Here is a 57,671-nt window from a genome sequence, read left to right on the forward strand (position 1 = left end):
TATTAAACCATATCCACCTGCTTTACGCTTATATACTATATTTATTTCAAAGTTATCTTGATTTCTAAACATATAGAAGTTGTGTCCTACCAACTCCATTTGAAGAATTGCCTCTTCTGAACTCATAGGTTTTACATTAAATTTCTTTCTTCTCTCTATAACTATATTTTCATCTTCCTCATCATCATAGTCATAATCATTAAATTCGCTACTATTATCTATAAAGTCAATATTTTCAAATCTTATGCTTTTATTATTTTGAACTTTGTCTTTAACCTTAGTCTTATACTTTACAACTTGTCTACTTAATTTGTCACAAACAATGTCAATTGCTGCATATAAATCTTCTTCTACGTCTTCTGCCCTTATTATTTGACCATTAATAGGAATTATTGTAACCTCCACTTTCTGTCTATCCTTTTTCGCACTTACTGTTACTTTCACTTCTGATTCAGGATCAAGGTATTTTTCTAACCTACTTAATTTTCCATCTACGTATCCTTTTATTCCGTCAGTTAATTTCATTTGTCTTCCAGATACTATTATTTGCATAAAAACCTCTCCCTTCGAGCCTTTCCAATTCTAATACTTTAATATGTTAATCTTTAAATATATTTTTGATACATTTATTATATTTAAATTAATATAATTGTATATGAAAATGATTATTTTTAATAGTCTATTCATTTTTTATTTGATATGATATTATTAAAAGTACGGGGTAATTTACAAAACCTTTACATTCTATTTATTAATAAACCATATAAAATAATTCAAAAATCCAGCATAAACCAGCCATATCAAATAAACCAAATTTATATATCCAGCTCTCTTATCTATTTTAGAAAATTTTAAAATAACTATTATAGAAACCATAATCATTATTATTATGTCTATTAAAGCTGTAAATCTAAGTCCAAATCCAAAAAATAGTATACTCCAGACAAAATTTAATGCAAGTTGTAATCCATAATAAAACACTGCATCTCTTACTTTAGGCAAGTTGTAACCTTTTTTTAATATTAGGTATGAAGATATACCCATCAATATGTACAATATAGTCCAAACAATAGGGAAGATAAAAGCTGGTGGTGCAAAGCTTGGTTTTGTAAGTTGTAGATAGTACGTTGAAATATCTGTTCCACTAATCAACATGGTCAAAATACTACTTAAATAACCTATTATTAATGGTATTGATATGTTTATCAAAAAATTTCTAATTTCCTTTACCGATATAATCAAATTTTTCCCCTTCTTTCAAAATTTTCTTTGATTATAGATATGCTCAGATATGACTTGTTATTCTCAAAAATTATAAAAAGCCTAGAGATTTCTCTCTAGGCTATATCAATCTATTGTAAGTTTTGTTTTACCAACTTATTTATAAGTTTTCCGTCAGCTCTACCCTTAACTTTTGGTTGAATAACTGACATTATTTTTCCCATATCCTTCATAGATGTTGCCCCTACTTCAGATATAGTACATTTTACAATTTCTTCTAACTCTTCTTCGCTTAATTGTTGAGGTAGGTACTCTTTTAAAACTTCAATTTCAGCTTCTGTTTCTTTTACTAAGTCTTCTCTTCCAGCTTTTTCAAATTCAACTAATGCATCTCTACGTTGCTTTAATTGTTTTGCTATTACATCGATAATTCCATCTTCATCAAGTTCAGTTCTATTATCAACTTCATACTGCTTTATAGAAGCTCTTATTAAAGTTACTACAGATTTTCTCACTGTATCTTTGTTTTTCATCGAAGATTTCAAATCCTCTTGTAACTTTTGCTTAAGGGACATCCCCTTCACCTCTTTATTCTTATTTACTACTATTTTTTAGCGTTTTTTCTTCTTGCTGCTTCAGCTTTTTTCTTACGCTTAACGCTTGGCTTATCATAGTGCTCTCTTTTTCTTACTTCTGACATGATGCCAGACATTGCACATTGACGCTTAAATCTTCTTAAAGCGCTGTCTAATGTTTCATTTTCTCTAACTCTTACTTCTGACATTTCTTTTTCCCTCCCTCCAATAGCGCAATTATGCTGGGACTGTAACTATGTTCTTTTTGCATAATATGCATTACAACCTAACACTTTGTTTATTATAAACTAAATTTTTACTTTTATCAAGTATTTTTATCAAGAAGGAACTCAATTTTTCAATAATTTAGTTTAGTTTTGTTCTGCTTCGTAATTAGGAAGCTTTTTACCTGCTAAAATATGATAGTGCAAATGCTTAACTTCTTGCCCTCCATCGCTTCCACAATTATTTATGATTCTGAATCCAGTTTGGTCAAAACCTTTCTCTTTAGCTATTTTATTAATAACAACATGAATATGTGACACAATATCCATTTCTATATCAGGAATATCAATTACACTATCATAATGTTTTTTAGGTACAACTAATATATGATATGGAGCAACTGGGTTCAAATCATTAAATGCCAATACTCTTTCATCTTCATAAACTTTAGTTGAAGGTATTTCTCCGTTCGCTATTTTACAAAATATACAATCCATTTCCTTCCACCTCCTATCTTATAAATATTATAATTTCTACATGTTATAGCAAAATTCCTTCTACATATTCATTTTTTACATCATTTATTTTTACTTTTAATATCTGACCTTGTATGTTTTTGTCACTTTCAACAACAACTCTTATATAATTTGAAGTCAGTCCTTCAAACTTATTGCCCTCTATATTTTGTTCAAATAAGACTTCTAATTCACTACCAATAAATTTAGTTGCAAATTTACTAAAGTTTTCTTTACTTAAATTTAAAAGTTGTTCACTTCTAAAGTGTTTCATTTGAGGGTCAATTTGATTTTCCATAGTTGCAGCTGGAGTTCCTTTTCTTGGCGAATATTTAAAAATATGCATTTGTGAAAGCTCTATATCTTTTAAGAAATTGTATGTTTGTTTAAATTCCTCATTAGTTTCTCCTGGAAAACCTACTATTACATCTGTAGTTATTGCTACATTTGGTATTTTATCTCTTAATCTATCCACAATAGTCTTATACTCTTCAGTTGTATATCTTCTATTCATTCTTTTTAGAGTTTCATCACATCCACTTTGAAGAGATAGATGATAATGAGGACAAACCTTCTCCATCTTTAAAACTTCATTCACAAATTCATCAGTAAACAAAATCGGTTCAACAGAGCTAAGTCTAATTCTTTCTATTGCATCTATTCCATTTATTTGTTTTATTACATCAAGAAGTTTAATATCCTTATCTTTTAAATCTTTTCCATAAGAGGCTACATGTATTCCTGTTAATACCACCTCTTTATAGCCATTTTTAGCCAATTTTTTCACTTCATCAACTATACTATCAATATCCCTACTTCTAACACGTCCTCGGGCATAAGGAATGATACAGTAGGTACAAAATCTGTCGCATCCATCTTGAATTTTCATAAATGCTCTAGTCTTTCCATTGGTTTGACTAATTTCTATTTCTTCAAATGCTTTTACCTTCATTATATCATCAACTGTGCTAACTTTTTTACTTGCATCTATCCTTCTAATCTCTTCAACAATCTTCCTTCTATCATTTGTACCCATGACTAGGTTTACTTCTTCTATATCCAAAATTTCTTCTGGCGATACTTGTGAATAACATCCCACAACGGCTATTATTGCATCTGGATTTTTCTTTTTAACTCGTCTTATATATTGACGAGATTTTCTATCACTCATATGAGTTACGGTACATGTATTTATAACATAAACGTCTGCATATTCTTCACTATTAACTTGTTCATATCCATCTTTTTCAAATAGTTCTAGCATAGCTTCAGTTTCGTATTGATTGACTTTACACCCAAGTGTATAAAAAGCTACTTTTTTCAATTTATTATTCTCCTCCTAAATCACTCAGCTCATACAAAGCTATTGTTGATGCTACAACAGAAGCTGTCTCAGTTCTCAATATTCTAGGTCCTAATGATACAGTACTGCAATTATCTTTTTGAACTTGCTCTATTTCTTCCTCAGCAAAACCACCCTCTGGACCTACAAAAATTCCAACTCTATCTATATTAGAATCACAATTTTTAAGTGCCTGTTTTATTGAGACAGTTCTTTCGTTCTCATAAGGACAAATATTTACATCATTTTTTTTCATATCTTCTAAAGCTTCTTTAAAACTTAAAACACCTCTTAAATTTGGAATTTTACCTCTTTTACTTTGCTTTGCGGCTTCATAAATTATTCTTTCCCAACGTTCAAATTTTTTATCTTCTTTTTTATCATCAACTTTAGCAACACTTCTCTTAGTTTGAACTAATATTATTTCATCTACACCAACTTCAGTTAGTTTTTGAAGTATCATCTCCATCTTTGGAGCTTTTGGAAGACCTTGATATAATTTTACCTTAAGTTTAGATTCTCTATTTATATCAACTTCTTCTAAAATTTTTAAATTAACCATATTTTTTTCTATATTTGTTATCTCGCAAATATACTCATTATTATCTTTATCACATATCTCAAGTTTTTCTCCTAGTTTACACCTTAAAACTTTTGAAATATGTTTTACATCTTCACCTTCTATAATGCAGGCTTTGTCTTGTAAATTTATATTATTTTTTTCAACAAAGAATCTATCCATTATATTCCACCCAGCCTTTTACTTTTTAAGTTTAGAAACTATCGCTGACCATTCACCTAGTTTTTGAACCTCAACTATTTCAAATCCATTTTCGATTAAGCTTTCTTTAACTTCCTCTACTTTGTCCAAAATTATACCTGAAGATATAAATATAGCATCTTCTTTCATAAAATTTTGTACATCTTTTGCAAGTATTTTTATTATATCAGCGATTATATTTGCAACTACAACATCAGCTTTATCTTTTATTACATCTGTTAAATTCCCATGCATTACAGATACATTCTCTTCAACTTTATTTTCAAGCACATTTTCTTTTGCAACTTTCACTGCAACTTCGTCTAAATCTACAGCTACAACCTCTTTTGCCCCTAATTTAGCTGCTGCTATTGCAAGAATTCCGCTACCACAACCAATATCAAATACTTTAGAATCTTTATTTACATATTTCTCTAATTCTCTAATACACATACTAGTAGTCTCATGTGTTCCTGTACCAAAAGCCATACCAGGGTCAAGCTCTATTATCAAATCCCCTTCTTGCATATCGTAATCTTCCCATGTAGGTTTTACTACTACCTTTTGACCTACTCTTGTTGGTTTATAGTATGCTTTCCATGCATTTGCCCAATCAGCTTCATTTACTTGGTCTAATGACACACTTCCTTCACCTATATCTATACCAAAATCTCTTAGTCCTAAAACTTTTTGCTTTATTATTTCGACAAATTCCATCACATTTTTTTCTTCTGACACATAAGTCTTTATCAGTACACCATCTTCTTCATTCTTTTTAAATACTTCTTCTTCTACATAATCCCAATCTAATTCATTTTTCTTTTGAAATAAGAAATCTTTTGGGTCTTCTATTACAGCCCCTCCAGCACCTTGTTCATATAGTATATTTGTTATTGGCTCAACTGCCTCTGTTGTTGTTTTTATAGTTACTTCTATCCAATTATTCATAAGTTTACCTCTCTTTTCTATATTAATTTTCCTATTTTTCCATAACTTTTATTATATCACAAATATCATACTTTTTTGTTTTATAAATTTTTTATTAGTTTATATCTACATTATAGTTAATTTACTTAATTTATAATAAATTGTCTAACTTATTTTTAGCACTTTATTTGATTATGCTTTTCCCTTAATACATTTTAAATAGTTCACATTATATTTATTATATACAAATTAGCAAGATATACATTTTAAACAAAAATTTTTGGTTATTTTATATGTTTCCTACAATAAAATCATCTGATATTATATAATTAAATTTTAAATTATTAAGGAGAATTACAATGTCAGAAGTAATATTAAAAGATATATCAAAACTTTATTCTAATGGATTTAATGCAGTAAAAAATATAAATATATATATTAAAGATAAGGAATTTATAGTTTTAGTGGGACCATCTGGTTGTGGTAAATCGACAACACTTAGAATGATTGCTGGTCTTGAAGAAATATCTTCTGGAGAATTATATATAGGAGATAAACTTGTCAATGATATAGAACCAAAAGATAGAGACATAGCAATGGTTTTTCAAAATTATGCTTTATATCCTCACTTATCTGTTTATGAAAACATGGCATTTGCACTTAAACTTAGAAAAATGCCAAAAGATGAAATAGATAAAAAAGTTAAAGAAGCCGCTAAAATATTGGATTTAGTCCCTCTTTTAGATAAAAAACCTAAAACATTATCTGGTGGACAAAGACAAAGAGTTGCTCTAGGACGTGCAATAGTTAGAAATCCTAAGGTATTCTTAATGGATGAACCTTTATCTAACTTGGACGCAAAACTTAGAACTGCCATGAGAACAGAAATAACTAAGTTACATCAACAGCTTGGAACTACATTCATCTATGTAACACATGACCAAGTTGAAGCTATGACTATGGCTGACAGAATAGTAGTAATGAAAGACGGAGTGGTACAACAGATTGCAACTCCACAAGATGTATACGACTATCCAGCTAATGTGTTTGTTGCAGGATTTATTGGAGCTCCACAGATGAACTTTATTAATGTTACATTAATAGAAGAGAATGAAGAAATATATGCTAAAAACGAATACATTAAGATAAAATTAAATAGAGAAAAACACTATGATTTAATAAAGGACAACTATATTGAAAAAGAAGTTATTATGGGTATTAGACCAGAAGATATACATATAGGAGATAATTTTGTTAAATCTAATCAAGATACTTGCTTTAAATCAACAGTTGAAATAAAAGAGCTTATGGGGGCAGAGACCTATGCTCATTTAAAATTAGATGTAAATACAATAACAATTCGATTTGACAGCAAAAATAGAGTTGATGTTGGTGATAATTTAACTCTTTCAGTTGATAATAATAGAGTACACTTATTTGACAAAGAAACTGACTTAGCTATAAGATAATAGTATAATCTTATTTCTAAGGAGACTTTATGGAAGACTTGAAAAGTTTTTTTGAAAAACAACTCAATAAAAAAATAAATATTTACCCTTATAAAAATCAAAGTTTAGATGCCAATAGTCATTTAGTTACTTTTAATGATACTGTTTATGTTATTGATTTTTTAGATGAAAATAACTTAGATAATCTAAATGGTCACTTTTATTTAATTTATCAGCCACATATAGATTTTGAATATCTAAAAGGTATTTTTTATAACTTATATGATGATATAAATACAATTCAACATAGTAGTTTTTTTGTAGTAAACTCTAAGTATAACTTAGACATTAATGTAACTACACAAAATATAATTGAAACTGAAACTTATCAAAGTACTTATATTTTCTATCTTGGTGAGTTAGATAACAAATCTGATTTTAATTTTAGATTGCAGTTATGCTCTAATTTACTATCTTATATTGTAAAAGATAATGCTAAGGATAAATTTTTAAATTTATTTGACCTTATTAGGTATAAAACTTTAGACTTAATTAACAAAGACGATGTACTTAATAGACTGATAGACTTCAATAAGATAAAATCTATTGATGAAGAACTTCTATCTACAGGAATAAAATTTATAAATAATGACTTAAACATCTCTAAAACATCTAGTGATATGTTTTTACATAGAAATACACTGGTATATAGGTTGGAAAAAATTAATGAAATACTCAACCTTGATTTAAAAAACTTTGAAAATGCAATGATTTTTTATCTAAGTGTAAAATCTTATTTTCTATATAAAAAAAATTAACTGCTAAATCAAGCAGAAATGCTAATTCACATTTCTGCTTGATTTTAAGTTAAAATACTATATACTTTATCAAATGTTATTTATCAAATATTCTCTCCTTTAAACTTGTAAATATTTGATAAGATATCCTTTTTTATAAATAATATCTTTAATCTTATTGAATCTATTATTTCTTTAATACATTATTTCGCTTGCTTTAATTGTTTTGTAAAAACAAAGTTTAGCAAAAAACTTATTGTGCCTAAAATCACCATAACATATCCTAAAATTTTAAATTGACTTGATGTTATAGTTGCTTCAAACACCATTCCAAGTAGTACAGTAGCAAAAATTGAACCTAAATAACGACTAGTTTGAAATAGACCAGAGGCTGTACCTATGCTCTCAGGAGGACTTTCTTTAAACATTGAAGATTGTAATGCTACATTACCAACTCCATAACTAACACCTGCTAATGATAAAATTATCCCCTTACCTATTACTGGTATTTGAATAAAGATTAATGAAAGAAGTATTGCACTAATCAACATAAAAATTGATGACACTATAAGAGGTACTCTAGTTCCAGATTTGTCTATCCATTTTCCAGTCAATGGAGATATGAAAATTCCTATACCAGACATGAACAACATAAATAGACCAGTTGACCTAGCACTGTAATGTAGTGCATCTTGAAAATAACTTGGAAGACCAAAAAATAAGATATAATTGAAGAAGTTTAATATAATAAACTGTAAATATACCTTTGATAACTTAGGATTACTCATAAAAAGTTTAATATCTATAAAGGGTAATCTCGTTCTCAGTTCATGCCAAATAAAAATGCACATCAAAATTAATCCTAATACAAATTGCTCTAAATTAAAAGACTCCTTAACTGATAATAAGAATAGTAATATAAAAATCATTGCAATTGAAAATAAAACTATACCAACAACATCTAATCTTGATAAAACATTCTTAAAAGTCTCTTTTATACTTTTTTTCTTTTTTATTTCTTTTGGAAATAAAAAATATCCTAGACAAATGGCAACCATAACAATTGGTATATTTACAAGAAATATAGCATGCCATCCACCTAAATCAAGCAATACTCCGCCTAAAGTTGGACCTAATCCTGCTGTAGTTGAAGCAAAAATAGTTAAAACTGCTAATGCAGAAGATTGTCTTTCCTTTATATTATTTTGTATAAGAGCAACTCCAGATGGATACAATGTACTTGTTCCAATAGCTTGAATTACTCTTATAAAAATCAATATAAAGAATGATTGAGTAAATGGTACCATAAATGCTGAAAAACTTACGAGTATTAAACCACTTAAAAATAAAACTTTTCTACCTATTAAATCTCCAATCTTTCCTGAAACTGGCTGTGCAATAGCACTAGCTAAATAAAAGGCTGAAACCATCCAAGACACAGTTGTAAAACTAATATTAAAATCGTTTTGTATACTATGTAATGCAAGTGAAATCATAGATGAATTAAGAGGATTCAGCATAGTTCCTGAGCCTATAGCCACTAAAAAAAGAGTTCTTTTAGCATTTATCTTACTCATATATCATGCCCCCAATATTTTTGATTCATTTATCTTATAAAAAAGCTGCTCCTATAATTCCTGCATCTGAACCTAGGGTTGCACATACAATTTTTGCTATATCTTCTTTTTTGTATAAAACAAACTTTCTTACCAATTCTTCAATCCCATCAAGTATTATATCACTTGCTTTAGAAACTCCTCCACCAATTGATATCACTTCTGGGTCTAATGTATTTATTGTATTTGCAAATGTTTTTGCTAAATAAGTTTTAAATCTAGTTATTACTTCAATTGCAACTGTGTCATTTTCTCTATATGCATCAAACACCATCTTTGCATTTATTTTTTTTAAATCTCCTTCTGCTAAATCTAAAATCATACTTTTTCTACCTTCTTGTATAAGTTTTTGAGAATATTTTATAATGGCAGTTGCTGAACAAAAAGTTTCCACACAACCATTATTTCCACAATTGCAATCAAAATAGTTTTCTCCTATTACTTGATGCCCTATTTCTGAGCCTAATCCATGGGCTCCAGAAAAAACTTTTTGATTAATTACTATTCCTCCACCTACTCCAGTTCCTAAAGTATATAAAACTCCAACATCTGCACCTTTCATACTTCCAAACTTTGATTCTCCAAGTGCTGCTACTGTTGCATCATTTTCTCCATGAATTTCAACATTTGGAAACCTTCTTTTTAGTTCATTCTCAAAACTTTCTCCATCCCATTTTAAGTTTACACAAGTTACTAAGCCTTTTTTATTTATAAATCCAGGTACTCCAAATCCAATAGACTTTATCTCTTTCATCTTTAGATTGTTTTCTTCTAACAATTTATCAATCATTATTTTTATATCATCTAGTATTCCTTCAAATCCCTTTTCAACCACAGTTTTACATTCTGTTCTAAAAAGTATCTTTCCTTGATTATCAACCACACCTGCTTGTATGCCTGTTCCTCCAATGTCTACACCTATATAATACATCTTTCTCACCTTTCTCTTTTAAATTTTATTAATATATATATATTATCATGTCTATATTATATTAAAATGTAAAACCATGCAAATCTTTAATAATATCTTTAATACAAAACAAAAACACCTTCCCATAGTATATTTTCACTATGAGAAGATGTCTATTTTTATAAATTATTTCAATTTATTAGATGTCAAAACAAACTATATTTAAATCAATTATTTTAAACTTTTATCTCGACTTATTTTTTCGTACTAAACAATATTTTTGCAACTATATATCAACCAAATCTTAAATATATTTTTTACAAACATAAATTAGTTTTCCATAACATAATAAGTTGCTTTTATTATTCACCAATCTATACTAAAAATCTTATACACATAATATATATATTTCTTTACATATACATATATTTGACTAAATACATATTTCTTTACATACATATCTAGCCTATTACCTAACCATACATACATATTTCTTTACATATGCACATATCAAAAGCAATTTTTTACGTAAATTTTTCTAACTAAATTATAAGCAAATATGCAATTTGTAAAAGTTTTAATTCTTACAAATAACTTTAAAACTTAGATGCTTTGGCTATACAATATGACTATTTTACTACCAAAATTTTAAGTCTAGGCAATTCCAATAATTATCCCAGCTTTTGAGTTTTTCCAGTACTTAATATAGCACTAAAAACATTTAACTTTATTTCATAGATTATAATTGAGTTTTCTTCATCATTTGGCTGTGCCACATCCGTTCCCACTGGAATCACCCCTTTCTCTTATTTGATTATATTATAGCATATTAGATATGTAGGGACAAGCATTTTTTCAGAAAATTATTTATATTCAGTTTTATTTTTTGTCTATCTTATAGCATGTTAATGTAATTAATATTTATACAATTTACTCTTTACATATATAAACAATAGAAGAATATTTTGAATCTAAGTCAGTCTTATATATAGATTTTAGATTTTTAACACTTATAGTATACTCTTTTCCAGATTCAAATTTAGCCTTTATATTCACTATAAAATCTCTTTTAGAATCTACTATAATATCTTCTACTTGAACTACTGGATCTATCAAGTAGTTCAATTCATCTTCTGCTAATACCTTATCAAGTGTCATATTAAAAGTAAGAGAAATTCCATCATTATTATTATCAACTGCTTCAAGTTTTAATTTTGGCTTTTCTACACCACCTGCACAAACTGGTAAACTTCCTCCTTGTATACCAGAAGCCATTGCGCTCAATCTACATTTTATAGATGGTTCTTCACAAACATTATATTCATTTCCTGTAGCATTTTCATCTGATATTAATCTACATAAATCTCCCAATTGCTCATATCCTCTAAGAGTTAAAGTCATCCATTGGTCACCAAACCATATTTTTCTACTTACAACACCAAACGAATAATAATCTGATGGTCCTGTCCCTGACATTTTATCACTATTTTGTGGTACTCCTCCATAGAAACGACCTATCCCATGACCAATTGCCATAGCAAGACCCTCAACATCTAAGTTTTCCATTCTAACTAATCCACCAGATACTAGGACAGTCTTTACTCCATATTCTTCAAATGCATATACATTTGGTTCTATTCTATCCCATTCTAAATGTATATTTATATCTGGATAAAATCCTTTAAATAGTTTTATTAAATATTGGATTGCATTTAAGCCCAATGTCATATGTATTGGAAATTGTGTGCCATTTTGGAATATATCATTTGCTTGTTCTCTTGTAAATAGGGTATGTGCAGATGTTATAGTTCCTTTATATCCAAATTTATATGGTGAGAATTTTTTATTAATGGCCACCTCTGTGTTGTCCTCTTTATGGAAAAGTAACACACCTCTTTCTTTCACAAGATGTTTACATGCTTTCATATGTTCTTCACTTCCTATAATAGGTAATTCATTGTAGTTTTCCACTTTTAGATTATCCTCTAAATCTTCAAAGTGAAGTTGAAGTGTATAATCCCCACAAACTACTCCACCTGCAATAACTAAATGTTTGTCAGCACTTCCCTCAAAATTAATATCAGTTGTTATATGATGAACTCCACCAGTATAATGACCTAAACTTGCAGTTAAAACAGGTACTTCATTTCCATCTTTGTCAATTAACATGTCTCCAGGTTTCAATTTACCTGCCACAGTAAATTTTCCATTAGCAAGTAAAAATACGTGGTCTGCAGTTACGATTAATTCGCTCTTACCATTTTTTATTTTCTTTTCTAACTCATCTGAACTTTCTTCATCTAAAGAACGATATACAATGTATACCATTGATGGTTGTTCTCCACTTTCTGTCCCTGTACTAAATTGTACTTTTACAGGCTCCCATGCAAGATTTATTTTTTCTCCAGCCTTTTTTATAGAGCCTCCCAATACCTCATCACCATTTTTAATATTTTGTACTTCTACTTCTCCATCTGGTATTGCAATGAAAGTACCATCTGCAAAGCATGAACAGCAGCAACAACAATCTTCTAAATTCCAGTCTTTATTCTCCATACGTTTAGCTATACAGTCATCAATTAAATGTTCTGTAGAAGATGGAAGTGTTTCTCCTGTCTTACTATTCCTACACATTACCACATGTACTGCTTGATATATTCCTTGGTCTCCACATGAATCATGATATGCCTTTGAAGTAGAAAAATCCATACAATGCATTTCTAAACAAGCCTTTAACTTTTTTTGCTCCAAACGTCTTTTACATTCATTATAATCATAGCCCATAGTAAAACACTCCTCATTATTTTAATTTTCTAATAATATTTCTCTTGCCACTTCTTCGTTGTTCGATTTTAATATATAAATAATTTGTTTAAGATATTTAAATAGATACTCTAAGTCTTCTTTACTTGTATTAAGACCAAAACTAAAACGTATTGAAGCATAGTGTTTTGTGTTTGCTCCTATTGCTTCAAGTACATGAGAAGTTTTTATCCTTTTTGAACTGCATGCAGACCCAGGAGAAACACTTATACCTATATTATTTAAACTTCTTATAATCGCATGACTATCAAGAAGCGGAAAGCCTATATTTAAATTATTTGGAAGTCGATTTTCAAGAGACCCATTCACAATATAATCTGGTTCAATTTTTTCAATCTCTTCTAAGAAAAACTTTCGTAATTCTAAAAGTCTATTTGATTCATCATTCATTTCATTGTAAGCAAGTTTAGTTGCCATTCCTAAAGCCATTATATGACCTACATTTTCTGTACCAGCTCTAAGTCCATATTCTTGTCCTCCACCATGTATTATTGGAACTAAGCTTAATCCATTTTCTACATATATTCCACCAATGCCTTTTGGGGCATATATTTTATGTCCTGAAAATGTAAGAAGTGAAATTCCCCACTCCTTAGGTTTTAAAGGTATTTTACCAAAAGCTTGTATTGCATCCACCATGAAAGGTATATTATAACCTCTACATATATCTCCTATCTCCTTAATAGGATTTATTGTACCTATTTCATTATTTGCAGCCATTACTGATACAAGTATTGTATTTTCCTTTATAGAATTTTTTATATCTTCTGGTGATATCCTTCCCAATTTATCTACATCTATATAGGTTACCAAAAATCCAAGTGTTTCAAGATATTCCATAGTTCTAAGTACTGATGGATGCTCAATCTTAGTGGTTATAATATGACCTTTTTTATCCAAATACTTAAACGCTATCCCTTTTATAGCCAAATTATTTGATTCAGAACCTGAGCCTGTAAGATATATTTCCTCTGTATCAACCATTAAACAGTCTGCTATTGTCTTTCTGGAACTATTTATAATATCGAAAGTATAATGTCCTTGTACTGTTGAACTACTTGGATTAGCATAGCCATAAACCCCATCATAATAATCTTTAAGTAATTTAACTATCTCATCACGAATATAAGTTGTTCCATTTGAATCTAAGTACACTTCTCTAAAATCATTTGCTTTAATTTCAGCACATGGTTTACATGATTTAGCTTCAGGATTTTTTTTCTTTTCTTCCTCTATATAAGAACCATACTTATCTTCATAATCTTTTTTATTATCTTCATATACAAAACTTATTTTAGATTCTTTAATTATGTTATCAAGTTTAGAAAATAACGTGCTATCTAAAAATTCTTTTTCAACTTCTTCATCTGTATAATCTAAAGCTGGATTCTTTATAAGATATTCAAGAAAACTTTGAACATTTCTACATGTATGCAGATTATGTGCATATGTACTATCTTTTGCAATACTTAATAAAACCTGACTTGATATATTATCTTTTAACCCAAATAAATTTCTAAATTCTACACAATAGCTTTGTATATTTTTAATAATATCCATTTGTATTTGCCTTCTTTCTAATATGATTTAAAAAACATAATACTGACTAGATTTACCAATTTAATCAACTTAAAAAATTTTACTTTCATAGTCCAAAACCATTTCTATTCCATATAATTTCTTACCATCAATATGATTATTTTCTTTAAGAAGCTTCTTTAAATCCTTATCTTTTTTCATTTTTTCTAAATCTATCTTTATACTCCATTTGCCTTTAATATCATTCATATTTAAATTGATATTATTTACCATTCCAATATCTTTATTTAAATTGATTACAGTCTCTTTCATACCTAAATTTTCAATTGTTATGAAGTCTGATTTTATTGGTAAAACAATATCTTTTAATATATCTAACTTCATATATATAGCTTTAACATTAACTTCTCTAAAGAAACTAAGTTGGGATAATGAAATGTCAAAATTAAAACTCTGTAGTTCTTGATTATCACATTCATTTATAAACATATTCCATTCTGTAGAAAATATCTGTTGTAAAGGAAAATAAAGTCCGCCTACATATGGATAACTTTTAGATAACAATTCTATAACCTTTTCTTTTAAATTTGAATCCTCAAGAGCTGTATATTTTACATTGATTATTACATCTGATATACTATCAAAATTAAACCTATTCGTTTCTTTTAACATCTCAAGTTCCCAGCTAGAAACAACTCCTGTACCTTCAAATGGTAAGTATCTCTCATCATTAAAATTAAGCAAGAACATTCCACTATCATCAATACCTTTTGATATGGCAATTTTTTGATTAGGCAACCAATTTTCTCTAATACCTTCTTTTGGTTTATTTCCAATTTTATTACCCAACAGGTAAGTTACAACTTCCAATAAAGGTTTTGTAACAACACTATTGTTTTTCTGAACTAATGTAGCTTTAATATTTTGAAATGGACCAACCACTGCTGGCACAGATATAGATATACTCTTAATTTTTCGTAAATAATGTCCAGGGAAATCATAATCAAACATTTTTTCAGTCAATTCAAAACTACATTTTCCAAATGATTTGAGATTTAATAATGCTTCAGGACTAATCATTGCCAAAGATATAGTTTTTTCTACTTCTAGACCCCTCTTATTTTTATTATAATAGGATGCCTCCATCTGACTTAATGCTAATTGAAGTCCTTCACCTGCCAAGAGTCCCTTTCTCATACTATCCCAATTGTTAAAATTTATAAATTTATCATCGCAACCAAATTCAAGTTGATAAGCTTTCTCAGCTACATGAGCCATATTTAATCCTATTTGGTACATTTGCCAATATATTAAACTTATTCTACCTACCATCCAAGAATATAAATCTACATTATTAAATTTATTTTTTAGAATATTATAAACTTCATTACCCTGTAAAATTGTTTTCTTATGTATTTCAAGCTCTTGTTTTGCGCTTTGGACTTTTATTTTAAGAGTCTCAATCTGTTTCTTAATATTCTCAATTTCATAATTAGCTAATTCTTTGTTAAGTGTCCAATCTTCTTCTCTTCTATTATATCCAGCCATTGTTAAAGAGCGTTGTGCTTCATAATTTGAGATAGATGCCCCTATTTCTGCTGCACCTGCCATTCCTTCTAATACAGCTCCTAACTGCTGTCCTCCATACGTCATGGCAAAAGGAGAACCTACTTGTGGAACTGCATATCCAATGCTTGAAGATGTTTTAAATATATTTGCATAAACTTGGAAAAATAAAGCTACTCCCATTGCATCTAAATTTGTTTGTTCTTCTTCTGAAAGTCCATCTTTTATTGAATTCTCATAATATGTTTTCTTATGTTCTGCACTCTTAAGGGATTGATCCATTGACTTAATAGTTTCATTTATCTCTTCTATTTGCTTCTCTTTTGTTACTGTAACCATATTTAAAATATTGTTTTCTTGTATTGAATGAAGCACTGCCATACTTTCTGCATCGTTTTTTTCAATTGTATTTAATAAACTTGTTCCAAGTTGACATATATGCCCTGCAAATTCCTTTGCTTTTTCAATTAGAAATGAAAAACGATAATTAGAAAGTTCTATATCTAGTGATTCTGCTAATGAATTTACATTATTGATTGAACTTGCAACCCTAGAAAGTAATTCTGGTGAAATTGGTGGTTGATATAACTCCAATAATCTCTTTTCACCTTTAATATTCATTGAATGTCTAATCTTATTTAATCTATCATCCACTATATCCCAAAGTTTTATAAGTTCCTCATTTTCTGGTATTCCAAAATAAACATCTATATTATTAAACCCTAAATCAACTTGTATATCTGAATTTATATTAGATATATGATTTTCAAGGTCTATCAGAAATTGAGGTATACCACCTGGACAATCTTTATATTTTGTCTGTATAGACTTAAATGTTTCTACATTTTTTTTGTCATGTCTACCTAAATTAACTGGTCTTTCTCCCAATAAGCTTGATGCTAATATATAAAGCATCGTTGCAGAAGTTATAGATTCCCATGTATCTTGCATAAATTGTTTATCAGCCCACTCTATTATATTTTCTATATATTGAATCACAGTGTACTTTTCATATGCTCCCATTCTTAGTCTAGCAATAGCATGTGGGTTAAATGGGTCATTATTATAAACTTTCATTGCAGGATTACTGTCATCTAAAGTATCTATAAATTCATCTAAAACATGAGTACGAAATAGTTGGAAATTCCAATAACAACTTGATGGTGTAGCTAAAAGCTTATTCATCAATATATTTCTTACCATGATTATCATTTCATTATTTAAACTGCATTCTGTTAAAAAACTAAGTTCTGTATTTAATTTAAATTCTGGGTTTACTCTTCCATTAGCATCAATAATAGGATATGCTGGATTACCTATTTTTTTAGTATTTAAAACTGACAGTACATCTTCAGACATTTTATCAGTTATTATATGCTCAGTTTCTTTTGAAAAAGTATCTTTAACTATTTTTGTTTCTGGATTTGTTGGATTAAATACATATTGATACCATCTTTGCGCTTGAGCATAATTTTGATTATTTCTCAGATTATGAGCTAATAACATCGGTGCATGATAAAAAAGTTCCCAATAGTATTCACCATAAAGCCCATCAAAATCTACCTGTACACCATCAATTGCACTTGGATAGTTTATATAATCTTTGTTTGGTTCAAATCTATCAAAAGGTAAAACAGGAACAACTGGTATATTTTGAGAATTAGTACTAAGAAGCATATCAATTCCACCTATAAATATACGTTTTTGTAATATTTTTGTTGCACCTGTTGACAGTCTAGTTATATTAAATTTATATTTAGATAGGTCTGACATATTCTTATCTTCATATAAATTTTCATATTTAAGTGTTACTGGTACAGGTGAATGAACTAGTTTTTCATAAATATCATAAATCTGATTTACCTTAATAATACCTTTCTCTATTTGATTTTTTAGAATCAACTTAACATCTGGATATGTTAAATTATTTCCATCTGCTCTACCATGTGAATCTATAATTTTATAATACTCAAAAGTATTGTAAATAGTTTCTGATACACTCTTACTAATATCCTTATTTACAAAACTATATTTATTTACTATTGGAAAATTCATCAACATCCTATAGATAGATTTTTTTGTTGTGTCATCCAACTGAGCATTACTCAATATTATTTCTATTATGTTGTAATCTATATTCGAAACTTTAACTATATTATTTTCATCCAATAACCCATAATTTTTCAAAAGTTTTATACATTTTATTGATTTATCATAGTTAAGACCAAGTGATAAAAAAGAACTTACACTTGCTGGTGGTCTTGTAATTATTAGCCCATCTGATAACATGCTAAACCTTGGAACTGAAATTTTATCCTCTGGAGAAATCATAAATGTTTCATCTACATTGTCAAACACAAAAGAACCAACTTGGTTATATATAGGCATAACAGAAATATCCTTTTGATTTATATTATTAAATATATTTAAACCACCAACATGGCTAAACAATACTTTTTGTATATCTAAAAGTTGATTAGGACTAATTTCTTTTGATACAATCCTATTTATAAGCACTATTTCCAAATCTAATGTACTGAGATTTGATTTTAATATCTTACCATTATCATCAATTATCTTACTTGTTTTTAAATCATTAAAAATCTTACTTGATAAACTAAATTCAATTGTATCTGATGTAAAAGAATCTGACTCAACAAAGCTTTCCTCTATTTGATGCGATAAGTCTTTCATATCGGATAGATAATTATCATAAATTACACTTTGAGAATAAACAATCCCAAGCTTATTATTAAATTTATCTATAATAGGTTTATAAGGTATTTGATATTTATTTTGTGAGTATCTATCAACCAATAAAAATTCATTTTTTAATAATAGTGGTTCATTGTTCATATTCATATTAAATGAATATTGATGTTGAATAGGTAAGTAACCCGTATTATTTGCTAAAACCAATCTATTAAAACTTTCCCCTATTTCACTTAACTTGGATTCAAAACAATACTTATTTGTACCATCATCATTGATTTGCTTTATTTCAATTACCTTTCCAGATTGATTTGCAAATGGTCCATAAAGTATATTTATACGCTCAAAATCCTTTGATTTTTTATCAAACGCTTTAAAATTAGATGCATTAACGGAAAATGCATTTACTTTAAGCCAAGAAATACTATCCATTTCAAAAATATTTTTAAAAGGCAGTTGATTTTTTATTGAATCCTTGTCAGAGTAATCAGTATAATATACCAAATCTTCTGATAATATATTTTGAGGATTTACCCACTTCTGTTGAATATTTAAAAACGAATAGTACATATCCATTTTAAATGTTTTGCTATTATTAGATTTACTTACTGAGCCCACCACATCTATGGATGTACTTTGATTTTCTTTTAATTCCACCCAGAATATGAATAGTTTGTTAAATGCAAATACTGGAGTTATATAGTGTGAATTTATAGCTAAATCTATTTTTTTCCATTCAGTCCAAGGCATCCCCTCTTCTTGATAACAATAATAATATATATATGGTTGTTGACTTGTTCGTCCAAATAAAAATAAGGTACAAACATCTCCACGCATTGAATCTTTATATGTACAACGATATGAACTTGCTATAGTCAATTTTGATATATTTGAAAATTCTTCTATATAATCATTATAAATTGTCTCTATATATGCATCTGTTATTTCAGATTGAGATAATGCACTTTCTAACTTATTAAATATTTCTGACTTTGTATGTCTTATTGATGGTAATAAATAATTTTCTGGATACACAAAAATTTTTCTATTCGCTTCCCACATTCTATAATTCATAATCCAGGACCACCAAGATTCAGGTATATTTAGTGACTCTACTCCTTTTTCCATTTTTAATCTACATCTTTGAAGATAAAGTTGAGTAGCATTTAATGCTTCTACTATATAAGAAATCTGCGTAGAATCATCCATTTCTACATCAATTAATAAATACTTATAGACATCATTTGATGTTTTAATATCTACAAACTTTTTATTGAGAGTATACAAAGTGATACTAAGCAAAATATCTCGTTTAGAACCTTCTATAATTGCTTGTAATTTTGTATTTATCGATTTCCATTCTTCTATACTGTATGTCCCTTTTACTTTTTGTACTGCCATATTCGAAATGTCAACATATTTAGTCCAATTTTTTTCTTCATCCAAACCTGATAATGTAAGAATATTGTCTATAAATGCATTGTCAGACTTTAATTTATTAACTATGTCAAAACAGCTTTTTAGTTTTTTTATCAAAATCACTAAATTTTGTTCTTTTGAAAATTGCTTAGATATTAAATCATCTATTTGAGATTTATTCCAATTAGTTGCTATTGACAGATATTTTGTACTATTTGTTTCTTTTTTTGCACTTGATTCAATAAAATTAAGCATGTCATAATCTACATCATCAAAAGTATATAAATACTCATTAATCAAATAAAAATTCATAATATTATCTATAGAATACAACTTAAAATCATTTTGGAAACCATAATAGTTCGGATACTTAATAATACTTTCAACAAGCTTATAATCTGGTGCTATTTTAGTTACTAAGTTAATCCATCTTGAACAACATCTTAATACCTCTATAACATAAAACTTATATTTCTCAGGGTTAGAATAGTTTATAAATGCTTCTGTCCAGTATTTTATACCCTCAGGTAAAACAATTGACTTTTTAAACACAATCACTAAATATTTTAATAACTCTTTTTCTGTACCTAGATAAGCAGACATCATTTCTATAATTTCATTTTCTATATCTAAACTTGAATCTTTTTTTATGCTCATACATAATGACTTTAACCAATTATCAATACTATCTTCTTTGAATATTTGCTTTACATACTGACTTTCTTCTCCATTTATAAAATAGTTAAAGTTGTATACGTTGATTTTAGAATTTTCTATAAAACTTACAACATTTTTAATGCAATAAATATCATCAATAGAAAAAACCTTTTTAGTATCTAAGTGGCATAGCTTAAGCAATATTATATAGGTTTCAATTTTCATTTTAAATTTTCTTGCAAGTAATGAGTGTCTATATAAAGCTGATAAATTATCTACAGTTAATTCTATATCTGCATTTAAATCTATGTTTGCATTTTCTTTAAAAATTGTGATAGCTAAAAAATTTAAATCTTCAATTGACATAATTAAGCTACTGGAAAGCCATCTTGAAATTTTAATATTATTTTCATCAATTTTAGCAGGATTCCAAAGTTTTAAATTGTCTATATATAGAGGGTTTAGTTTATTGTTTTTAGGATGATATGTAGACTCAGTTTTTTTAGTTTTACAATTATTATATATGACATCAAAAGGTACTTTTGACTTTAATAAGTCATTGCCTTCTCCATATGTTTTTATTGGAGCAATAAGTGCACATAAATCTATTACATCAAGTTCCATATCGCTCGATAATTTTAATAAACGGGATATATCTGTAATAGTTTTTTTTGATATTTCTATATTTTTATCATAATAATGAATTGAGTTTATCATCCAGTCTAAATCCATAAAATTTAAAGAAGTTACTTTACTTAGTCTTATAAATCTATTTAATCTATCAAGAACATCATTATTGATGTTTTTAATTGAATTTGATAGATTATTATTTTTATTTTCCTTATTGTCATCAATATACAAATATTTTTTGTCTAAAAGACCTTGATTTATATAAAAATTATGTGCTATATTATTATCTTTTTCGTTCTGTGAAACATTTTGCATTAGTAATTCTTCAAGTTGATTATATTTTAATTGTGTTACTTTTAGTAATGTTTGTGTATTATTTAATTCTGCTAATTTAGCTCTATCACTCATACCATAATAGTTTGCTAATTGATTATCATCTTTAAAACTCTGTGTTAAAATATTATACTGTTTTAATGAAATACCTAACCTTTCTCTCTCAACTTCGTTTTGTTCTATATCCCAAGTTTCATATATGTCACTCAAATTTAAATTTTCTTGATTTAGATATACTCTTATCTGCTCCAAGTTTAAATTAAATGGGAGATTAAATGGATACACAGTTTTTGTAGCAAGAACCTCAAATATACTTGTGTCTTTTGTATTAAATAAAGTTTTAATACAATCATACAAACGTTCATTTACTATTTTTAGATATGGAACAAGATTATTTGCATTTTCACATGTAAGAGGTATCTCTTGTAAATCAGGCCTTCTATAATTTAAACTCAGGTCTTTATCAATAGTATGCTCATTTGGTTTAGTTATATATTTATCTATTATTCTCATTAAATCTACGAAATACGCAGCAGGTCCAAATATTGATTTACAATCTTCACAATCACAAAAATCTAAATTTCCGAACATCTCTTGGTAACTAGGTAATTTTTCAAAATATCTAATTGTATCATCACCTATTGTATTTACTTTGAGATTTCTAAAATATGGAGATGCAACTGTTGTTTTTATATTTACTAAGAGATTCATTACTTTATTCTGTATTGATATTGCATTTTTATAAATTTTCCTAGCAGTTTCTTTGCTTATTTCTAGTTTAGTTGAATATGTATTAACAAAATACTCTTCTTCCATACTTGCAATTTGTTGAGCTGATATTAAATCATTTTCAATCAACTTTGAATGTATACCTTCTGACGCATGCAATTGATGTAATCTTTTTTGTATCATAAGGTTTTTTAAAACCACTTCTTTATTAACTCCATCTAAATTTAATTTATCTAAAGTTTCTTTTTTATGTAACTCAATATCCGATAATTCAAAATCTGGATTATTACCATAAAAAACATTGAGTTGCTCTTTTTGTGTCAGCTTGTCCTTATCCATAGTATTCTCCTTTCTAAATTTATATTATACACTTAAAACTTTTTTTAACTTATAACCAACCTTACTAGCAACAAAGTTAAGAAATAATGGAGCTAATATTACAGAGGCAACATATCCTACTTTTTCAAGTGTACTTAAAATCTTTCCATACCCTTTAACAGTTTTACTTTCATACCAAGTGTTCCACCACTTACTATTACTTATCCATGGAGCTTCAACTTCTCTACCTTCTTTATAAAATTTTATGTTTTGCATAAAATTTGCATCATTACGTCGTTTATATATAAATCTAAGCTCTCTTTCTGTATAGCTTCTTTTTTCATGAGTATTGTAGCATATACTTCTTATATTCAATCCATCTAACACAAACCTTATAGTTTTTCCTGATGCAACAGTAAACAACATTCCTGCTTTACACCCAGATATGATTCTTCTTTTTATTGAAGAAGGGCTACTATCTCTAGGTAATTTACTTCCTAAAAAATTATGCTCTAGAAAAGCCATAAATCTAGATACAATAGGAGTTCTTATAGTCATCCCATTAATTGCTACTTTACCTTGACCATAAGTCTCACCTCTTTGCACTCCCAAAAACAAGTTATTCATATTGTCCACTACTATGGGGCCTACACCTAAACGGCTACGTCCATTAGCTGCTCTAACTTCATTCATATAAATATCTTTAGACCTTGATTCATGCAATCCGTAAAGTAAATCATCTCTTTCAAAGGTAAAATTATCACCTATATCCATTCCAAAATCATCACTATATCTAATAGGATTATTTATAGTAAATGTGTATAAATTTAAACCATTCACTTTACCAGCAGGGTCAGCTGAAACCCATCTCCCAATATGAGACGCATAATACCTTTCCCCATAATAATATAGTCCTGTCGATAAATCTCTCTCTTTTGCTGAATACCTGTATTCCTTTAGATTAACTTCTCTATCATCTTCTCCTAAAATCAGAGCTGTTCCACCATATGGATAGTATTCCTCATAAGTTATTAGTTCTGCATTTTCATTTATCTCTACACAATATGAGCCATTACTATTATCTAACTGATATTTAAAAAAGTACTTATTAGTATTTTTAGTCTCTCGTTGTCTTTCATCAATATTCCAGAAATAGATCATTGATATACATTTCTTATCATCCATTACCTTTATAGATTTTCTACTTAAAATTATAGTTTCATTTTTATTATTTATCCTCTTTATCTTTTTAATTTCAAAATTACCAATATAAAATTTTTCTTCTATCTCAAAAATATTTGTATTTATCTTTCTTTCGCTAACTTTTCTTACACGTTGACCATTTGCATCATATATATAATAATCACTATCACATATTTCATCTTCTCTAGTTAAAGTATCTACATGAGATATATTATTTTTGTAATTCCAGCAAATTTGAGAAATAGTTTCTAAGTTTCTCATATTACCATTTTCATCAAAATTAGTTTCATAATATAATTCATCTTTATTTCCATACTTGATGCCACGAGAATGATTTGATTTTTTATCAATATCAATAGATTTAATCCATGTTAAACTATCTGATATATGCTTTATAGATACTAAATTTTCTGAATCATCATATCCGTACATCTCTCTATAATTTTCAATTTTTTCACTATCATTTATATGTAATGTTCCTAGTTTAATGTATTTTGAATTTCCAAAGCCACAACCTGATTTATCTGCAATAACACCTGAATGTTTCCTCCCAGTTGCATTAATTAATTGATACATAGCATCGTATGTGTACTCCATTACAGGACTTATTTGTTTTTTGCTTTTTAATATTGCTTCCAAAGAACTATCCATTATAGTCATAACATTTCCACATGGGTCAAATATATATTTTAACTCTTGAAATGTGCTCATCTCATTACCTTTATCTGCCTCATTTTTATTTATTGTCCTTATAGACTTAATTCCTCTCAACCTATAATCTATATCATCGTAAGTATACTGAGTAATTAAACTATTATTCATATAAATCTTAGTTCTTTGCTTATTTGCATTGTACTCTATATCTTTTATAAAATTGTATTCTTTGTTTTCTTCAGATAAAAATACATCTACACCATTTAATAGACCTAATTGATTATACTTGGCTTTATATATACTTAAATCTGGTGTAATTTCTATTTTTAATCTTTCAAGTGCATCATACTTATATTTAGTATGAAATACATCTTCTTCAAGCTGAACACTACTTATTTTATCCCAATTAATTTCATTCTTATAATCGGAAGCAAACTGTCTACTAACACTAATAGCCTTACCATTCAAATCATAAATATCTGAGATAGCTATACCTGCACTATCATAATGTTTATAAATTTTGCCTATTAGGTTCCTACTTTTCACCTTTTTAATATCTTGATTATAAAATTCTCCATAAACATACTTTTCTACAGTTTGATTTATGTTTAGACCACTTTCACATCTTCCATCAACATAAATTTCTTTAATTCTTTGTAGATTATCATAATATATTTTTTTATGAAAACCTCTTAAGTCCCATAAATGTGTAGGCTTATTATACATATTTAATAGGTTTAACTTTATACCTGCATCTGCACTTTCTACATAAATTTCATTACCTTTCATATCATAAAAATACTTAAAATTACAAAAATCTGTTTTTTCACTAATGTTTGAATAATACAATCTTGCATCTACACTACGCTTAATCTTACCAGTTACATCTATATCATTAAACGTTGTTAGACAACTCTTTTTCATAAAATCTATTAACTCATTACTGCAACTTTCATATTTCTCATCTATCTCTAATTTAAAATTACTACTATATGGTTGAAATTTTTCAGATACCCATCCACTTAAAATTTTGTTTTCTTGAATCTTGCTTGGTTTTATATATTCCTTACCCAAAAGCTCATTCCATATATCATCTACACTTATACCTCTTTTACAAGCTATCTCTTTAAATGAATCCTTATAAACTTCACCTAGGTTATCCCTTATAAATAGATATTGATTTCCCATATTATCAAATACTTTTTTTTCAGGGGTATTATAAAATTTACTAGCTTTTAAAAGTGCTTTTTTCTCATATTCTTGTTCTACAGTAGGATTTTCAGGATAATTATTTATATATTCATTGAAATAATCTGAATCTACTAATGTGTCATTTTCATCATAGTGAATTTCCTCCCATGGAGAATACTTAACTTTAGTAAATACATTCTTTACTATAGAACATTTTGATGGTATACCTTTAGCTTTTTCAATCTTCACAACCCTAAGAATTGAATCATAATAAATAACTTCTGATGCAGTTAATATATTATCTAGATATTTTTGTTGTTCATATTCAGAAGTTGATGAAAAATATGGCTTAAACTGCTTTATAGGTTTTCCCTTATTGTTGTACACTACTCTTCCGGACACTTGCCAACGTTCATCCACATACCCAGTTGATACTTCTCCTAACTTGTTATATATAAGATTTCCTTTGTTATATAAGATTGCTTTTCCTGAATCAACTTTAGTTTTTTGTTCTATATTTCTACCAAAACCATCTGAAAAACCTATATTAATTTGAACCTTATCTTCTTCCTTAGTTTGAATCTCACTTAAATAATTCTCTCTTACAAGTTGAATAAAGCAAGCTGGTTTTTTATTATCACTCCATTCCCACAAATCATAAAAGAAAAATTCAGATGCCATTTGTAAATATTTTTGATTATTTTTTATAACCTCTTTAAACGTAGCATTCTCTAAATATTTATATATATCTAAATCTCCGTTTCCCTGAAAACTTTCATCAACAATACCATAGTTAGATTTTGCAATTACCATTGCTAATGGATCAAAAATAACTTGATATATATTACCATTTATATCTTTCAATTGTTTTGGTAAAGTAGTTATATAGTCAATTATAAACTCTGATTCATTTGATATTTGCTCAGACAAATATTCTCCTATTTTAATTGGAAATAATCTATATTCATCATACTCAATATATTTTTTACAATATAATTTTGAATCTTTTTCTATAAATAAATTTTCATTTGATATAGGCATAAAAAATCCATTTTCTTCTCTAGTAAAATAACTTTGAACAAGCCCTCTATTCCACCAATAATTTTCTTTTTTGATATAACCACAATCTTGAACTAATATATTATCATTTATCCTATCCGCAAATATATCATTTACTAAAGTTTCTGGCATAACAGCAAATTCCTGATGATGAAGTAACGCTTTATCAGTTATCTTTCCTAAATCCAGTAAATTATCCTGATGCTCATTCCAAAAATATTTTCTATCACAAGAAATACATCTAGCTTGTACTTTTCCTTTTTTGAAACTTTCATTGTAATTTACTACATTACAAAAAGATTCATTTGTTATTATTTTGATTTCATCATATGAAAAATAGATTTTTCCATTTAATGATACTTCTCCTATCTCAAATAAACTATGTTCATATGCAATTCCAATTAAATTAAAATCTTCAGTTTCATTTATAAATTTTGTACATTCTGCTGTTATATTAAGGTTGTATTGTTTACTATAAACACTATTTTGGTTTATTATTTTAAACCTTCTTGGGTAATATACTTCACAAGATTTTTCTATATTACCAAACTTATCTACATCTAATATAAATTTGTGTGCTATACGTGGGTCTTTTACTAATCTTTCATAATTGTATGTTATACACTCAGTTGGATGAGAATAAAACACACCAAAATTATTTTCTATTTTATCTTGAAGCTTTACTATCTTAAAGTTAGTTTCAGACACAGTATATGGTATATCTGAAATTTCTATATCACTATCTAATCCATAAGTTTCTTCACGCAAAATTTTTCCAGCTAAAGAGATATATGCCTCTCTCAGTTCTTCTGAATCTTTTTTGTTAATAGAACTATCTAATATAATATCTGGTAGTACATAGGCATCCAAATCTTCAGAAAAAAAGTCTTCTTCATTAAGTTTAGATATATTTTCTAATTGATCACAACACCCTGTATGATACCATTTTTTTATATAAGTAGTAGGTACTATGAGTGGATTTTCTAGACTTGAATTAATCTTTTCTGAGTTCCAATTTTCAACAAACCCAAATCCTCTAAACTTTCGTTCCACATAATCATAATAACCAGAATGATATTTGTAATATTCTGTAAATTTAGATTCTGAAATCTCATCAATAAACTCTATCTTTTCCACTACATGTAGTGGAAATGGTAACTTTGTCTGCCATTCTTTACCTAAAGCCCTATCTTCAAGATAAAACTTTACAGAACTAGAATAAGTTATATTTGTCAACATACCTAAAGAATTATCTATATTAGTTAATAAATATGGCTTTGAGTTATTTGTAAAATCATAAACATAGTGCTTTATTATTTCTCCTACCTTTGTAAATATCATACAAGAAGCTCCATTTCCATTTACATCTTCAAAGTTTATTTGGTCAAACTTTGAGTAATTCTCTGGTAATGGTATTGATATTGCATCACTAAATCTATTGCCACTTAAATTTAGATATATATCTACTCTATCTAAATATACATAACATATATCCATAGTTCCCGAACCATCAATATCTGCAAAATGAATTCTTGATATATCCAAATCTTCATCAAACTTTGGTGCATTTCTCAACAATATTTTTTCTCCAAAATTACCATGACCACAATTTGGCCAACATTCAAAACATCCATTTCGGACTCTAATTCTATGATAAAGACCGTCTCCAAGTACATTACCAAATCCAATAAATTCATTTATGTTTTCACTATTCTTATATGGAAATTCTCCTGAACTTATTCTATTTCCAAAATCAATTCTATTTGCTCTACTAAAACCACTTTTTTTAATAGATGAATACACATTTAGGTAATCATCTCCAAATATAGCAATATCTATTAGTCCTCTTCCATTTATATCAACCATTTCTTTTCTACTGCTTCTTGTAAATTCCATAGGAAAATATTCAAAATCCATATATTGTTTCCAATCTCCATTACTTTCACACTCATAAAATCCTGCTCTTTCTGTTTTTGAAACAATAAAGTTCAATTTGCCATTACCTTCAAGACTCATTAAAAAATAATTAGAGGAAGTTAAATCTTTTTCAATAGGAAACTTAATTGGTTTTTCTAAAAATCCATATTTTCCATCTCCTTCTGCTCTCCAAAAAAATGTAGACTCTTCATTGCTCATTAAAATTCCTGGTAAACCATCACCATAAATATCTATAAAATTAAACTTAGTTTTTTGTAAATATCCTTGTAAATTAGAATCATCTTTTGTTTTTAATAAATTGAATTTTTTATTATTTGGATTAAAACTAGAATATCCTAACTTTATTGGAGGCATAGATTTTAAAAAATAACTATTATCTTTATTCCTTCTGTATCCTTTCAGTTGAACTTCTGATAGCATAGACATTTGCAGTGTTTCTTCATATTTTAAGTTAGTTACATTTACAAGGCATGGTATCTCTCCAAGTTCATTTTCAAATTTATGAAACATTAATATATTTCTACAAAGCCTACAAATTCTTATTTCAAATCCACTTCTATATGACGAAAAAGAATCTTTTCTCACTTTCCACATATTTGTATATACATATGGATTCGACTGACTCGTTTTTAATAAAGTATCTTCTAATTCATATTCACCATAATCAAAGACCACTTCAAAGGCCCATTTTTCTTTTTTTTGTTTATCAAAATAGTTCCCATATCTTATTTTATGTATATATTTATATGAATCAAATCTTCTATCTACATAATTAGATTTATCTATTATATTTTCATTATTTTCTTGTTTATAAATATACTCAATTTTATTTCCTTTTGAATCAAAACTTTCTTCAATAAGCCACATAAATATTTGACTGTCATTGTTTGGATTTGCAACTTTTGAATTTAAAGACTTGCCATAGATTGATGTAATGTTATCTTTTGTAGTAATTTTCCAATAAGAACTCTCTTTACTCTTCCAATATTCTATTCTTGAAAAGTCTCCTTCTACTCTAGGTAAATATGAAGTCACTTCCCATGAGGAATTTAAATTTTTTGATTTCTTCATTTGTTTTCTATTATCACATGTTTTTACAAGTTCTGATGAATTAGATAATATAAACTTATCCAAAATATCCTCATATGTAGGCACACCCTTCTCCGTATTTCTAGATATATAAGGCAATGAAATAGAAAATCCTAATCCAAATGGACCATTCCCAGCACCAGAGTTATAATTTAAAGAAATATCTGGTTCAAAACCTCGACCTTTTGAAGTTTTTATTGGTATAGAAAAATTTCCAACTCCTGTAAATGGATTTGAACTAAAAGTCTCACCCATACCTTTTATTGCGCCACCACCTTTAGGCATAGATACTTCACCTATAGAAATTGTTCCATTGTTAAACACACCTTTATTATTACTTTCCATATGATTAACACCGCCTATAATTTCATTAGATTTTCTTTTTATATCCTTTTTTCTAAATTTTCTGATAAATTATACTATAAAGTATATAGATATTTAAAAGAATATTCAACAATTTATGCGTAACTGGTCGTCTAAAATGTACATTTGGTCAAAACAATTATTTTATAAAAAAAAGTTATATAGTTAATACCTGCCACAAAGCTCACGTTAAAAAACATAAGTATTTTTGTCATCAACTACATTATAATGGTGAGTATTATAAAGAAATTATTTATACATATTTTACATACTCAAAATTAAAAATAGCCAATATAAAAATCATATTATATTAATTCAAAATCTTATAACTAAATAATTTAGATTCTAAAGAATATGATTACATTATATTGGCTATTTTAACTACTTTTTCTTAAACATATCTTCTATTTTCTGTCCGAATGTTTTTTTCTTTTCGTGGACGTTCGACCCGCACTCCTTCGCAAATTCTCTTAACAGATCTTTTTGCTTATCATTTAATTTTTTAGGAATCTCGACTACAACTTTGACATATTGGTCTCCTCTTGAATTACCTCTAATTCTAGGAATCCCTTTTTCTTTAAGTCTAAATACAGTTCCAGTTTGTGTTCCTTCTGGCACACTATACTTAACTTTTCCATCCAAAGTAGGTACTTCTATTTCATCACCTAAAGTTGCTTGAACAAATGTAATTGGCATCTCAAAGTAAATATCATTTCCATCTCTAGTAAACAATGGATGAGATTTTACATTAACTACAATGTATAAGTCTCCTCTTGGAGCACCTTTTTCTCCCACTTCACCTTGACCAGCAAGTTTTATCATTTGACCATCATCTATACCTGCAGGTATATCTACTTCTATAGTCTTAACTTTTCTTGTGTTTCCAGTTCCATGACATTTGCTACAAGGAGATTCAATTACTTCTCCAGTTCCATTACAAGTACTACAAGGTCTTGAGCTTGCTATATTTCCAAATGGAGTTCTTTGAACAGTTCTAACTTGGCCAGTTCCATTACAAGTTGAACAAGTTTTCTTTGATGTTCCTGGTTTTGCTCCAGTTCCATCACACTCATCACATTCTTCACTTCTATTTAGCTTTATAGACATTTTTTTACCAAATGCAGCTTCTTCAAAAGATATAGTAACATTTTGTCTTATATCTGCACCACGTTGTGGACCTCTTCTTCTTTGTCTTCCACCTCCGAAGCCCCCTCCAAACATGTCACCAAATATATCTCCAAACATATCTTCAAATCCACCAAAGCCTTGGCCATTAAATCCTCCTTGGCCTCCAAAGCCTCCTTGACCATTTAGCCCATCATGTCCAAATTGGTCATAAGTCTTTCTCTTTGTATCATCTGAAAGTACTTCATAAGCTTCATTTATTTCTTTAAACTTTTCTTCAGCCTCTTCATCACCAGGGTTTCTATCTGGATGGTACTTCATTGCTAACTTTCTGTAAGCTTTTTTTATCTCTTGAGCTTCTGCACCTTTACTGATACCTAAGACTTCATAATAATCCCTTTTTGTACTCAAAAATTGACACCACCTTCATTTTACAAAACGATAGCTTGTAGAATAATAAACTACAAGCTATCATTAATTCTTATATTCTACTTTAAGTTATATAATCTATGATATATTATATTCTTTATGATGTATATTGTCCATATATCTTTAATATCTATATGATTTTCATAAATAATCTATTCTTCAATTATCATTTGATGTTATATTATATAGCTTATTTATCTTCATCTACTTCTTTAAAGTCAGCATCTACTACATTGTCATCTTTAGGTCCATTATCTTGAGCTTGCTCTGCACCTTGTGCTGCTTGTTGTTCTTGAGCTGCCTTTTGGTACATTTCTTGAGATACTTTTTGGAACTTAGTCATTACTTCTTCTGTAGCTTTCTTAAGTTCTTCTGCTGTAGCATCTTGATTATCTTTTACAACTTTTAAGTCTGCTATTGCTTTTTCTATATCTTCTTTATCACTTGCACTTATTTTATCTCCAAGCTCATTTAAAGTTTTTTCAGTTTGATATATAGTAGATTCAGCTTGGTTAAATGCTTCTATTTTCTCTTTTTTCTGTTTGTCAGCTTCAGCATTCATCTCAGCTTCTTTTATTTTTTGTTCTATATCTGCTTCTGATAAATTAGTATTTGATGTTATAGTTATTTTTTGTTCTTTTCCTGTACCTAAATCTTTAGCTGAAACATTAACTATACCATTTGCATCTATATCAAATGTAACTTCTATTTGAGGTATTCCCCTTTGTGCTGGTGGTATATCAGTTAATTGGAATCTTCCTAAAGTTGTATTGTCATAAGCCATACTTCTTTCACCTTGAAGTACATGTATATCAACAGCTGTTTGGTTATCAGCAGCAGTTGAGAATACTTGAGATTTCTTAGTTGGTATTGTAGTGTTTCTTTCTATTATCTTAGTCATTACATTACCCATAGTTTCTATACCAAGAGATAATGGAGTAACGTCTAGTAATAATAAGTCTTTAACATCTCCTGCTAAAACTCCTGCTTGTATAGAAGCTCCTGCTGCAACACATTCATCTGGGTTTATACCTTTATGAGGATCTTTTCCTATAAATTTCTTAACAGCATCTTGAACTGCTGGTATTCTTGTAGAACCACCAACTAGTAATACATCATCTATTTCACTTGTAGAAAGTCCTGCATCTTGTAAAGCTCTCTTAGTTGGTTCCATAGTTTTTTCAACTAAACCTCTAGTTAGTTCTTCAAATTTAGCTCTTGATAAATCTATATTTAAATGCTTTGGACCTTCTGCTGTAGCAGTTATGAAAGGTAAGTTTATGTTTGAATTCATTGTTGATGATAATTCTTTCTTAGCCTTTTCTGCTGCTTCTTTCAATCTTTGAAGAGCCATTTTATCATTTCTTAAATCTACACCTTCAGCTTTTTTGAATTCATCTGCTAAATAGTCTATTACTATTTGGTCGAAGTCATCTCCACCTAATCTATTGTTACCAGCTGTAGCTAAAACTTCAAAAGTACCATCACCTATTTCAAGTATAGATACGTCAAAAGTTCCTCCACCTAAGTCAAATACTAATATTTTCTTTTCTTGGTCTAATTTATCCATACCATAAGCAAGAGCTGCTGCTGTTGGCTCGTTTATTATTCTCTTAACATCTAACCCTGCTATTCTACCAGCATCTTTAGTAGCTTGTCTTTGAGCATCTGTAAAGTACGCTGGAACTGTTATAACTGCTTCTGTTACTGTTTGTCCTAAGTAACTTTCTGCATCTGATTTTAATTTTTGTAATATTATTGCTGATATTTCTTGTGGAGTATATGATTTTCCATCTATATTCACTTTGTAATCAGTTCCCATGTGAGTTTTTATTGAAGTTATTGTTTTATCTGCATTTGTAACTGCTTGTCTTTTTGCAGGTTCTCCAACTATTCTTTCACCATCTTTTGTAAATGCCACTACTGATGGAGTAGTTCTCATACCTTCATTATTTGCTATTATTTGTGCTTCTCCACCTTCTAATACTGCAACACATGAATTTGTTGTTCCTAAATCTATTCCTATTATTTTTCCCATGACTAAAAATCCTCCTTGAGTAATTGTATAATTAAATTTTACTTATTTGTGTATTTTATATTAGGCTAAATATTTTAACCTTAATTTATATACTTAGCAAGAAACTTTAACCATTGAAGGTCTTATAACTTTAGTTCCTAGCTTATATCCTTTTTGAAGTACCATCACTATTTGATTTGCTTCTACTCCATCTACACTCTCTTGCATAACTGCTAGATGTAAGTTTGGGTCAAATTCCTTAGATTCTGCTTCTATTTCTTCTACTCCAAATTTTACTAGAGTATCTATTAATTGTTTATGTACAAGGCTTATACCCTTATACATAGTATCTTCCTTATCTTCACATGCATCTAAGGCTCTTTCCATACTATCTATAACTGGTATTAACTCAGTTATTATTTTCTCATTTGCAAACACACCAATTGTTTCTTTTTCTTGTTGAGTTCTTCTTCTATAGTTTGCATATTCGGCTTGAAGTCTTTGATATTTGTCATTTAATTCATCTACTTCATCTTTTAATTTTTTTTCTGCTAATTTAGAATTTATATCTGTTACATTTTCATCATCAGCTTTTTCTTCATCAGTTTTTTCGCTTGACTCTTCACATTCTTCATTAACAACTTCATCTTCTAACTCTACTTGAGTTTCAGATTCTTGGTTAATAGAAGTATCATTTTCTTCTTTTACTTCTTGTTGCTCATTTTTTTTATCCAAGACTTTACACCCCTCAATTTAAAATTTCTTTACTTTCTATTAATTAATAAACTCATATAATTTATTATAGAGTAAATTCTAGCGTAATCCATTCTTGTAGGTCCTATGAAGCTTATTCGCCCAACTAAGTCTCTGTCTACATTATAAGTTGCTGTAACTATACTACAATCCTGTGCCAATTTACAATCATTATCACTACCAATTATTATATTTAGATTTTCTTTTTGTATTCCCTTTGATTTAATTATGTCAGCTATTGTTTCCTTTCTTTCTAACATATTTAAAAATGACTTTGCTTTTAACACATCATTGAATTCTGGATAACTAAATATATTAGTGGCTCCATTTAATGATAGAGAAAAATCTTCTTCTTCCATATTTGAGTTTAGGGCATTTAAAAGTTCATCTATAAACCCTGAATACTCACTTATTTCATATTTAATAAAAGCAATCAGATTATCATCTAAATCTGTTATACTTTTTCCTAAGAGCTTCTTTGTAAGATTATCAGAAATCAAATTTAACTTAGATTGATCTAAATATACATTAGTTGTAAGGTTAGCTTTTTTTAAGTCCCCTTTATCTGTTACAACTATAAGTAAAATATTATTGTCATGCATAGCAACTAACTGTATATGCTTTATGACGCTTTGATTTATTAAACTCTTAGTAACTGCTACAGTTGTGTAGTTAGTTAATTGAGATAATAGCTTAGACGTTTCATGAATTAATTCTTTTATATGATTTATGTTATGATTCATACATTGTTCAATAAGAATCTTATCATTATCATCTAATTCACTTTTACTCATAAGAGAGTTTACATATAACTTATAGCCTTTTTCAGATGGAACTCTACCCGCAGAAGTATGTGGCTGAATTAAATATCCTAATTCTTCAAGGTCAGCCATTTCATTTCTTATGGTGGCAGCACTAACACCTAAATCATGCCTTTTAGATATTGTTCTAGAACCTATAGCTTCAGCTGTTTCTATATAATCTTTAACTATAGCTTTGAGGATATTTAATTTTCTTTCATTTAATTCCATATTATTATACCTCCTAGCTGTTAGCACTCACTAAGTTCGAGTGCTAAAAAGATTATATATATTATATACCATTATAAATTTATTTTGTCAACACCCTAAAAATCATTCCATAAATTCTATAAATATACTATTAGATATTTCTCTTCCCTTTTGAGTTAATTGTATTCCCTCAAAGCTTTGGTTTATAAGGTCTCTAGCTAGTAACATTTCTATCTGCTTACTGTATTTTTTTCTAAAATCTATTCCAAAATTTTTTTCAAAATCTTTAAATTTTATTCCCTTATTCATTCTAAGACCCATAAATATCTTTTCTTCTATCATATCTTTTATAGAAAGATTTTCACTATCTTGTATTGGCTTCTCTCCTTTAATCAGACTTAAATGATAATCCTCTAAAGATTCTAAATTATTATATCTATTATTATCAATATAACCAGAAGCTCCTGCTCCAAGACCTATATAGTGTTCACATTCCCAATATAAAATATTATGTTTACAATTATAGCCTTCTTGTGAGTAATTTGATATTTCATATTGATTGTATCCTTTTGATTTTAAATAGTTTATTGTATACTCATACATTTCTATATCTATATTTTCATCTATAAGGTCAAATTGATTATTTTCATACATATTATACAGTTCAGTACCTTCTTCTAATATAAGAGAATATGCTGATATATGTGTTGGATTTAAATCTGTAACTTTTTCAAGAGTTTCCTTCCAATCACATAGTGTTTGATTGGGAAGACTATACATTAAGTCTATATTAATATTTTTAAATCCTACACTCAGTGCGTCCATATAGTTTTTCTCAAATTCTTTATAACTATGTATTCTTCCTATAAAGTTCAAATGCTTTTCTTGGACAGCTTGTAACCCTATGCTAAGTCTATTGATACCAACTTCTTTCATAGTTTCTAATTTTTCTAGTGTCAGTGTGCCAGGATTACATTCTATGGTTATTTCTGCGTTTTTGTCTATATTGAATTTTTCTTTTACACTTACAACTACTTCTCTTATTTCTTCAGATGTTAAAATACTAGGTGTTCCTCCACCTATAAATATACTTGTTATTATATCGTTTTTGTCTAAATTGAAATCTTCTTTATTTTTGTATTTATCATCTCTATTTAATTTATTACTGTATAACTCCATTTCTATTTTCAAATCTTCTATATATCTTTTTTTTGAATCTAGGTCCATTTTATAAGAATTAAAATCACAATACTTACATTTTTTCACACAAAATGGGATATGTATATAAAGTCCTAACATTTTATATTCCTCATTTCTTAAAATTATCTTAAAGCATCAGTTATTAAATTATAAATCAAACAAAATAACTCATCAAATAACATATAAAGCATCTTCACTATGTAATATCATAAAAAATTTGGATAAAAGTAGATTTTTACTTTTATCCAAATTTTTCAACTTAAAATAAATGACTATTTTTTCTTCATATAATAATAAACTGGTAATCCAAGTAGGGTTATAAATATACCACCTAAAGATACTGCTGTTGAAGTCAGTATTTGATTTATTATTACAAATAATCCACCTAATATAGCTATAATTGGTATTATTGGATATAAAGGAACTTTATACGGTCTGTGTAAATTTGGTTGTTCTCTTCTAAGCCTTATAACTCCAACAAAAGTCAATACGTAAAATACCCATATTGAAAATATAGTTAAATCTGTCAAAAGATTAAATTGACCAGATAAAGCATATATACATGCTAATACAGTTATGAGCAGTATTGAATTTACAGGAGACCCACCAGAATTTACTTTTAATAAAACCTTAGAAGCAGGCAAAGTTCCTTTTTCAGCTAATGTATATGGTATTCTTGACCCTGTTAATAAATATCCATTTAATGTACCAAACACTGATATTAATATACCCACAGTTATTACTTTTCCACCTAAATTTCCAAATAATTTTTTTGCAACTAATGTTGCTGGTGAAGTAACAGTTGCTAATTCACTTGCTGGCACAACCCAAAGATATGCTACATTTATTATAATATATATTGCCATAACTAATGATAGCCCACCAACTATTGCTCTTGGTAAATCTTTTTCTGGAGATTTCATCTCTCCTGAGATAGCACCGACATTTATCCATCCATCATATGCAAACAACGTTGCTATTAATACTTGTCCAAGTGCGCTTGATACATTAACTCCATCACCTACAAATGGATTTAATATCTCACTACTTTGGCCTTTAATAAATCCAAATATTATTATTAGAGCTAATGGTATCATTTTTCCAATAGTAGCTACTGTCTGAACTTTTCCTCCCAATGATGAACCTATTATATTAAGTAATGATAAAAACAGTATTACTCCAATTGCTATTGGAAGCACAACTGACATATTGTTTGGACTCATATTTAAAAGTTCAGATGCTTGTTGAGCAAATATTACCCCTAATGCTGCTGACGTACCTGGAAAAAATAATACAGTTTGCATCCATCCAGTTAAAAATCCTAATTTTTCTCCATATATTTCTTCAATATAAATCATCATACCACCAGTTTTTGGGATAGCAGCTGATATTTCTGTAGCTGTAAGTCCAGCTGTTATTGTTATAAATCCACCTAAAAGCCATGCTATAATACCTAGTCCTGGAGCTCCATTAGTTGTGGTATATATTGCCTGTGGCTTAAAAAAAACTCCTGAACCTATAACCATACCTACAACAGTAGAAAGAGCTGCTGAAAGACCAATAGTCTTTTGTAGTTGAGTACGCATGATGTCCCTCCTTACTGTTTTATAAGTGCATAAAATATTAATTTTATAAATTTATGGTTTTAGTATTCCCAAAGTTTTTTTTTATATTAACTTACTAACTTTATATTAATTTGCTATACATTTAAAATTATAGAATACCAACCTTCATAATTTCAACCTTTAAAGACTGTCTATTTTTTTAATGTAAATTATATTTACTATCTTAAATTAATTAAATTAAAGTTTAATCTTTTAACTTAAAATGTATATATATCTAATACTTTTCCTTTTAAAATTTCTTTTTCATTTAGTTCTGGATTATTAATAACAATTTCAAGCATCTTATTTAATAGATACCCTATATCTTTACCTGGTTTAACACCTATAGACATTAAATCGTTTCCATTAATAGCTAAGTCTTTAATATGAAAGCATTCATTTTGACTTATTATATGTTTAAATTCCTTTTCACTCTCAATAAGGTTTAATATTTTCTGTTTTGCATATTTTGGGTTTTTAGCAAGTGTGTCAGCCCAATTAACCTTTATTAAATCTTCAAATAGTTCAACGTCTCCAAGTTTATTTAATAACTTTTTAATAATTTTTCTTTTTGGTTCTATTCTATAATCATGATATTGTATTAATATTAAAACTTTATTAATAGTATAATTATCATACTTAAGTCTCTTCAAAATTTGCTTTGCTATTTTGACAGACTCCCTACTGTGACTATAAAAATGGTCAATTCCATTTTTATCTGTCGTTTTAGTAATTTTTTTACCCAAATCATGAAATAACATTGTAAGCTTTAGATATAATTCATCTTCAATTACTTCAGTAGCTATCAATGTATGTTTTCCAACATTATAAATATGATATGGATTATTTTGAATAACATCTTCTAAGTCACATATTTCAGGAATTATAAATTTTAATAATCCTGTTGAAATTAATAAATTTAACTTAGATGAATCAGATATTAGCATTTTATTGAATTCTACTTGAATTCTTTCCATAGACACACATTTTATTAAATCTGCGTTTCTGTAGATACTTTGTTTAGTATCTTCAGCTATTTTAAAATTAAGCTGTGCAGAAAATCTAATCGCTCTAAGCATTCTAAGTGCATCTTCTTCAAATCTATCTACTGGATTTCCAACGCAACGAATACACTTATTTTGTATATCCTCACAACCATTAAATGGGTCAACTAATCCAGTCTTTGAATTGTATGCAATTGCATTAACAGTAAAATCTCTTCTTGACAAATCCTTAACTATATCATTTGTAAATTCTATTGAATCTGGATGTCTACCATCACTATAACTTCCATCTATTCTATATGTTGTCACTTCAAATGGCTCATGTTCAATCATGACTGTTACAGTACCATGTTGTATACCAGTTGGAATAGTCCTTTCAAATATCTCTACCACTTTTTCAGGTCTTGCACTAGTTGTTATATCCCAGTCATTTGGAATTTTTTCTAATAAACAATCCCTCACACATCCTCCAACTACATATGCCTCATAACCATTCTTTTCTAATTCTTTAATTATATAATCCACTTTTTTAGGAATTTCTATATTAGTCATAAATATCACCTTTTTTATTTTTTCTTTAATATACTCTTACTTATATTCTCTATGTGTTTAATTAAAATATACCACAAAAAAACTAGATTAATTTAGAAATAATTCTAAAATCACTCTAGCTTTTAAGTATATTTATCTAAATTTATAAAAATTTAATAAATTATTCATCCAACTTAAGTACAGACATAAATGCTTTTTGAGGAACTTCAACAGAGCCAATTTGTCTCATACGCTTCTTACCTTCTTTTTGTTTTTCAAGAAGTTTCTTCTTACGAGATATATCTCCACCATAACATTTAGCAAGTACATCTTTTCTTAAAGCACTTATTGTCTCTCTTGCAATAACCTTATTACCAACAGCAGCTTGTATAGGTATAGCAAATTGATGTCTTGGAATTTCTCCTTTTAATTTCTCACACATTGCCTTTCCTCTAGGGAAAGCACGAGTTTCATGTACAATAAAACTAAGTGCATCAACTTGCTCTTTATTAATTAAAACATCAAGTTTTACAAGAGTAGATGCAACATATCCCTTAATCTCATAATCAAGAGAACCATATCCTCTAGTTCTTGATTTTAAGGCATCAAAGAAATCATAAACAACTTCATTAAGAGGAAGGTCGTAATGAAGCATTACTCTTCTCTCATCTATATATTCCATGTTTAACATATTTCCACGTCTTTCCTGGCAAAGTTCCATAACAACACCTACATAATCTTTAGGAACTATTATATCTCCTTTTACTATAGGTTCTTCTATCATTCTTATCTCAGCTACTTCTGGCAAATTTGCAGGATTTTGTATCATTACAACTTCTCCGTCAGTTTTTGTAACTCTGTATATAACAGATGGTGCTGTAGTTATTATATCAAGATTAAATTCTCTCTCAAGTCTTTCTTGCATTATTTCCATATGTAAAAGACCTAAAAATCCACATCTAAACCCAAACCCTAGTGCTGCTGAAGTTTCAGCCTCATATTCAAGGGCAGCATCATTTACTTGTAATTTTTCAAGAGCATCTCTTACATTTTCATATTTTTCACCTTCTCCTGGATATATACCACAATATACCATTGGAGTAGCTTTTTTATATCCTGGTAAAGGTTCTTCTGTAGGATTATTTGAATCTGTTATTGTATCCCCTACACGACAGCTTCTTATGTCTTTTATACTAGCAGCAATATAACCAACATCACCTGCTGATAATTCACTAAGTTCAGTTTGCCCTGGAGCCATAACACCAACTTCAGTTACTTCAAACTTTTTCTTAGTATTCATCATTTTTATTGTCATACCTTTTTTAACAGTTCCTTCAAACACTCTAACATAGGCTACAACACCTTTATAAGCATCGTAATAAGAGTCAAATATTAACGCCTTTAATGGTGCTTCATTATCTCCTTTAGGTGCAGGGACATTTTTTACAATATCTTCTAAAACATCTTCTATATTTAAACCTGTTTTAGCTGAAATAAGAGGTGCTTCACTTGCATCAAGCCCTATTATATCTTCAATTTCATGTTTTACTTCATCTGGTCTTGCACTTGGTAAATCTATTTTATTTATTATTGGTAATATTTCTAAATCTTGGTCTATTGCAAGATACACATTAGCTAAAGTCTGTGCCTCAACACCTTGTGCTGCATCGACTACCAATAATGCTCCCTCACATGCTACTAAACTTCTTGATACCTCGTAATTGAAGTCTACATGTCCTGGTGTATCTATAAGATTTAAATAATATTCATTTCCATCCTTCGCCTTATACATTAATCTTATATTTTGAAGCTTTATAGTGATTCCTCTTTCTCTTTCAAGATCCATGTTATCAAGTAATTGACTCTTCATGTCTCTTTCACTGACAAGCCCCGTTTGTTGTATTAATCTATCAGCTAAGGTAGACTTTCCATGGTCTATATGTGCAATTATACTAAAATTTCTAGTTCTACTTTGTTTATTGTCCACCTTAAATTCCCTCCTCTTGATTATTCTTATAGTTATCATTTTATATTATATAAAAACTTTTTATATATCAAATTTTAAATTTTTGAATATAAACTAATTGGCATTAAACAAAATTATCCACATTATATGTGGATTATCAAGTCTAACACTAAATATTATATAATATCATAAACTTAAAGTAAATCCTATAAAATATAGTTAATGTGTTTTTATTTTATACAATTAAAGATACATAACTAAAATAAGGCTTATTTTAATCAATAAACCTTATTCACTTATTTCCTACTTATTAAATTTTTCAACGATTTTGTGTATATCAAAATCTGATATATCAAACTTTGTAATATCAAATTTAATGCTTGAGAAATAATTATGTTGTTTTATTCCCAACATACTTTTAGCATTACTATCAACTATAAATACACAAATGGATGTACCTATAATCATAATAACTAAAAATATAATTCTCATAATATACTTATATTTTCTTTGTTTACTTTTACCTTCTATATTTCTTTCTAATCGGCTCATTCAACATGCTCCTAATTACACTAAACAATCTAATTTTTTTGTTTAAAATATTCATCTAAAATTTCAGCAAGATACTTTGTAGTAGCCTTAGATTCTTCTATACTTGTTGCATTATTTCCAATTTCTATTAACATGTGATTTTTAACTGCAAATTGATTAAATCTAGCATAGTCTTTTTCTACTATTGGAGACACCAAGCCTGGATATTTCTTTTCAGCAAAAGCAGTTATATCATCTGCTAAAGCTCTAAGTTGTGCTTTATTTTCATTTTTTCCTCCTACAACAAAGAAGAATTTAGATACTCTCTCTCCATTTATCATAGTTGTATATTTCAAATGGTCTTTTTCTTTAGTGGCTGGATTAGTTAAATCCCTAGCATCCCTATGTAAATCTATTGCTATGTCCACTGTATTATATTTAGGGAGTATACTTTTTATTGTTTTTAAACTACTTGCATAAGAGTTATTATAAGATGGATAGTCATGGTATTTAGTAGTATGGACTACACCCCATCCCTTACTGTCTAAAGCACTAGTTAATGCATTTCCTACTTCCATTACTGAATTTTTCTTATCTCTTGAATGATAATTTCCATCAGGTGAGTTTGAATAAGTTTCACACCCATGAGTATGATATATCAAAATTCTTGGATTTTCTTTAGTCACTCTTAAGTCATCTTTATACTCTGCACTAGATGCAGTACTAGTTTCAGTTGTATCTGAGTTTTTTGACTCAATATCTGGAACATTTTCTTTACCAACATAAAGTTTTATATATTCTTTTTCGCTTTCTTTCTTATTGTCGGCTTTACTTACATCCTCAGATTTTTTATTTTCATCTTTACTTTCTTTACTTGCTTCTTTATTTTTATCACTCTTTTTATTTTCTGTATTATTTCCTTCGACTTTAGCTTCTGGATAAGATGAATTTACTAAAAACTTTAAAAAGTCATCTTGATTTAAAGCCAATGATTTTCCTGGTAAAATGCATGCTAATATAAAAGTCAAGGTTACTACTTTAATGCATTTTTTAAACATATTTGCTCCTCCTTATTTTACAATCTACCTGGATGTAAAGACCTATTCAGACCTTCACTTATTATTATAGATAGATTTTCAATTGTATCATCTATATCTTTTGGTGTTACGATTAAGTTCTTATCATATGGATCTAACGAATCTTTTATTAGATGATATTTTTCTTCCTCTTTAAGTTTTTTCAACATATTATAAAAACTTTCTGTTTCTTCTGATTGAGATATTAAATTATCTATTGCCATATCCAAAACATCTATAGTAAGAGTTGCTGCGTCAACCACAGTTGGAACTCCTATTGCAATAACATCCACTCCTAAGGTTTCTTTAGTGAGAGATTTTCTTGTATTACCAACACCTCCACCAGGTGATATTCCTGCTGTTGATATTTGTATAGTAGAGTTTACTCTTTCCATTTTTCTTGATGCTAGTGCATCTATTGCTACTACTCTATCTGGCTTAACTTTCTCAACTAGTGACTTCACTACTTCACTAGTTTCTATCCCAGTAACACCCATAACCCCTGGACTTAGAGCTGATACCTCAGTAAAATCATCATCATAATCCTTGTTGTAATTTTTAAAGAGATGTCTAGTTACTAGTGTTTTAGATACACTTTTGGGACCCAATGCATCAGAAGTAATATTTCTATTTCCAAGACCAATTACTAGTGTCTTTTTATTTTTGTCTTGTCCAAATACATCTACTAATTCATCTTTTAGATAATTTATCATCTCTTCTCTTGACTCATCATCATCAAACTTCATAAGATTACTTTCTAGGGTTATATACTTTCCTATATCTTTGTTCATTATCTCTGAACCTTGTTCATCTATTACTTCAACTTTTGTTACAACACAATTTTCTAATTCTTTAGTTTCTATTTCCACCCCAGGAATACTACTTCCTTCTTGAGATTTTTCACACATTTCACTAGCTTCTAAAGCCAAATCTGTTCTTACATTAATCATATAAACCTCCAGTATAAATTAAATGCTAATTATAATTGTTAACAAAATTTAGTATTTTATAACAAAAAACTATAAATTTATTTAAAACAAGTAAAATTAAGGCTTTCAATGTAAGAAAATTGAGTTTGGTCAGTAAATAGTCAGTAAACGTCCTTAACTATCATCTATTTACAAATATAAAAAGGTAGCAACTATTTATATAGGCGCTACCTTTTAATCTATTTATCAATTTCATATTATCAAATTCCTGTCAAATTTTCATTCATTATACATTTCTTTTTTATCAAAATAACTTTATAATTTCTATATCATTTCATTCTGTTGAAAAAATGGTTCAGCAATCTCCAACCACTCATTTGGCAAATAAATAGCTAGATAACCATGATTATATCCCTTAGCTTCATAAATTTTACAAGAAGGTACATAAGACTGAAACATCTTTGCAGAGTTTTTTACACATTTCATTTCCTTTTCACCATACCAATACATCACTTGTGCTGTAGTTTCTCTTAAACTCTCCTTAAGTGTGTACTTCATCATATAAGTACGATACATAGCATAGAGTGTTTCTTTTCTGACATGTGGCATATCTTTCATATAATAGTTCTTAATTTCATCTGGATATTGCATGTTTTTTGGAAATAATTTTGACATCATAGCAATTTGAAATCTACAAGCTTTTTCACTAAATAAAAGCCCTCTAAAAAATCGAATCGACATCATACAAGCTCGTGCCATATTGGGTCTAGGATAGCAAATACTGCCATCAATAATTGCCTTTTCAGTAATATCTGGTTTTCGAGATAAAATCTCTATAACAATCTGTCCACCAAGAGATACTCCACACAGAGAAAAAAGATGACCACCACATTCTTCATCTATATATTTCATCAATTTATCTGCTGTATCCTCTGTAGAAATATATGTAGTCTTGTATTCTTCTCCATGACCATCCAGTGTAGGAAGTATTACATGATAGTATTCAGACAATACTCGTGCTTGTCGTAAATAATTCCACCATGCATTCCCACCTCCATGAATCAGCATGATATGTGGATTGTTTTTATTCCCAAATTCATGAAAGTTCATATATAATGCCTCCTTATAAAAACAAAATGTTTGTTATTTCTTCTTCTCATCATTTTTTGCAGGTGGAGAAGATATAATTGAGAGTTTTCGGAGTTTTAAATCTGATTTGGGTTCTTGGTCTATGTATGGCTTCAATAAATCAACTATACTTTGAAGAAGATTTTCATATTCTCTATCAGTTATATATAACAATGCTGAAGTGAAAAATACATTGTCTTTCTTATGGTCTTGATTTTTTAAACTAAAATATTCATTCATTTCTTGCATCAAACCCATATGAAATGCTGTAGAGAGTGAAACAGATGCATCTACTTCCATATCCAAAGCATATTCCTTTAATGAATAAATTTTTTCAATTGTACCACGTACACGATTTTCTTTAACTACTTCAATCATATTGTTATCTTCCAAAATTTTAACATGGTGGTAAACTGTTGCACGAGGAATATCACTTAGATACTTCACAATATCAGATGTACGAACACTACCATGAATTCTGATATACTGTAAAATTCGGAGTCTAGCTGGATTTAAAATTAGTTTTGTTGTATCCACTTTATCAATCCTTTCTTTAATCCATAAAATTATTATAGTCTAATTTTTTAGACTATACAAGAGTATGATATAAAACTATTAAACAGTCAACAGTAATAAAAATAGCGATAGTATAGTTCTGCTTATCTGCGACAATAAAAAAATTACCTTTAATTAATAGAAAAACTTTCATATTAACCATATAAATTCATATTTTTATAAAATTTATTACTAAGTCCATAAAAATGAGTAATTTCTTGTATTATCTTATAATTATTGGAAATACTATCAAAATGTATGTTAATAATTTGTATTATTTCAAGATATATGTTACAAAAATAAAATATTAAATTGTATCTATTAAAATATTTAAAGAACAAAATATATCAACATAAAAACAAAATATTTCAAATTATTTATACATAATTTATAGTCTAAAAAATCAAAACAAAAAACATTATTAAAATATATAAATAATAATCCTTGATTTTTAGATTTATTTCTGTTAAAATCTAATATGTTGACGATGAATATGAGAAAAAAATACAGGGAGGTGAACACGGTGGCAAATATAAAATCAGCTAAGAAAAGAATAAGTGTTATCGAAAAGAAAACTGCTTTAAATAGAGTTAGAAAATCTCAAATAAAAACTGCAATAAGAAGATTCGAAGATGCTGTTGCAGCTGGAAACAGAGAGGATGCTGTTGTTAAGTTCCAATACGCTCAAAAAAGAATATACCAAGTAGCTTCTAAAGGAACTATACATAAGAATGCTGCAGCTAGAAAAGTAGCTAAATTAGCTCAAAAGTTAAACGGTATGAACGCTTAATTACCAGTTTATATTTCTTATATATAATAACCCCTATGTAGGGGTTTTTTATTTTGGAAATTTATACAATAAAAAATAAATAGTTAGACATATTATAGTAGATTATATACTCTTAGACTCAATCTAGCCTACTTGTACTTTGAACTATAACATATCTTGCTATTTATTTTTTATTAATGTATAATTTTTTTTACACTGCTTGTCTTTTACAGTATCTACTAACCAACATTTCTACTGCTAAGGTATCCCTTATAAGACCTGTTTTTATTTTATAATCACTTTCTAATATATAGTTTAAAATTTCTATGATTATATCATCAGAAAAGTTCTTAGCCTGCTTTAATGCTTTTCCTATTACAAATTGATGAATTTTTAATTTATCTGCTATAAATTTTGCTGAGTATCCCTCTAATTGTAATTGTCTTACTTGCATAACTATTTTAAACTGTCTAGCTATCATAGAAAATATACCTAAAACAGATTCGCCCTCCTGTATCATATCATTCAATATTTTCATTGCATTAGAAGCACTTTGCTCTCCAATATAATCAATTAACTTAAATATATCATTTTCAACCTTTTTAGGAGATAATTTATCTATTATATCATTAGTTACACTATTTCCCTTTCCAACAAATGAGCTAATTTTATTTATCTCGTTTTCTAAGTCTGATAAAGTCTTTTCACTACTTTTATCTCTATATCCTTCTTGTTCAATAAAATACATTATCTGAGAGTTTTCTATTATAACTTCATTTAGAGCAAAAGATTTTTTTATCCACTTAAATAAGTCCATATCAGAAAGCTTGTCACAGTTAAAAACAATTCCATTATTACTTATCTTTTTAACTAAAGATTTTCTTTTGTCAATATCTCCGTATACAACAAAAACTATGGTAGTAGTGTCTGGAGTATTATCTAAATGCTCTATCAAGTATTTTTCGTCACTATCTGTAAAATTCTTTTTCTTTCCTTTTAGTAACTCAAAGTCTTTTACTATTACTATTTTTCTATCATCCATAAAAGGAAGTGTCTCTATAGAGCTTATAAGCTGATTTAAGACTATTTCCTTTCCATCTATTATATCTAAGTTAAAATCGAGCATTCCTTCGTTTAAATTCTCTTTAAAGACTTTTATTGCATTTTCTATTAAATAATACTCTCTGCCATAAAAAAGATACATTTTCTCAAGTTTTTTATCTTTTATATTCCTTATAATATCCTTGTAATCCATTTTCTTGCTCCTTTATCTCTTTTCCTTCTATGTAAAATATGTAAAAAAATACTCCTATGTAATAAATCACTACAATATAAAGTTTAGGGTTATCTATATCAATATATGTAAAATTTAAATTGCTGAGTTTCTCTAGTAAAAAAAATATGATTTCTATCAATGTACTGTTAAATAAAGCTATTATTTTAGCTATTACTACACTTATTTTAAATATTATTAAACTTGCAATACTCAAATACATTATTATACCTATAAATGGTACTATGATTAAATTTCCTATGATTGAAACCAATGGTATACCTTTAAATGTATAATATATTATAGGCAAGGTTAATATATTTGACGATATTGTCAATGATACCATACTTAATTTTATAATACTATTTATTTTATTGTAAAATATTAGTATAGAGAATGTAGCTAAAAAAGATAATTGAAAACTTACATTATATATAACATAGGGGTTATTTATAATTAAAACTATCCCTATTAGAGACAGTGTTGATATTCCATCCTTTTTTCTATTAATAAAGACTGATAAATAGAAAACCATAACAAATGTTATAGACCTAATTATAGATGGAGACGCACCTACCATTATACAATATAAAGATATAAAAATCGACAATATTAATAATTTATACAATTTATTTATACCTCTTAATAAAAAAGCAATTACAACACATAGTATGCCTGTATGAAGACCAGATATAGATATTACATGGCTAGTTCCTGTTCTGGTGAACATTTCTTTTTGCTCATCTGTCAGATTTTCAACTTCTGCTAACAATATAGAATTTATAAAATCCGAATTTTTCTTATATAAATATCTATACGTTTTATTTATGTAAAACTTTACTTTACCTATTAAGTCATATATTTTATTCTTACCAATAATTTTATAGCTATTTATATATATTATACCTTTATATCCAGTGCTTTTTATATACCTTCCATAATCAAAATCTTCATATTTCATTTTAGCTAAACTTTTAAATTTGCCTGTAATATTAACTTTCTGACCAATTTTCAAATTTTTAGTTCTTGTGTAATCATTTATTAAGAAAGCGCCTACTTTATACTGATTATATCTAGGCTTTTCAAGTCTTCCTTTAACTGTTCCTTGTATAGTTATTATCTTATCATTAAATTTTTCATCCTCTTTCTTCTTATTTGTGATAATAAAAGATACAGCTATCACAAATATTAATATAATTAGTAAAGGTCTTCTTATTTGAATCATAATCACTCCTCTATAAAACATATTATTTAGATTATTTTCAAATAAATATTTTTTAAACAAAAGAAATTATTCTATAAACAAAAGAATACGTCAAAAGATTTATTAAAATCTTTTGACGTATTTTCATTTCTATATATATTCATTTATATAATTATCTTTTTTAGAAAAAATGCAATTAAGTATTTCTATTGTTTTTTTTGAAATACCCTTTATATTATTTAATAAAAGTGCTTCTTCAATGTCTATATAAGAAAATGCCAATTGTGTTAAAGCATTTATATCTAATTTAATATCAAAACACTCTTGAAGCTCATCTGTACATTCTTTATTTAATTTTTCTAACATTACTTTTTTATTTTGTATAGATATTTTGAATAGTCCATTATTCTCTTCTATATATTTATCTTCTATATATAATTTTATAGAGCCATTAATATCCTTATCAATATCTATATCTTCAATAAATTGCTTTACATTTATAACTCTTCCCATCATAAAAGGTTTTATTTTTATCTCACAGTCTTTAGGATTGTCTAATATAAACCTTATCTTATCTATCATAGGAGTAGCTATAGTAACTATCTTACATTGAGTATTGTGATTATATATAAATTTAAGCATTGATTTAAGGGCATCTATGTTTTTATAAAATAGCTCTCTGACAAACATTTTATCTCCTTGAAGAAAATAAATTACATATCCATCTTTTTCACTATCTTCATGGATATATAAATGTCCATCTTCACTTTGGATTTCTTTAAATAAGTTTTCATAATAATGTTCATCTTTTAACACATTACCATTAACCTCATTTAAAAATACTTTATCTATTTTAATTAAATCATCAATTTGTGATAAATTAGCTTTTATCATTTTTCCATTTGCCTTGAAAGTTTTTAAATCATCTGTTTTGATAGTATATTCAATTTGGTCATAACAATGCTCATATCCAAACCTTCTATAAAGTCTATAATCAATTGGCATTAATATAGATACTAGTTGTCCTTTCTTATACAACTCATTTAAAGTAAATTTAATAACTTTACTCATATAGCCAGTTCCTCTCCCCTCAGGAAGTGTGGAAACCCCTACTACATACGATGTATTGTATACCTTACTATTTAAACTTAATTTATACTGGTTTAGCTGAAGAGAGGAAACAATTTTTCCTTCATCTAAAGCTATTACAGTATTTTCATATTTATATTTATCATTAAAATAGTATTTCATAAAACTTTCACTATCATTAAAGCAATAACTCCATATTTCTTTTATACTTTCTATTTCTTCTTCTTTAGCATACCTAATCTCCATATAGTTTATTAAGCCTCCCTAACACTGTACTTTTCAACAAATCTACAAGGGTGGTAAGAAAGTTTAGCTTTTCTCAGACCTTCAATACCTAAGTCTTCTTCTCTATTTACAAACTCAACATCTTTAAATTCACTTACTAAAAATTGTTGGTTTATAAATGGATATAAACCTCTTATATCTGGATTGGCTTTTTCTATATGAATTAATGCCATGTTTTTATTTAAAAGCTCTCCGATACTAAATGCTTCTAATTTTCCATCCACATATACACCAAATACTTTTACTTTATCTTTTAAAATATCATAATTGTTAAATATCTTTTTGATACCAACTAATTCATCATCCATACTTTCATCAAATTCGTTATTTTCTTCTTTGTTACTTTCCCATTCTTTCATTAATACTAAACATTCATTGAAGTTTTCTTTATCTAATAATCTTGCTTCATATCTACCTGCATATTCTTTTAAGAAATAATTTATATGATTTCTCTTCTTTTGATTCTTTTTACCTGCTAGCGTTCTTAAACTTTCTGCATCATAGATATAATCAAATAAATCTCTTTCTTCTATATACTCAAATCTATTTGGGTATTTTTCTTTTAAAAATTCTACCACTTCAGTAGTAATACCTCTTAAGTATATCTTTTTGTTGTTATGTGAAAAATACTCAAGTACAAAATCTACAACTTCTGGAAGTTTGTCTTTTTTAGCAAGTGGTAATATTGAGAAACTATCTCCTTCATATTCACCAACTAAAACAGCAAAATCTTCACCTATATAGTATCCTGTCTTATAAACATGTTGCCACATATATAAAGTACTAAAACAGTACTCACAAGCTTCATAATCTACTAAATCAAAATAAGGGTCTAGCTCCTTTTTTGAATTTAGTTCAATATCTTTGAAAAACATAAAATCCTCCTACCTTTTTATTGCTTAATTTTTTAAAATTTTATTTTGTATCTATAAAAACTCCAATTTAGTTATGGTATTAATTTCACTTATATTGTCTAAAATATAAAATAGGATAGTTCCCATATATCTTATATTACCCATCATAAAATTATATAAACATGTAATGACTGGAGTGATTTTTTATTGAGAAATAAAATTTTTTTATTAATACTTATTATAATATCACTTTTAAGTGCTTGTGACAAAAAATCTCTACTATCTATACATATAATAGATGTTGGACAAGGTGATAGTCTTTTAGTTCAAACACCTACAAAGAAAAATATATTAATTGATGGAGGTGATGAAGATAGTGGAAATATAGTTACTAGTTACTTGAAACAAAAAAGAATAAAAACCATTGATATAATAATAGCTACGCATCCAGATTCAGACCATATAGGAAGTCTTGATAATGTCATAAAAAAATTTAATGTAAACTCCATCTATATGCCTGAACAATCAACAGAAAGTGAAGCTTATCAAAATCTAATAAGTTCTTGTAATGATAAAAACCTATCTATACAGTATCTATACAGAGATGATGTTTTAAATATCGATAACAATATAAATATATATGTATTAAGTCCTTCATATATACAGGAAGAACCTAATTTAAACTCAATAGTTTTTAAATTAAATTTTAATGACACCTCATTTTTATTTATGGGCGATGCTGAAGAAGCAATTGAAAAAGAAATTTTACATTATTTTAAATTAGATAACATCAATTTTATAAAAATCGGTCATCATGGAAGCAATTCATCAACTACTTCAGAATTTATTGAAAAAATTCATCCAGATATAGCCGCAATATCGTGTGGATATAAAAATCAATATGGACATCCTCATAAGGAAGTTATCAATAATTTAAAACAAAACAATATATCAATTTATAGGACAGATAAAATAGGTGATATTGTTTTTTATAGTGATGGTAAAATGATATTTACAAAACACAAATATAAAATAGACACTTAACATAAGAAATAAAACTGTAACTACATAACAGAACTAGGCTAAAAGTATCAACATAAAATGGTTTTATATTGATGCTTTTAGCCTTTAAAATATGTCCATAAAATTTATAGATAAAATATTTAGCATTATTACCCTAATAATTCATTAACTATTACAGATGCAATTACTAGACCTCCAACAGATGGCACAAATGATACACTACCTGGTGTTACCTTTTTACCATTCATGACTTTCTTTTTAAGTTCTATTGGTTGTTCAGTTGAATATACCACCTTTAATTTTTTAATTCCTCTATCTCTAAGCTCTTTTCTCATGACTTTAGCTAAAGGACAAGTACTTGTTTTGTGTATATCAGTAACAACTATTTTAGTTGGGTCCAATTTATTTCCCATACCCATAGAACTTATTATTTTTAAACCTCTTTTTTCACATGTTTCAATTAAATGTATCTTCGAGCTTACCATATCTATTGCATCCACAACATAATCATATCTTTCTGTTAGTATTTCACTACTAGTATCTTTATTATAAAGATTTCTTATTTTTTTTATATTAATATTAGGATTTATATCTAAAATTCTTTCTTCCATAACATCGACTTTATATTTTCCCACAGTTGAATGTAATGCTGGTATTTGTCTATTTATATTTGTTATATCTACATCATCAAAATCAACAATAGTGAGATTACCCACTCCAGCTCTTGCTAAAGCTTCAACAGTAAAACTACCTACTCCTCCAACTCCAAATACTATTACATTTGAATTTTTAAGTTTTTCTATACCATCATCTCCAACTAGAAAACTAGTTCTCGTTGTAAAGTTATTTTCCATTTTTCCACTCTCCTAGACTTTTATATACCTAATATTAGTATTAGAAAATTTACATTATATAATACTAGATATTATATATTACTAAAACTAAATTATCTCAAAATAATTTTTAAATTTAAAAAGGTATCTTTTAATATTAAAAGATACCTTTTATACTGGCGGGAATGCGTGGGAATCGAACCCACCTAAGAGGCTCTTAACCCCTCATACTAGTTTTGAAGACTAGAGGGCACACCGGCACCCATCCACTCCCATAACGAAACGTTTCTCAACGAAATCTATAATATCATATATTTTGACTCTTTGCAACAATTTTTATAGATTAATTTGATAGCAAATCATATTTTAAATAGTTTTTATCTATAGCAATTAATATTTATATATCTTCTTATTATATTTATAACTATATTTATAAACTTAAAAACTGGAAACCATATTTTAATTATCTATAAAGAATTTTTCCTCTATTTAATCAAAATACAATTTCCAGTATAAATATAAATTATTTAATTATTTTAATATACGTATATCTATAGTTTTTCTTCCCCAATTGTAAACTGTCTTTGAATCATTCATAAATATATCAATTTTATTTCCTTTTATCGCACCACCACAGTCTTCAGCAGTAAATACCATATCAAATTGAGGTATATATACTTTCGTTCCATATGGTATAACCTTAGGGTCTACAGCTATTGTTCCCCACTTAGGCTTTGTTCCTGTTGCAGTTATACTATGACCAGAATATGCAGTTGCTACAACTCTCATACTTCTACCATTGTTACTACTGCTACTACTTGAAGAAGATGAAGCCATCCTTCTTGAACTTTCTCCCCTTGATGAAGCTACTTGCATTTCTACTTTTGTTCCTTTATTTACAACTTTATTAACTGGCTCAGATGTAACAACTTTTTTCACAAATTCCTTTTCTACTTTCTTGCCATTGTGATAAGTTTCTTTATATACTAATTCACTTTTACCAGATTTTCCTTCTTCTTTAACTTTAGAATCTCCTTTTGACAAAGAGTTATCTTCAACAACTGTAACTTCAAACGGAATGTCTTTAGTCTCTACAACTGTTTTTTCCTTAACATCAATTACTTCTATTTTATCTCCATTAGATAACTTTGAATTTACATCCAAACTAACTATATCATTTCCATCATAGCTAATGTTTTGGGCTTCCAAAAGGTCTCCTACATTAGAACTAAATGTAGATACAGTTCTTTCTTCTCCTTTTACTACTAATGTTACTTGTTTATTAAGTGCAGAGTATCCAGATAAAATTCCAACTGATAAAACAACCGCCATTGCCGAGACTTTAACATTACTCAATTTCTTTAAATTCATATAAAATTTCCTCCCTCAAATTTTTTACACTATATATTTTGCTTCGTAATATTCTGCTTCGTAAATTTCTTTTTTGTTTTTTGTGTAACTAAATTGTAACTATTTTTTCAAGAGTTGTCAACTTGACAAAAAAATAGAAATATGCATACATAGTATTTTCAACTATTGAAGCATATTTCTATTAGTTACAACAATGTCATTGTTTATTGTTGTTTTGTTATCATTTTGTTACCTTTTATCTTTATATATTTTCTATCTGCCAATTGATAGGTTCTTTTCCTAGCTTTTCGAGAATTTCATTTATCTTAGAGAAGTGCTTACATCCAAAAAAACCTTTACTTGCTGATAATGGACTTGGATGAGGTGCTTCCAAAATATAATGCTTACTTGTATCAATCAATTCTACTTTTTTACGCGCATTACTTCCCCACAGTACAAAAATTACTGGGTCTTCACGGTCACTTAAAATAGAAATCACTCTATCTGTGAAAATTTCCCACCCTTTATTTTTATGAGAATTGGCTTCATGTGCTCTAACAGTAAGTGCTGTATTTAAAAGTAACACACCTTGGTCTGCCCAAGGCATTAAGTATCCATTATTAGGTATAAAGCATCCTAAATCTTCTTTCAACTCTTTGTACATATTTAATAGAGATGGTGGAGTTTTTACTTGTGGTTGAACTGAAAAAGCTAAACCATGAGCTTGATTATCTCCATGATAGGGGTCTTGTCCTAGTATTAAAACTTTTGTATCTTTATATGAAGTGTGTTTTAAAGCTTCATATATGTTATGCATATTAGGAAAAATTTGACGTGTCTTATATTCATCTATAAGGAATTTTCTTAAATTTAAATAATATTCTTTTTCAAATTCTTCCTTTAATAATTCATTCCAATCGTTTCCTAAATTAACCATAGTTATCACCAATTCCTTTCAGCTATTTTTATTTATTGTTTTATTTAGAAATTATGTCCTCTTGATTGTCATTTTTTTCATTAGTATTTATTTTTATGCTCACTCTGTTAGGTATACAAACTATACTTTGACTTGGTTTGTTTATAAAACCTGTATGTACACACACCTTATCAGGACATGAAGCATCTATTATCTCCACACCTTTGTCATGAATTTTAACTACATTGTACCCTCCTCTATTTTCTATTTTAAATTCTTCTTTGGCATTTATTGAAACAGTCTTATACAATTTATTATCTACATAAATTTCAATACTTCCAGCATTTTTAGAATTTATAACATTTATTATTCCATAACATGCTGTGATAACAATCAAAACACCTAAAATAAGAAGAATGTCTTTTTTCTTCATTTTTTGTCCTCCTATGAAATTATGCTATAATAAGATAATAACACAATTTCATAGGAGGAATATACCATGAATAAGAAAAAAATCACATTTATTTTTGTGATATTGATTTTAGCATTAATTTTATTTTCATTTTTTAGGAGTTCAAGTCAAAATACTAAATATAGTAAGACAAGCTATTACCTTGGTACAGTAAATGAAGTTACTATATTTAATATAAAAGAATCAAAAAGTGATAAAATTTTAAATGAATGTGATTCAATTTTAAGATATATTGATAACAAGATGAGTACCCATATACCAGGAAGCGATGTTTCTAAAATAAATGATAATGCTGGTAAAGATTTTGTCAAAGTTTCTGATGATACATTTTTTGTTGTACAAGAGGCTATAGAATACTCTAAGTTGTCAAATGGATACTTTGACATAACAGTTGGTCCACTATCCAATCTATGGGCAATTGGAACAGACAAGGCTAAAGTCCCAAATAACTCTGAGATAAACGAACTTCTGCCGCTCATTGATTACAAAAATATTATATTAGATGAAAAAAATAAATCTATAAAGTTAGCTAAAGAAAATATGAAAATTGATTTAGGGGCAATAGCTAAAGGATATGCTGCTGATAAAATCGTAGGCTATTTGAAATCAGAAGGTATAAAAAAAGCTTTAGTAAACTTGGGAGGTAATATATTTACTCTAGAAGATAGCAAAAATAACAAACCTTTTAAAATTGGTATTCAAGACCCAACTAGCAAAAATGGAGAATCTATAGGGAATATAGAAACTACAAATAAATCTGTTGTTACATCTGGAATTTATGAGAGATTTATAGAAAAAGACGGTAAAATATATCACCATATGTTAAATCCATTTACAGGATACCCTTTTGAAAACAACTTAAGCAGTGTTACAATAATCTCTGATAAATCTATTAATTGTGATGCTTTATCCACTTCTACATTTGGACTTGGACTTGAAAAAGGTATGGATTTAATTAATAGTATTGATAATGTAGATGCTATATTTATAACCAAAGATAAAAAAGTATATTTAACTAATGGCATACAAAATAATTTTAAACTTACAGACAAAGCTTTTTCTATTAAAAAGTTCAATAAATAATGAGTTTAAATAATAACTATATCTATTATGCATACAAATTTATACATACAAATTTAAATAACTCTAATATAACTAATGTAAATTTAAGTTTTATATAAAATAT

At 27.9% G+C, this 57,671-nt stretch carries 40 protein-coding genes and 1 tRNA gene (1 of these 41 cut by a window edge); 5 read left to right on the forward strand and 36 right to left on the reverse strand.

Going from position 1 to position 57,671, the window contains the following annotated elements:
* The 8 genes from hpf to prmA all read right to left on the reverse strand — a co-directional run.
* Positions 1-552: the 5' portion of a ribosome hibernation-promoting factor, HPF/YfiA family gene (gene hpf / locus IC174_RS10090; RefSeq protein WP_227432589.1), read on the reverse strand. The gene continues 12 nt to the left of window position 1, outside the view; only the first 552 of its 564 coding nucleotides appear in the window; it begins with the start codon at positions 550-552; its stop codon lies beyond the left edge, outside the window.
* Positions 553-744: 192 nt separating this feature from the next.
* Positions 745-1,242 carry a TspO/MBR family protein gene (locus tag IC174_RS10095; RefSeq protein WP_227432588.1) on the reverse strand — a complete coding sequence of 166 codons (498 nt, stop codon included), beginning with the start codon at positions 1,240-1,242 and terminating at the stop codon, positions 745-747.
* A gap of 110 nt (positions 1,243-1,352) precedes the next feature.
* Entirely contained in the window at positions 1,353-1,796 is a 444-nt protein-coding gene (locus tag IC174_RS10100) for a GatB/YqeY domain-containing protein (RefSeq protein WP_227432587.1), read from the reverse strand.
* A gap of 29 nt (positions 1,797-1,825) precedes the next feature.
* The gene (rpsU, locus tag IC174_RS10105; protein WP_003416618.1) at positions 1,826-2,005 is read right to left on the reverse strand and encodes a 30S ribosomal protein S21; all 180 of its coding nucleotides are present in this window, start codon (positions 2,003-2,005) and stop codon (positions 1,826-1,828) included.
* Positions 2,006-2,167: 162 nt separating this feature from the next.
* Positions 2,168-2,518 (reverse strand): histidine triad nucleotide-binding protein, encoded by a 351-nt coding sequence (locus IC174_RS10110; protein WP_227432586.1) that lies wholly within the window; start codon positions 2,516-2,518, stop codon positions 2,168-2,170.
* A 43-nt stretch (positions 2,519-2,561) separates the two neighbouring features.
* Positions 2,562-3,860 carry a tRNA (N(6)-L-threonylcarbamoyladenosine(37)-C(2))-methylthiotransferase MtaB gene (mtaB, locus tag IC174_RS10115; RefSeq protein WP_227482838.1) on the reverse strand — a complete coding sequence of 433 codons (1,299 nt, stop codon included), beginning with the start codon at positions 3,858-3,860 and terminating at the stop codon, positions 2,562-2,564.
* Positions 3,861-3,864: 4 nt separating this feature from the next.
* Positions 3,865-4,620, reverse strand: coding sequence for an RsmE family RNA methyltransferase (locus IC174_RS10120; RefSeq protein ID WP_227432584.1), 756 nt, complete (start codon positions 4,618-4,620; stop codon positions 3,865-3,867).
* An 18-nt stretch (positions 4,621-4,638) separates the two neighbouring features.
* A complete protein-coding gene (gene prmA, locus IC174_RS10125; protein WP_227482839.1) occupies positions 4,639-5,586 on the reverse strand; it encodes a 50S ribosomal protein L11 methyltransferase in 948 nt (315 codons plus the stop codon).
* Between the two features lie 338 nt (positions 5,587-5,924).
* On the opposite strand from prmA, the gene IC174_RS10130 reads away from it, so the two are divergent.
* A complete protein-coding gene (locus IC174_RS10130; protein ID WP_227482840.1) occupies positions 5,925-7,034 on the forward strand; it encodes a sn-glycerol-3-phosphate ABC transporter ATP-binding protein UgpC in 1,110 nt (369 codons plus the stop codon).
* 29 nt (positions 7,035-7,063) lie between these two features.
* The gene (locus tag IC174_RS10135) at positions 7,064-7,831 is read left to right on the forward strand and encodes a PucR family transcriptional regulator (protein WP_227482841.1); all 768 of its coding nucleotides are present in this window, start codon (positions 7,064-7,066) and stop codon (positions 7,829-7,831) included.
* Between the two features lie 182 nt (positions 7,832-8,013).
* On the opposite strand, the gene IC174_RS10140 is transcribed toward IC174_RS10135, so the two are convergent.
* The 19 genes from IC174_RS10140 to IC174_RS10230 form a co-directional block, all read right to left on the reverse strand.
* Positions 8,014-9,387: an MFS transporter gene (locus IC174_RS10140; RefSeq protein WP_227482842.1), complete on the reverse strand. Its 1,374-nt coding sequence runs from the start codon at positions 9,385-9,387 to the stop codon at positions 8,014-8,016.
* A gap of 34 nt (positions 9,388-9,421) precedes the next feature.
* A complete protein-coding gene (locus IC174_RS10145) occupies positions 9,422-10,357 on the reverse strand; it encodes an ROK family protein (RefSeq protein WP_227432579.1) in 936 nt (311 codons plus the stop codon).
* Positions 10,358-11,266: 909 nt separating this feature from the next.
* Positions 11,267-13,120, reverse strand: coding sequence for a hypothetical protein (locus IC174_RS10150; RefSeq protein ID WP_227432578.1), 1,854 nt, complete (start codon positions 13,118-13,120; stop codon positions 11,267-11,269).
* A 21-nt stretch (positions 13,121-13,141) separates the two neighbouring features.
* Complete coding sequence (locus IC174_RS10155) at positions 13,142-14,719, reverse strand: cysteine desulfurase family protein (protein ID WP_227482843.1); 1,578 nt, start codon at positions 14,717-14,719, stop codon at positions 13,142-13,144.
* A gap of 69 nt (positions 14,720-14,788) precedes the next feature.
* Positions 14,789-23,083: a neuraminidase-like domain-containing protein gene (locus IC174_RS10160; RefSeq protein WP_227482844.1), complete on the reverse strand. Its 8,295-nt coding sequence runs from the start codon at positions 23,081-23,083 to the stop codon at positions 14,789-14,791.
* Between the two features lie 24 nt (positions 23,084-23,107).
* Positions 23,108-30,541: a SpvB/TcaC N-terminal domain-containing protein gene (locus IC174_RS10165; protein ID WP_227482845.1), complete on the reverse strand. Its 7,434-nt coding sequence runs from the start codon at positions 30,539-30,541 to the stop codon at positions 23,108-23,110.
* Between the two features lie 399 nt (positions 30,542-30,940).
* Positions 30,941-32,095 (reverse strand): molecular chaperone DnaJ, encoded by a 1,155-nt coding sequence (gene dnaJ, locus IC174_RS10170; protein WP_227432574.1) that lies wholly within the window; start codon positions 32,093-32,095, stop codon positions 30,941-30,943.
* A 208-nt stretch (positions 32,096-32,303) separates the two neighbouring features.
* Positions 32,304-34,151, reverse strand: a complete 1,848-nt coding sequence (dnaK, locus tag IC174_RS10175) for a molecular chaperone DnaK (RefSeq protein ID WP_227432573.1) — start codon at positions 34,149-34,151, stop codon at positions 32,304-32,306.
* Between the two features lie 93 nt (positions 34,152-34,244).
* Positions 34,245-34,865 carry a nucleotide exchange factor GrpE gene (grpE, locus tag IC174_RS10180; RefSeq protein WP_227432572.1) on the reverse strand — a complete coding sequence of 207 codons (621 nt, stop codon included), beginning with the start codon at positions 34,863-34,865 and terminating at the stop codon, positions 34,245-34,247.
* A 29-nt stretch (positions 34,866-34,894) separates the two neighbouring features.
* Positions 34,895-35,914 (reverse strand): heat-inducible transcriptional repressor HrcA, encoded by a 1,020-nt coding sequence (gene hrcA / locus IC174_RS10185; RefSeq protein WP_227432571.1) that lies wholly within the window; start codon positions 35,912-35,914, stop codon positions 34,895-34,897.
* A gap of 102 nt (positions 35,915-36,016) precedes the next feature.
* Positions 36,017-37,192, reverse strand: coding sequence for a radical SAM family heme chaperone HemW (hemW, locus tag IC174_RS10190; RefSeq protein ID WP_227482846.1), 1,176 nt, complete (start codon positions 37,190-37,192; stop codon positions 36,017-36,019).
* Positions 37,193-37,365: 173 nt separating this feature from the next.
* Positions 37,366-38,679, reverse strand: a complete 1,314-nt coding sequence (locus tag IC174_RS10195; protein WP_227482847.1) for an APC family permease — start codon at positions 38,677-38,679, stop codon at positions 37,366-37,368.
* A gap of 236 nt (positions 38,680-38,915) precedes the next feature.
* Positions 38,916-40,253, reverse strand: coding sequence for a CCA tRNA nucleotidyltransferase (locus IC174_RS10200; RefSeq protein WP_227432568.1), 1,338 nt, complete (start codon positions 40,251-40,253; stop codon positions 38,916-38,918).
* Between the two features lie 160 nt (positions 40,254-40,413).
* Positions 40,414-42,219, reverse strand: a complete 1,806-nt coding sequence (gene lepA / locus IC174_RS10205; RefSeq protein WP_227482848.1) for a translation elongation factor 4 — start codon at positions 42,217-42,219, stop codon at positions 40,414-40,416.
* Between the two features lie 282 nt (positions 42,220-42,501).
* Entirely contained in the window at positions 42,502-42,750 is a 249-nt protein-coding gene (locus IC174_RS10210) for a hypothetical protein (protein ID WP_227482849.1), read from the reverse strand.
* A gap of 29 nt (positions 42,751-42,779) precedes the next feature.
* Positions 42,780-43,787, reverse strand: coding sequence for a stage II sporulation protein P (gene spoIIP / locus IC174_RS10215; RefSeq protein WP_227482850.1), 1,008 nt, complete (start codon positions 43,785-43,787; stop codon positions 42,780-42,782).
* A 17-nt stretch (positions 43,788-43,804) separates the two neighbouring features.
* Entirely contained in the window at positions 43,805-44,755 is a 951-nt protein-coding gene (gene gpr, locus IC174_RS10220; protein WP_227432564.1) for a GPR endopeptidase, read from the reverse strand.
* A gap of 303 nt (positions 44,756-45,058) precedes the next feature.
* The gene (locus tag IC174_RS10225) at positions 45,059-45,844 is read right to left on the reverse strand and encodes an alpha/beta fold hydrolase (protein ID WP_227482851.1); all 786 of its coding nucleotides are present in this window, start codon (positions 45,842-45,844) and stop codon (positions 45,059-45,061) included.
* A 33-nt stretch (positions 45,845-45,877) separates the two neighbouring features.
* Positions 45,878-46,399, reverse strand: a complete 522-nt coding sequence (locus tag IC174_RS10230; RefSeq protein WP_227482852.1) for a helix-turn-helix domain-containing protein — start codon at positions 46,397-46,399, stop codon at positions 45,878-45,880.
* A gap of 541 nt (positions 46,400-46,940) precedes the next feature.
* Between IC174_RS10230 and rpsT the strand changes: the two genes are divergently transcribed.
* A complete protein-coding gene (gene rpsT / locus IC174_RS10235) occupies positions 46,941-47,207 on the forward strand; it encodes a 30S ribosomal protein S20 (protein ID WP_227432754.1) in 267 nt (88 codons plus the stop codon).
* A gap of 190 nt (positions 47,208-47,397) precedes the next feature.
* On the opposite strand, the gene holA is transcribed toward rpsT, so the two are convergent.
* From holA to IC174_RS10255, 4 genes are all read right to left on the reverse strand, one after another.
* The gene (holA, locus tag IC174_RS10240; RefSeq protein ID WP_227482853.1) at positions 47,398-48,441 is read right to left on the reverse strand and encodes a DNA polymerase III subunit delta; all 1,044 of its coding nucleotides are present in this window, start codon (positions 48,439-48,441) and stop codon (positions 47,398-47,400) included.
* Positions 48,404-49,684: a ComEC/Rec2 family competence protein gene (locus IC174_RS10245; protein WP_227432560.1), complete on the reverse strand. Its 1,281-nt coding sequence runs from the start codon at positions 49,682-49,684 to the stop codon at positions 48,404-48,406. Before IC174_RS10245 ends, holA begins: the two co-directional genes overlap by 38 nt.
* A 129-nt stretch (positions 49,685-49,813) precedes the next feature.
* Positions 49,814-50,998 carry an enhanced intracellular survival protein Eis gene (gene eis, locus IC174_RS10250; RefSeq protein WP_227482854.1) on the reverse strand — a complete coding sequence of 395 codons (1,185 nt, stop codon included), beginning with the start codon at positions 50,996-50,998 and terminating at the stop codon, positions 49,814-49,816.
* Positions 50,999-51,006: 8 nt separating this feature from the next.
* Positions 51,007-51,912: a DUF2156 domain-containing protein gene (locus IC174_RS10255; RefSeq protein WP_227432558.1), complete on the reverse strand. Its 906-nt coding sequence runs from the start codon at positions 51,910-51,912 to the stop codon at positions 51,007-51,009.
* A gap of 186 nt (positions 51,913-52,098) precedes the next feature.
* Between IC174_RS10255 and IC174_RS10260 the strand changes: the two genes are divergently transcribed.
* Positions 52,099-52,935, forward strand: coding sequence for a ComEC/Rec2 family competence protein (locus IC174_RS10260; RefSeq protein WP_227482855.1), 837 nt, complete (start codon positions 52,099-52,101; stop codon positions 52,933-52,935).
* Positions 52,936-53,063: 128 nt separating this feature from the next.
* On the opposite strand, the gene IC174_RS10265 is transcribed toward IC174_RS10260, so the two are convergent.
* The 5 genes from IC174_RS10265 to IC174_RS10285 all read right to left on the reverse strand — a co-directional run bounded on the left by IC174_RS10265 (position 53,064) and on the right by IC174_RS10285 (position 56,446).
* Entirely contained in the window at positions 53,064-53,768 is a 705-nt protein-coding gene (locus tag IC174_RS10265) for a ThiF family adenylyltransferase (protein ID WP_227432556.1), read from the reverse strand.
* 156 nt (positions 53,769-53,924) lie between these two features.
* Positions 53,925-54,021, reverse strand: a tRNA-Sec gene (locus IC174_RS10270).
* Between the two features lie 257 nt (positions 54,022-54,278).
* Positions 54,279-55,118, reverse strand: a complete 840-nt coding sequence (locus IC174_RS10275; RefSeq protein ID WP_227432555.1) for a G5 domain-containing protein — start codon at positions 55,116-55,118, stop codon at positions 54,279-54,281.
* 241 nt (positions 55,119-55,359) lie between these two features.
* Positions 55,360-56,034, reverse strand: coding sequence for a uracil-DNA glycosylase (locus IC174_RS10280; protein WP_227432554.1), 675 nt, complete (start codon positions 56,032-56,034; stop codon positions 55,360-55,362).
* 40 nt (positions 56,035-56,074) lie between these two features.
* The gene (locus tag IC174_RS10285) at positions 56,075-56,446 is read right to left on the reverse strand and encodes a NusG domain II-containing protein (RefSeq protein WP_227482856.1); all 372 of its coding nucleotides are present in this window, start codon (positions 56,444-56,446) and stop codon (positions 56,075-56,077) included.
* A gap of 66 nt (positions 56,447-56,512) precedes the next feature.
* On the opposite strand from IC174_RS10285, the gene IC174_RS10290 reads away from it, so the two are divergent.
* Positions 56,513-57,568: an FAD:protein FMN transferase gene (locus IC174_RS10290; protein ID WP_227482857.1), complete on the forward strand. Its 1,056-nt coding sequence runs from the start codon at positions 56,513-56,515 to the stop codon at positions 57,566-57,568.
* Positions 57,569-57,671: the final 103 nt, after the last annotated feature.

Origin of the sequence: Clostridioides sp. ES-S-0001-03, assembly GCF_020676075.1 — a bacterium.
Lineage (GTDB): Bacteria > Bacillota > Clostridia > Peptostreptococcales > Peptostreptococcaceae > Clostridioides.

Excerpts from the sequence above, each read along its gene's own strand:
- IC174_RS10100 (WP_227432587.1), bottom strand. The coding sequence starts at position 1,796 with ATGTCCCTTAAGCAAAAGTTACAAGAGGATTTGAAATCTTCGATGAAA.
- rpsU (WP_003416618.1), bottom strand. The coding sequence starts at position 2,005 with ATGTCAGAAGTAAGAGTTAGAGAAAATGAAACATTAGACAGCGCTTTA.
- IC174_RS10110 (WP_227432586.1), bottom strand. The coding sequence starts at position 2,518 with ATGGATTGTATATTTTGTAAAATAGCGAACGGAGAAATACCTTCAACT.
- IC174_RS10120 (WP_227432584.1), bottom strand. The coding sequence starts at position 4,620 with ATGGATAGATTCTTTGTTGAAAAAAATAATATAAATTTACAAGACAAA.
- prmA (WP_227482839.1), bottom strand. The coding sequence starts at position 5,586 with ATGAATAATTGGATAGAAGTAACTATAAAAACAACAACAGAGGCAGTT.
- IC174_RS10130 (WP_227482840.1), top strand. The coding sequence starts at position 5,925 with ATGTCAGAAGTAATATTAAAAGATATATCAAAACTTTATTCTAATGGA.
- IC174_RS10135 (WP_227482841.1), top strand. The coding sequence starts at position 7,064 with ATGGAAGACTTGAAAAGTTTTTTTGAAAAACAACTCAATAAAAAAATA.
- IC174_RS10140 (WP_227482842.1), bottom strand. The coding sequence starts at position 9,387 with ATGAGTAAGATAAATGCTAAAAGAACTCTTTTTTTAGTGGCTATAGGC.
- IC174_RS10145 (WP_227432579.1), bottom strand. The coding sequence starts at position 10,357 with ATGTATTATATAGGTGTAGACATTGGAGGAACAGGCATACAAGCAGGT.
- IC174_RS10150 (WP_227432578.1), bottom strand. The coding sequence starts at position 13,120 with ATGGGCTATGATTATAATGAATGTAAAAGACGTTTGGAGCAAAAAAAG.
- IC174_RS10155 (WP_227482843.1), bottom strand. The coding sequence starts at position 14,719 with ATGGATATTATTAAAAATATACAAAGCTATTGTGTAGAATTTAGAAAT.
- IC174_RS10160 (WP_227482844.1), bottom strand. The coding sequence starts at position 23,083 with ATGGATAAGGACAAGCTGACACAAAAAGAGCAACTCAATGTTTTTTAT.
- IC174_RS10165 (WP_227482845.1), bottom strand. The coding sequence starts at position 30,541 with ATGGAAAGTAATAATAAAGGTGTGTTTAACAATGGAACAATTTCTATA.
- dnaK (WP_227432573.1), bottom strand. The coding sequence starts at position 34,151 with ATGGGAAAAATAATAGGAATAGATTTAGGAACAACAAATTCATGTGTT.
- hrcA (WP_227432571.1), bottom strand. The coding sequence starts at position 35,914 with ATGGAATTAAATGAAAGAAAATTAAATATCCTCAAAGCTATAGTTAAA.
- hemW (WP_227482846.1), bottom strand. The coding sequence starts at position 37,192 with ATGTTAGGACTTTATATACATATCCCATTTTGTGTGAAAAAATGTAAG.
- IC174_RS10195 (WP_227482847.1), bottom strand. The coding sequence starts at position 38,679 with ATGCGTACTCAACTACAAAAGACTATTGGTCTTTCAGCAGCTCTTTCT.
- IC174_RS10200 (WP_227432568.1), bottom strand. The coding sequence starts at position 40,253 with ATGACTAATATAGAAATTCCTAAAAAAGTGGATTATATAATTAAAGAA.
- IC174_RS10210 (WP_227482849.1), bottom strand. The coding sequence starts at position 42,750 with ATGAGCCGATTAGAAAGAAATATAGAAGGTAAAAGTAAACAAAGAAAA.
- spoIIP (WP_227482850.1), bottom strand. The coding sequence starts at position 43,787 with ATGTTTAAAAAATGCATTAAAGTAGTAACCTTGACTTTTATATTAGCA.
- gpr (WP_227432564.1), bottom strand. The coding sequence starts at position 44,755 with ATGATTAATGTAAGAACAGATTTGGCTTTAGAAGCTAGTGAAATGTGT.
- IC174_RS10225 (WP_227482851.1), bottom strand. The coding sequence starts at position 45,844 with ATGAACTTTCATGAATTTGGGAATAAAAACAATCCACATATCATGCTG.
- holA (WP_227482853.1), bottom strand. The coding sequence starts at position 48,441 with ATGGATTACAAGGATATTATAAGGAATATAAAAGATAAAAAACTTGAG.
- IC174_RS10245 (WP_227432560.1), bottom strand. The coding sequence starts at position 49,684 with ATGATTCAAATAAGAAGACCTTTACTAATTATATTAATATTTGTGATA.
- eis (WP_227482854.1), bottom strand. The coding sequence starts at position 50,998 with ATGGAGATTAGGTATGCTAAAGAAGAAGAAATAGAAAGTATAAAAGAA.
- IC174_RS10255 (WP_227432558.1), bottom strand. The coding sequence starts at position 51,912 with ATGTTTTTCAAAGATATTGAACTAAATTCAAAAAAGGAGCTAGACCCT.
- IC174_RS10265 (WP_227432556.1), bottom strand. The coding sequence starts at position 53,768 with ATGGAAAATAACTTTACAACGAGAACTAGTTTTCTAGTTGGAGATGAT.
- IC174_RS10275 (WP_227432555.1), bottom strand. The coding sequence starts at position 55,118 with ATGAATTTAAAGAAATTGAGTAATGTTAAAGTCTCGGCAATGGCGGTT.
- IC174_RS10280 (WP_227432554.1), bottom strand. The coding sequence starts at position 56,034 with ATGGTTAATTTAGGAAACGATTGGAATGAATTATTAAAGGAAGAATTT.
- IC174_RS10285 (WP_227482856.1), bottom strand. The coding sequence starts at position 56,446 with ATGAAGAAAAAAGACATTCTTCTTATTTTAGGTGTTTTGATTGTTATC.
- IC174_RS10290 (WP_227482857.1), top strand. The coding sequence starts at position 56,513 with ATGAATAAGAAAAAAATCACATTTATTTTTGTGATATTGATTTTAGCA.